This is a genomic window from Sphingobium sp. B8D3B (assembly GCF_025961875.1).
Classification (GTDB): domain Bacteria; phylum Pseudomonadota; class Alphaproteobacteria; order Sphingomonadales; family Sphingomonadaceae; genus Sphingobium.
Window position 1 is genome coordinate 622,646 of record NZ_JAOQON010000001.1, and the last position, 56,623, is coordinate 679,268.

The 56,623-nt window shown below is 63.4% G+C and carries 53 protein-coding genes and 1 tRNA gene (2 of these 54 cut by a window edge); 19 read left to right on the top strand and 35 right to left on the bottom strand.

The window, feature by feature from the left end; all coding sequences use genetic code 11:
* The 4 genes in view from M2343_RS02870 to M2343_RS02885 are tightly spaced (at most 50 nt apart) and all read right to left on the bottom strand, a layout consistent with a single transcriptional unit that may run on beyond the window.
* Positions 1–685: the 5' portion of a hypothetical protein gene (locus M2343_RS02870; RefSeq protein ID WP_264575525.1), read on the bottom strand. It extends 680 nt beyond the left edge of the window; the window shows 685 of its 1,365 coding nt (coding positions 1–685); its start codon is at positions 683–685; its stop codon lies off the left edge, out of view.
* Positions 686–689: 4 nt separating this feature from the next.
* Positions 690–1,640: an amidohydrolase family protein gene (locus M2343_RS02875; protein ID WP_264575526.1), complete on the bottom strand. Its 951-nt coding sequence runs from the start codon at positions 1,638–1,640 to the stop codon at positions 690–692.
* Positions 1,637–3,034 carry a spinster family MFS transporter gene (locus tag M2343_RS02880; RefSeq protein ID WP_264575527.1) on the bottom strand — a complete coding sequence of 466 codons (1,398 nt, stop codon included), beginning with the start codon at positions 3,032–3,034 and terminating at the stop codon, positions 1,637–1,639. Before M2343_RS02880 ends, M2343_RS02875 begins: the two co-directional genes overlap by 4 nt.
* Before the next feature lie 50 nt (positions 3,035–3,084).
* Complete coding sequence (locus M2343_RS02885; RefSeq protein ID WP_264575528.1) at positions 3,085–4,215, bottom strand: iron-containing alcohol dehydrogenase; 1,131 nt, start codon at positions 4,213–4,215, stop codon at positions 3,085–3,087.
* Between the two features lie 263 nt (positions 4,216–4,478).
* Between M2343_RS02885 and M2343_RS02890 the strand changes: the two genes are divergently transcribed.
* The 3 genes from M2343_RS02890 (at position 4,479) to M2343_RS02900 (ending at position 6,664) form a co-directional block, all read left to right on the top strand.
* Positions 4,479–4,778: an antibiotic biosynthesis monooxygenase family protein gene (locus M2343_RS02890; RefSeq protein ID WP_181560674.1), complete on the top strand. Its 300-nt coding sequence runs from the start codon at positions 4,479–4,481 to the stop codon at positions 4,776–4,778.
* A gap of 141 nt (positions 4,779–4,919) precedes the next feature.
* Positions 4,920–5,948 (top strand): 6-bladed beta-propeller, encoded by a 1,029-nt coding sequence (locus M2343_RS02895; protein WP_264575529.1) that lies wholly within the window; start codon positions 4,920–4,922, stop codon positions 5,946–5,948.
* Positions 5,948–6,664, top strand: a complete 717-nt coding sequence (locus M2343_RS02900; protein WP_264575530.1) for a ThuA domain-containing protein — start codon at positions 5,948–5,950, stop codon at positions 6,662–6,664. The genes M2343_RS02895 and M2343_RS02900 overlap by 1 nt, the downstream gene beginning before the upstream one ends.
* Here M2343_RS02900 and M2343_RS02905 read toward each other — a convergent pair.
* Entirely contained in the window at positions 6,661–7,725 is a 1,065-nt protein-coding gene (locus M2343_RS02905; protein WP_264575531.1) for a mandelate racemase/muconate lactonizing enzyme family protein, read from the bottom strand. The genes M2343_RS02900 and M2343_RS02905 overlap by 4 nt on opposite strands.
* A gap of 197 nt (positions 7,726–7,922) precedes the next feature.
* Between M2343_RS02905 and M2343_RS02910 the strand changes: the two genes are divergently transcribed.
* Genes M2343_RS02910 through M2343_RS02920 form a run of 3 tightly spaced genes read left to right on the top strand, consistent with a single transcriptional unit; the run spans position 7,923 to position 12,530 of the window.
* Entirely contained in the window at positions 7,923–10,484 is a 2,562-nt protein-coding gene (locus M2343_RS02910) for a TonB-dependent receptor (protein ID WP_264575532.1), read from the top strand.
* A 59-nt stretch (positions 10,485–10,543) separates the two neighbouring features.
* The gene (locus tag M2343_RS02915; protein ID WP_264575533.1) at positions 10,544–11,749 is read left to right on the top strand and encodes a cobalamin-independent methionine synthase II family protein; all 1,206 of its coding nucleotides are present in this window, start codon (positions 10,544–10,546) and stop codon (positions 11,747–11,749) included.
* 34 nt (positions 11,750–11,783) lie between these two features.
* Positions 11,784–12,530: an SDR family oxidoreductase gene (locus M2343_RS02920; protein ID WP_264575534.1), complete on the top strand. Its 747-nt coding sequence runs from the start codon at positions 11,784–11,786 to the stop codon at positions 12,528–12,530.
* 69 nt (positions 12,531–12,599) lie between these two features.
* Here M2343_RS02920 and M2343_RS02925 read toward each other — a convergent pair whose 3' ends face one another.
* Positions 12,600–13,616, bottom strand: coding sequence for a helix-turn-helix domain-containing protein (locus M2343_RS02925; protein ID WP_264575535.1), 1,017 nt, complete (start codon positions 13,614–13,616; stop codon positions 12,600–12,602).
* Positions 13,617–13,646: 30 nt separating this feature from the next.
* Positions 13,647–14,309 (bottom strand): GntR family transcriptional regulator, encoded by a 663-nt coding sequence (locus tag M2343_RS02930; RefSeq protein WP_264575536.1) that lies wholly within the window; start codon positions 14,307–14,309, stop codon positions 13,647–13,649.
* Positions 14,310–14,618: 309 nt separating this feature from the next.
* Here M2343_RS02930 and M2343_RS02935 point away from each other — a divergent pair, with 309 nt between their 5' ends.
* Positions 14,619–15,806 (top strand): hypothetical protein, encoded by a 1,188-nt coding sequence (locus M2343_RS02935; RefSeq protein ID WP_264575537.1) that lies wholly within the window; start codon positions 14,619–14,621, stop codon positions 15,804–15,806.
* A 217-nt stretch (positions 15,807–16,023) separates the two neighbouring features.
* On the opposite strand, the gene M2343_RS02940 is transcribed toward M2343_RS02935, so the two are convergent.
* The 8 genes from M2343_RS02940 to folK all read right to left on the bottom strand — a co-directional run bounded on the left by M2343_RS02940 (position 16,024) and on the right by folK (position 23,264).
* Complete coding sequence (locus M2343_RS02940) at positions 16,024–16,656, bottom strand: tyrosine-type recombinase/integrase (protein ID WP_264575538.1); 633 nt, start codon at positions 16,654–16,656, stop codon at positions 16,024–16,026.
* Between the two features lie 94 nt (positions 16,657–16,750).
* Positions 16,751–18,559, bottom strand: a complete 1,809-nt coding sequence (locus tag M2343_RS02945) for a hypothetical protein (RefSeq protein WP_264575539.1) — start codon at positions 18,557–18,559, stop codon at positions 16,751–16,753.
* Positions 18,559–19,098, bottom strand: a complete 540-nt coding sequence (locus M2343_RS02950) for a hypothetical protein (RefSeq protein WP_264575540.1) — start codon at positions 19,096–19,098, stop codon at positions 18,559–18,561. The genes M2343_RS02945 and M2343_RS02950 overlap by 1 nt, the downstream gene beginning before the upstream one ends.
* Before the next feature lie 12 nt (positions 19,099–19,110).
* Positions 19,111–19,731 (bottom strand): L,D-transpeptidase, encoded by a 621-nt coding sequence (locus M2343_RS02955; RefSeq protein WP_264575541.1) that lies wholly within the window; start codon positions 19,729–19,731, stop codon positions 19,111–19,113.
* 320 nt (positions 19,732–20,051) lie between these two features.
* The gene (locus M2343_RS02960) at positions 20,052–21,326 is read right to left on the bottom strand and encodes a hypothetical protein (RefSeq protein WP_264575542.1); all 1,275 of its coding nucleotides are present in this window, start codon (positions 21,324–21,326) and stop codon (positions 20,052–20,054) included.
* Positions 21,327–21,328: 2 nt separating this feature from the next.
* Positions 21,329–22,012 (bottom strand): serine protease, encoded by a 684-nt coding sequence (locus M2343_RS02965; RefSeq protein ID WP_264577478.1) that lies wholly within the window; start codon positions 22,010–22,012, stop codon positions 21,329–21,331.
* 562 nt (positions 22,013–22,574) lie between these two features.
* A tRNA-Lys gene (locus tag M2343_RS02970) sits at positions 22,575–22,650 on the bottom strand.
* Between the two features lie 74 nt (positions 22,651–22,724).
* Positions 22,725–23,264, bottom strand: a complete 540-nt coding sequence (gene folK / locus M2343_RS02975; RefSeq protein ID WP_264575543.1) for a 2-amino-4-hydroxy-6-hydroxymethyldihydropteridine diphosphokinase — start codon at positions 23,262–23,264, stop codon at positions 22,725–22,727.
* 23 nt (positions 23,265–23,287) lie between these two features.
* Here folK and M2343_RS02980 point away from each other — a divergent pair, with 23 nt between their 5' ends.
* On the top strand, positions 23,288–23,959 hold the full coding sequence (locus M2343_RS02980) for a uracil-DNA glycosylase (protein ID WP_264575544.1): 672 nt from the start codon (positions 23,288–23,290) through the stop codon (positions 23,957–23,959).
* Between the two features lie 239 nt (positions 23,960–24,198).
* Here the strand turns inward: M2343_RS02980 and M2343_RS02985 are convergent, their stop codons facing one another.
* From M2343_RS02985 to M2343_RS02995, 3 genes are read right to left on the bottom strand one after another with little or no spacing between them, the layout of a single operon-like run.
* Complete coding sequence (locus tag M2343_RS02985) at positions 24,199–24,489, bottom strand: putative quinol monooxygenase (protein ID WP_264575545.1); 291 nt, start codon at positions 24,487–24,489, stop codon at positions 24,199–24,201.
* A gap of 24 nt (positions 24,490–24,513) precedes the next feature.
* On the bottom strand, positions 24,514–25,380 hold the full coding sequence (aguB, locus tag M2343_RS02990) for an N-carbamoylputrescine amidase (RefSeq protein ID WP_264575546.1): 867 nt from the start codon (positions 25,378–25,380) through the stop codon (positions 24,514–24,516).
* A 23-nt stretch (positions 25,381–25,403) separates the two neighbouring features.
* Positions 25,404–26,387 carry an agmatine deiminase family protein gene (locus M2343_RS02995; protein WP_264575547.1) on the bottom strand — a complete coding sequence of 328 codons (984 nt, stop codon included), beginning with the start codon at positions 26,385–26,387 and terminating at the stop codon, positions 25,404–25,406.
* Positions 26,388–26,774: 387 nt separating this feature from the next.
* Between M2343_RS02995 and M2343_RS03000 the strand changes: the two genes are divergently transcribed.
* Complete coding sequence (locus M2343_RS03000) at positions 26,775–28,085, top strand: glycosyltransferase family 4 protein (RefSeq protein ID WP_264603858.1); 1,311 nt, start codon at positions 26,775–26,777, stop codon at positions 28,083–28,085.
* On the opposite strand, the gene M2343_RS03005 is transcribed toward M2343_RS03000, so the two are convergent.
* The 6 genes from M2343_RS03005 to M2343_RS03030 form a co-directional block, all read right to left on the bottom strand.
* The gene (locus tag M2343_RS03005; RefSeq protein ID WP_264575549.1) at positions 28,076–29,326 is read right to left on the bottom strand and encodes a capsule biosynthesis protein; all 1,251 of its coding nucleotides are present in this window, start codon (positions 29,324–29,326) and stop codon (positions 28,076–28,078) included. The two genes, M2343_RS03000 and M2343_RS03005, sit on opposite strands and share 10 nt — an antisense overlap.
* Positions 29,323–30,846, bottom strand: a complete 1,524-nt coding sequence (locus tag M2343_RS03010) for a hypothetical protein (protein ID WP_264575550.1) — start codon at positions 30,844–30,846, stop codon at positions 29,323–29,325. Before M2343_RS03010 ends, M2343_RS03005 begins: the two co-directional genes overlap by 4 nt.
* Positions 30,843–31,733 (bottom strand): alpha/beta hydrolase, encoded by an 891-nt coding sequence (locus M2343_RS03015; protein WP_264575551.1) that lies wholly within the window; start codon positions 31,731–31,733, stop codon positions 30,843–30,845. The genes M2343_RS03010 and M2343_RS03015 overlap by 4 nt, the downstream gene beginning before the upstream one ends.
* 9 nt (positions 31,734–31,742) lie before the next feature.
* Entirely contained in the window at positions 31,743–32,567 is an 825-nt protein-coding gene (locus M2343_RS03020) for a 3-deoxy-manno-octulosonate cytidylyltransferase (RefSeq protein WP_264575552.1), read from the bottom strand.
* 103 nt (positions 32,568–32,670) lie between these two features.
* Positions 32,671–33,555, bottom strand: a complete 885-nt coding sequence (locus M2343_RS03025; protein ID WP_319799386.1) for a KpsF/GutQ family sugar-phosphate isomerase — start codon at positions 33,553–33,555, stop codon at positions 32,671–32,673.
* A 270-nt stretch (positions 33,556–33,825) separates the two neighbouring features.
* The gene (locus M2343_RS03030; protein ID WP_413716000.1) at positions 33,826–35,550 is read right to left on the bottom strand and encodes a M28 family metallopeptidase; all 1,725 of its coding nucleotides are present in this window, start codon (positions 35,548–35,550) and stop codon (positions 33,826–33,828) included.
* Between the two features lie 138 nt (positions 35,551–35,688).
* Between M2343_RS03030 and M2343_RS03035 the strand changes: the two genes are divergently transcribed.
* Positions 35,689–37,716, top strand: coding sequence for an alpha/beta hydrolase family protein (locus M2343_RS03035; protein WP_264575555.1), 2,028 nt, complete (start codon positions 35,689–35,691; stop codon positions 37,714–37,716).
* A 116-nt stretch (positions 37,717–37,832) separates the two neighbouring features.
* Here M2343_RS03035 and rpsD read toward each other — a convergent pair whose 3' ends face one another.
* The 7 genes from rpsD to rpiB form a co-directional block, all read right to left on the bottom strand.
* On the bottom strand, positions 37,833–38,447 hold the full coding sequence (gene rpsD, locus M2343_RS03040; protein WP_181560017.1) for a 30S ribosomal protein S4: 615 nt from the start codon (positions 38,445–38,447) through the stop codon (positions 37,833–37,835).
* A 164-nt stretch (positions 38,448–38,611) separates the two neighbouring features.
* Positions 38,612–39,790 (bottom strand): acyltransferase family protein, encoded by a 1,179-nt coding sequence (locus M2343_RS03045; RefSeq protein WP_264575556.1) that lies wholly within the window; start codon positions 39,788–39,790, stop codon positions 38,612–38,614.
* 152 nt (positions 39,791–39,942) lie between these two features.
* Positions 39,943–41,094, bottom strand: coding sequence for a TrmJ/YjtD family RNA methyltransferase (locus M2343_RS03050; protein WP_264575557.1), 1,152 nt, complete (start codon positions 41,092–41,094; stop codon positions 39,943–39,945).
* A 76-nt stretch (positions 41,095–41,170) separates the two neighbouring features.
* On the bottom strand, positions 41,171–41,632 hold the full coding sequence (gene nrdR, locus M2343_RS03055; RefSeq protein ID WP_181560014.1) for a transcriptional regulator NrdR: 462 nt from the start codon (positions 41,630–41,632) through the stop codon (positions 41,171–41,173).
* Positions 41,633–41,839, bottom strand: coding sequence for a hypothetical protein (locus M2343_RS03060; RefSeq protein ID WP_264570690.1), 207 nt, complete (start codon positions 41,837–41,839; stop codon positions 41,633–41,635).
* 16 nt (positions 41,840–41,855) lie between these two features.
* Entirely contained in the window at positions 41,856–43,175 is a 1,320-nt protein-coding gene (gene glyA, locus M2343_RS03065; protein WP_264575558.1) for a serine hydroxymethyltransferase, read from the bottom strand.
* A 53-nt stretch (positions 43,176–43,228) separates the two neighbouring features.
* Positions 43,229–43,681 carry a ribose 5-phosphate isomerase B gene (gene rpiB / locus M2343_RS03070; protein ID WP_264575559.1) on the bottom strand — a complete coding sequence of 151 codons (453 nt, stop codon included), beginning with the start codon at positions 43,679–43,681 and terminating at the stop codon, positions 43,229–43,231.
* A gap of 124 nt (positions 43,682–43,805) precedes the next feature.
* Between rpiB and M2343_RS03075 the strand changes: the two genes are divergently transcribed.
* Positions 43,806–44,009, top strand: coding sequence for a hypothetical protein (locus tag M2343_RS03075; protein WP_181560011.1), 204 nt, complete (start codon positions 43,806–43,808; stop codon positions 44,007–44,009).
* Between the two features lie 9 nt (positions 44,010–44,018).
* On the opposite strand, the gene M2343_RS03080 is transcribed toward M2343_RS03075, so the two are convergent.
* The 3 genes from M2343_RS03080 to M2343_RS03090 are packed head-to-tail and all read right to left on the bottom strand — an operon-like array spanning position 44,019 to position 45,339.
* Positions 44,019–44,489 (bottom strand): PIN domain-containing protein, encoded by a 471-nt coding sequence (locus M2343_RS03080; protein WP_264575560.1) that lies wholly within the window; start codon positions 44,487–44,489, stop codon positions 44,019–44,021.
* Positions 44,486–44,716, bottom strand: a complete 231-nt coding sequence (locus M2343_RS03085) for a type II toxin-antitoxin system Phd/YefM family antitoxin (protein WP_264575561.1) — start codon at positions 44,714–44,716, stop codon at positions 44,486–44,488. Before M2343_RS03085 ends, M2343_RS03080 begins: the two co-directional genes overlap by 4 nt.
* 59 nt (positions 44,717–44,775) lie before the next feature.
* A complete protein-coding gene (locus M2343_RS03090; protein WP_181560009.1) occupies positions 44,776–45,339 on the bottom strand; it encodes a helix-turn-helix domain-containing protein in 564 nt (187 codons plus the stop codon).
* A gap of 97 nt (positions 45,340–45,436) precedes the next feature.
* On the opposite strand from M2343_RS03090, the gene M2343_RS03095 reads away from it, so the two are divergent.
* From M2343_RS03095 to purQ, 4 genes are all read left to right on the top strand, one after another.
* Positions 45,437–45,907 (top strand): DUF6456 domain-containing protein, encoded by a 471-nt coding sequence (locus tag M2343_RS03095; RefSeq protein WP_181560008.1) that lies wholly within the window; start codon positions 45,437–45,439, stop codon positions 45,905–45,907.
* Positions 45,908–46,191: 284 nt separating this feature from the next.
* Positions 46,192–46,965 (top strand): nucleotidyltransferase domain-containing protein, encoded by a 774-nt coding sequence (locus tag M2343_RS03100; RefSeq protein WP_264575562.1) that lies wholly within the window; start codon positions 46,192–46,194, stop codon positions 46,963–46,965.
* A gap of 51 nt (positions 46,966–47,016) precedes the next feature.
* Positions 47,017–47,250, top strand: a complete 234-nt coding sequence (purS, locus tag M2343_RS03105; protein ID WP_264570683.1) for a phosphoribosylformylglycinamidine synthase subunit PurS — start codon at positions 47,017–47,019, stop codon at positions 47,248–47,250.
* 25 nt (positions 47,251–47,275) lie between these two features.
* On the top strand, positions 47,276–47,950 hold the full coding sequence (purQ, locus tag M2343_RS03110) for a phosphoribosylformylglycinamidine synthase subunit PurQ (protein WP_181560005.1): 675 nt from the start codon (positions 47,276–47,278) through the stop codon (positions 47,948–47,950).
* A 190-nt stretch (positions 47,951–48,140) separates the two neighbouring features.
* Here the strand turns inward: purQ and M2343_RS03115 are convergent, their stop codons facing one another.
* A complete protein-coding gene (locus tag M2343_RS03115) occupies positions 48,141–50,948 on the bottom strand; it encodes a DUF3857 domain-containing protein (RefSeq protein ID WP_264575563.1) in 2,808 nt (935 codons plus the stop codon).
* 425 nt (positions 50,949–51,373) lie between these two features.
* Between M2343_RS03115 and M2343_RS03120 the strand changes: the two genes are divergently transcribed.
* The 4 genes from M2343_RS03120 to M2343_RS03135 form a co-directional block, all read left to right on the top strand.
* Positions 51,374–52,324, top strand: a complete 951-nt coding sequence (locus M2343_RS03120; protein WP_181560003.1) for a mechanosensitive ion channel family protein — start codon at positions 51,374–51,376, stop codon at positions 52,322–52,324.
* Between the two features lie 34 nt (positions 52,325–52,358).
* Positions 52,359–52,658, top strand: coding sequence for a hypothetical protein (locus tag M2343_RS03125; RefSeq protein ID WP_181560002.1), 300 nt, complete (start codon positions 52,359–52,361; stop codon positions 52,656–52,658).
* A gap of 371 nt (positions 52,659–53,029) precedes the next feature.
* Positions 53,030–55,444: a TonB-dependent receptor gene (locus M2343_RS03130; RefSeq protein ID WP_264575564.1), complete on the top strand. Its 2,415-nt coding sequence runs from the start codon at positions 53,030–53,032 to the stop codon at positions 55,442–55,444.
* A gap of 273 nt (positions 55,445–55,717) precedes the next feature.
* A protein-coding gene (locus M2343_RS03135) for an acyltransferase family protein (RefSeq protein ID WP_264575565.1) crosses the window boundary here: on the top strand, positions 55,718–56,623 show its 5' portion. Its footprint extends 297 nt past the window's final position; the window shows 906 of its 1,203 coding nt (coding positions 1–906); it begins with the start codon at positions 55,718–55,720; the stop codon falls past the right edge of the window.

Here is a 56,623-nt window from a genome sequence, read left to right on the forward strand (position 1 = left end):
CGGCGATCGCCTCCTCGAAATCGCCGGCGGTGGTCCCATCGAGCGGCACTTCTTCCCAGACCATCCGGCTGGCGTCCACAGGATTGCGCGGGTTGAGCCAAGGGGCCTCGGTATAGGGCAGGTTGGTGACGACCAGCACCGTCGCCGGATGCTCCTGAAACCTGTCGGGCATTTTCTCCAGCATCAGTCGCACGTTTTCGAGGCTGATTTCCTTCGCGACGATGTAGAAAGGTAGCCAAGCGTAACGGCGGTGCGCGCCGCGCAGAAGCCGGGTAAGTGCGGTTCCATCGCCGGCGCCCCCATCAAACAAGCGGATCGCGGGCGGACGGGGCTGGGCGAGGGCCAATTGCTGCAACGCGCGGTCGGCGATCACCTGCTTTTCCGATGAGGTGTTCACGAACATCAGATATTTCTGGCGGTTGTCGTAGAAGCGGAAGCTGTGCTCGACGCTCATCTCGGCGCGACCGATAATGGCCGATCGCAACGTCGCTGCCGATGGCCCGCCCTGCTCGGCGATGAAGCGGTGGACCCGTTCTACCGTCTGGAGCGTCACGCGGCCGCCCTGCTGCAGGCGGCTGACGAACTTGCCGTCGTTGACAGCCTGCCGCCCGAATGTCGTCTGGGCGATCTTCAGCCGCTTGCAGGCTTCTTCGACCTGAGCCAGCAGGGTCTCGGCATCCGTCATGCCGCTACCATCGCATCTCGGGCACTGGCCAGTCCGTGCCGATGGGCGGCAGGCGCAGCAGGCGGGTCGCAGTGCCGCCGAAAATCAGGCGCTTGTCCGCAAGGCTCAGCCGGTCGCTCCGCAGCAGAAAGTTGAGGCTTTCGGCATAGGTCAGTCCGCGGCGCCGTGGGCGGGCACCGCGGGGAAGATCGGCCGTGCGCAAGCGCGTATAATCGCTGGCCCACATGATCCGCTCCGCGCCGAACGCGGCAATCAACTGGTCGAGCCGCGGCCACAGATCCTCGAACGGGTAAGACTTTTCCGACAGGAGCGGGGCGCCGCAGAGCTTCACGGCAATGTTGGGGTAGCGGGCAAGGTCGAGCAGGTCGGGGAAGGTCGCCCAGGACATCGTCTCGGGCGGCGACACGGGGTGCTGCGCGACGCCGATATGGTCGATGATCAGCGTCAAGGTGGGATGCCGTTCGGCAATCTCCGCCATGCGCGCGCATCCGCCGTGGGTGGAGTTGAAGATGGGCAGGCCGACCTCTTCTGCCGCCGCATAAAGAGTATCGAACTTTCCGGTATCGAACTCTGGGCGCATTTCCGCTGTCGCGAAGTTTCCGACCAATGCGCGCCCTGCCACCATGGCGGGATTGGCTGCGACCTTGCGGACAGCAGGGCCGAAGTCGTCGACGATCGGGAAGAAGGTATGGACCCCCGGGAAGCGCCCAGGGAAGAGGGTGCTGGCGAGTTCGATGAACGCGTCGTCGGTGACGGCGAGCGCCCGGTCGACGCCGATCGCGTCCATCGCTTCGCGCGCGAGTTCGATCTGCATCCTTGTCAACAGGTGCATGTCTGCCCCGTTCAGCCGAACTGCAGGGAAAGGCTCATGGATTTGCGCGTCGATGATTTCGAGCGTGTCGATCGGGGCCATGGCGTCGCGGTCTCCCTCACCGGTCTGATCCTGGGCGCTCATTGCCCGGCCTCCAGGGCCATGCGGTCGACGCTGCGGGCAAATGGCTTGAGGCCCTGCCAGGTGATCAAAAGGGTCAATGGGCCAAGCAGGGCAGTGCTTAGCGAGATGGAGTAGTTGAGCAGTTGCGGATCGCGGAAGAGATAGTCCGTCAGGATCGCGACGAGGAGCGGGCCCACCGCAAAGGCCAGAACATTGGTGCAGAACTGGCTCACCGAACTGACCTGCGCGCGCATGCTGTTGGGCGTGACAAGCTGGAAGGCGGCGATGGCAGGGCCGGCGCCCATAGCGGAAACGAACACGGCGACCGATTGAAGCGTCAGCACTATCCAGGGATTGGGCAGCAACGGCGCGACGATGTAGCAGGGCACGGATACGCACAGGCCGTAGAAGACGATGCGCAGATTAGCGTCGGAGCGCCCCTGCTTCATCCAGCGTTCCGAGACGCGCGCGCCGAGCAGCAGGGCGATGGGCGAGAGGACCATGGCGATCCCGCCCGTGATCATGCCCACATCGGACAGCTCCCAGCCGAATTCGCGGTGGTAGAGCGTTGGCATCCATTGCGAGATCCCCATAACCATCAGCAGCTTCATGGCGAGGCCGCCGATCGCAGCGAGATAGACGCGCCAGTCATCGCGCATGAAGCGGGCGACATCCTTCACCGGGACGCTTTTCAGCTTACGGCCTTTTAGTCCACGCCGCGCCGGCTCCTTGGTGGTCAGCACGACGAGCGCCCAGATGAGGCCCGGCGCGCCGACGATGATGAAGGCCCACTGCCAGGGGCGGATCGTGCCGCCGAAGGGCAGGCTAACCGTCGGGAAGTGTTCGACCATCGCGAGCACCGCGCCGCCCATGAAGAGCGCAAGCCCCGTGCCCACCGTCGCGCCGATGGACAGCACACCGGTTCCAAAGGCCACCTTTTCCCGTGGGTAGGAGTCCGTCACGATCGACCAGGTCGCCGGGCCGTAGCCCGACTCGCCGGCGCCGATGCCCATGCGAGCGAGGAAGAGATGCGTGTAGTTTTGAGCCAGACCGCACAGCATCGTGGCACCGCTCCAGAAAGCGATGCAGGCGGCGACGATGTTGCGGCGATTGCGGGTGTCCGCGATGCGGGCGATGGGCAGGCCGGCGATGGCGTATGTCAGAGAAAAGGCCGCGCCCAGCAACAGAGCCGCCTGCGTATCGGAAATACCGAAATCGCGCTGCACGGGCAGGATCAGCAATGCGAGAACCTGACGGTCCACGACCGTGAACAGGACGACGACCGTCAGCACGAAGAGCGAATAATGCGCTTGCCCGCGGGTCGGCATGTCCGTGTCATCTGCGCGTGCGCCAAGCGTGGGACCAGCCGTTGCTTGGGAGACGCCAGGATCATGCGCATCGTGATGGACAGTCAAAAATCGTCTCCCAAAACCCGTTGTTTTTTATCTTCTATCCGCATGTCGATTCAGAATGCAGCGCCGTAGATTTGGCGCGCGTCACGCCATTCGACAGGGCGCACATTGCGGTCCAGCAAGCGGGTGACGGTCATTGCGCCATCCGTCATACGGTCCAGCGCATCGACCGGCACGCCATGGTCGGAGAGGCGCATGGGCACGCCGCAATCGCGGCACAATCCTTCGATCAAACGCAGCCCTGCGCGCGCGATCTCGGCCGTCGTTCCGTTGCCATCCGCGCCAGCCGCCATCGCGATGTCGGCATAGCGTGCCTCCGCTGCGGGCAGGTTGAAGGCGAGGACGTGCGGCAGAAGGATGGCGTTCGACACGCCGTGGGCGACATGGAACTCACCGCCGAGCGGATAAGCCAGCGCATGAACGGCGGCCGTGTTCACCGGGCCAAGGCATAGGCCCCCATAGAAGCTGGCCCGCGCCATGTCCGTCCGCGCTTGCACATCGCTGCCATTGCGCACGGCGTTCAGCAAACTGCGGAAGACCAGCCGCACGCCTTCCAAAGCAAAGGTATCGATCACCGGATGGGCAAAGCGGTTGGCATAGGCTTCAATGCAATGAGTCAGCGCGTCCAGCCCGGTTGCGGCGGTGACGGCGGGCGGCATCGACTTCGTGAGCATCGGGTCGATATAGGCGGCATCCGGCACCAGATGCTCGCTCACCACGCCCTTCTTGAGCAGGTCATTCTCATCCAGCAGGATGGCAATGGGCGAAACCTCGCTGCCGGTGCCGGCGGTGGTCGGGATGCACGCGAGCCAGCATCTGCGCGGGCCAGACAGGCCGTCGCGCTGAACATCCGCGATCGTCTGGCGGCCATCCAGCAGGGCGGCGGCGAGTTTCGCAAGATCCATCGAGCTGCCGCCGCCGATGCCGATGACGGCATCTGCGGCCCGACTTTGGGCTATCGCCAGCAAGGCCTCGAAGTCGCTTACGGATGGCTCGCTGCCGCTGTCGCACCAGATTTCGGTGCGCAAGCCTTGCGCCCGCAAGGGGCCGGCGACCCGCTCCGCGGCGTCGCGTACCGGTGGCGTCGTCACGATAAGGGCAGACTTCGAACCGATCTTGAGAAGATCATCGACCAACCGCGCCGACACATCCGGCCCGAAATGGAGGAGCGCCACCTGTTTCATGCTGATCTGCTGGGGAATCATGGTCGGCGCGTTCCTGACGGTGATTTTGCAGGATCGGGATGACACGGCCCGCCGGGCGGCACTTACCCTGGCCGGAAGTTGCAGATGCCCGTCGCGGTATGTCTAGCGCCCCCGCCTGTGGGGCCTCCTGCAAACCAGGCGTCGGGCGTAGAAAAGGCACAGCGAACTTCCGCGACGGATAAGCGCGCTCCGGTAGCAATGGGCATTCATGGCTGCTGGCAGCAACGTCGACAGAGAAGATCATGATCACCGAAATCGCACATCTCACCATCGATCCGGCGAAGGCGGAGGCTTTCGAGCTGGCCGTGGCACAGGCGGCGGCTATTTTGCGGGCCGCCAAGGGCTCACACAGTATGACACTTGAGCGGGTGATCGAAGACCCGGCCCGTTATCGCCTGCGCGTGGAATGGGACAGCGTCGAAGACCATATGGTCGGCTTCCGGGAGTCCGACGGCTTCCTCCAGTGGCGGGCGCTCGCCGGCCCTTATTTCGTCGAGCCGCCCTTTGTGGAGCATAGCCAGACGGTCGGCCGCTTTTTCTGATCTCGCCGCCGCATACCGCGAGGGGCAGCATCATTTTCCGGCCCGGGCAAGTGGCTCCGGGGAGTGCTTCCTAGGTTGCGGTCTGTCCTCCCCCTTTCAGGCCGCCTTGTTCCGTGCGGACGGCCCACACAGGAAGAAACCATGTCCACTGGCTCAATCACATTCGAAGTCGTGCCCAATTGGGAAAAATGTCCTGCCGGTGATGAATTCAGCCATGAGGACGTAGCCGGCGTCGCTTGCGATTCCCGGGACAGGGTCTTCCTCCACACCCGCAAGGGAGAGCGGGTGATGGTGTATGATTCAGACGGCAACTTCCTCTACAAATGGGGCGATGGCGTATTCAATCGCGCCCATGGCATCACCATCCATGACGACCTGGTCTACTGCACCGACGATCAGGACAGCGTGGTGCGGGTGTTCGACCTAGAGGGGAATTTCCAGTGGATGCTGGGCGAACCGCGCAAGGTCAGCGATACCGGCTATGGATCGATCAAAGGCCGGAAGCCGCAGATCCATCACAATGAGTATGTGGAACGCTCTGCGGATGGCTTCAACTGCTGCTGCAATGTATGCATCGCGCAGAACAAGGACATGTTCGTCGCGGACGGATATGGCAATGCGCGCATCCATCACTTCTCACCCAAAGGCGAACTGCTCAACAGTTGGGGCGAGGTGGGGACCGGCCCGGGCGAATTTCATCTCCCCCACGGCATCGCGCTCGATCGTCAGGAAAATGTGATCGTCTGCGACCGCGAGAACGACCGCCTGCAGTTCTTCGACCGCTCCGGCAAGTTCATCGCCATCTGGGATGACGTGCTGCGCCCGACGGACGTCGTGGTGGACGACGAGGGGCTGATTTACGTCTCCGAACTCTGGCGGCCGATGGAAGCCGGCCAAGGGTCTTTTACGCATGGCTTTGCGGACAGGGATCTGCCCGGCCGCGTGACGGTGTTTGCGCCGCAGGGCAATATCGTCGCGCGGTGGGGAGCCGATTCCAGCGCCCGCTCGGCGCCCGGAAACTTCATCGCGCCGCACGCCCTGGCGCTCGATTCGCAAGGCAGCCTCTATGTGGCCGAGGTTTCGGTCTCCTTTGGCTCTGGGTTCAACCGGATCGCGCGCGAGGCGTGCATCGATCACCAGATCCAGAAGTTCCGCAGGGTCGATCGCTGATGGCGCTGCCGCTGGTCGCAAACCTGGTTTGCGGAAGCCCCCATCGCAATCACGACTTTGATTACGCCCGGATCAACCTGGCGCAGGCGCTGTATGATGCCGGCGGCATTCGCACAGATTGCTTCATCGATTATGAGAATGTGGATGCGTGGGCGCACTGCGACCTGGTTGTCAGCTACACCTCGCAAGTGCCGGTCTCGGAAGCGGCGTCGAGCGCCATGCAGGCTTTTCTGAAGCGCGGCGGGCGCTGGTTCGCGCTCCATGCCAGCAACTCGGTGGGGGACAATCAGATTGTGCCGCAGATCATGGGCACGCGGTTCATCACGCACCCGCTCTATCAGCGTTTTCGCGTGGACATCGCCCATCCGGATGACCCGCTGTTGGAGGGAATTGCGCCGTTCCAGATCGACGACGAGCTCTACTGCGTCGAGACGGTGCGCGATGATATCGAGGTTTTGCTGCAATGCCACTGGGGCGGCGAAGCCTTTGGCGGGCGCATGATGGAAACCAAGAATTGGCCGTTGATGTATCGGCGCCATGTCGGCGAGGGTGGCCTGCTGTATCTGGCTCTGGGGCACGCCAATCGCCCCTATGACAAACCCTTTGCGGATCGGCCCGACCAGCCCGATCATCGCGGCCCTTGGCAGAACCCCGTGTTCAAGACGTTGATCCAGCGCGGCGTGGAGTGGGCCGCGGGGCGACGTCCGTTCGCTTAGAACATTCGGGCGCCGAGCCCGTTCCGCTCCAGCACGTCCTCATCCAAGCTTAGCCCGAGGCCGGGCCGATCGGACAGGATCAGATCACCGTCCTCGATCTGCAGCTTCTCCTGGAAGAGCGGTTGCGCCCAGGGGACGAGGCCCACGATCAATCCATTGGGTACGGCGGCAATCGCGTGGCTCAGTGTTTCAGGCGCGAGATGGTTCACCACGGGCAGTCCGTAGGCCTGCGCTATATGGGCGACCTTAAGGAAGCCCGTGAGCCCGAGGTCCTGGTCGATCATCACATAATCGCTGCCGCGCTTCTCCATCAGGGCGCGAAATTCGTGGGGGTGCTGGAACACTTCGCCGGCGCAGATCGCCTGCCTCGCATTGGCCCGCACGAAGGCCATATCGTCATAATCATGATAGGCGACGGGGTCTTCGATCCAATAGAGATCGTCCGCCTCCGTCTCGCGCGCGAAGTGCAGGGCCTGCTTGGCCGTCCACTGAAAATTGCCATCGACGATGATGCGCACGTCCGGCCCGGCGCATGACCGCACGAAGTGGACATGCTCGATCGCGCTCGCCAGCGGGGCGAAGCCGACCGGACATTTGATCGCCCGAAACCCCCGGCCAAGGAGGTCGGCGATGTGGGCGGCGAGCGCGTCCTTGGGCGGCCCGGGCATCAGTCCCCAATTGGCGGACACGGGCAACCGGTTGCGAAACCCGCCCATCAGTTTCCAGACCGGCTGACCGACCGCCTTTCCCTTGATGTCCCAAAGGGCGACATCGATTGCGCTGCCGGCGCGCAACTCCAGCCCGCTGACCGGCGCGCCGAGGAGGGGGCGTGTGAGCCGGTCGTGAATGGGTTCGACCTCCGCCTCATGCCCTATGAGGCTCTCGACCATCGCTTCGATCAGCAGAATGAGGGGCTTGAGCGTGCGCGGGTTCACCCGGCTGACAGAGCCGATGCCCTCGATGCCTTGGTCGGTCATCAGGCGCACCACGATGTGCGTTCCCGCCATCACGCCTTCGAAATTGACCGTCGCACCCATCACCTTGCCGCCGGTGATCTTCATGCCGCTCTCCCGTTCGACCCCGGCACCGTGCCCAGAGTTCGGGCGCCTGTCTGCATCGCCGATGGGGCGCGGGCAATAAAGAGCCGACTGTCCCGGCCAATCCGCAAGGCAAACTTCCGAAACGGATAAGTGCGCGCAGGCCCACCTCATATGGTTTAGGTCCCGAGGCAAAGAAAAGCGGGGTTCAGGAGGGTGAAATGCGGAAGGCTATTAGCAAGAAGGCGGGGATGATGTTGACCGGCATGTTGCTTGCGACGGTGAGCGCCGGCGCAGCGGCGCAGGCGCAGCAGACGCAAGGCACAACCGATCGGGCCAGCACGGCGGGGAATGGCCTTTCCGATATCGTCGTGACCGCCACCCGGCAGCAGACCAATGTGCAGGATACTCCGATTGCGATCACCGCCGTCACGGGCGACACGCTCGCCACACGCGGTATCCAGTCGGCAGCGGAGATTTCGCAGGTCGTGCCCAACGCCACCTTCTCACGGGCGCAGGGTGCCTTCGGCCCGGGGGTAACGACCTATATTCGCGGCATCGGTTCGCGCGATACGAGCCTAGCCGGTGAGGCCGCCGTCGCTTTCTATATCGACGACATCTACTATCCGCTTCTGCTCGGCGCCAATTTCGACTTGCTCGATCTGGAGCATGTCGAGGTGTTGCGCGGCCCGCAGGGCACGCTGTTCGGGCGCAACGCGCTCGCCGGTGGCGTCGTTCTCGTCAGCAAGCAGCCCAGCCTTACCGAGGCCTCCGGCTTCGTGGACGTCACGGTCGGCGCTTACAAGCGCCGCGATTTCCGCGCCGGAATCAACCTGCCGATCGTGGCGGACAAGCTCGGCATGTCGCTCTCCGTTCTCTCCAAGAGGCGCGACGGATTTGTGAAGCGGCTCGATTTCCGGTGTCAGATGGAGGCCAATGGCACGCCGCAGCTGGCGGGGCGCATCCCCTATGTCGACCAGACGCTGGCCTCTTCTCCCAACAACCGGCCCGATGATTGTCAGGTCGGGACGCTGGGTGGCGAAGACGTGCGCGCGGTGCGAGGCGCGTTGAAATTCCAGCCGAGCGACGGCATCCGCTTCACTCTGTCCGCCGATTATATCCAGGATCAGTCGGAGAATGTCGCCGATACTCTGATCGCGACTAATGCCTCTCGCGCCGCGACGCGCGCGTCCTGGGTCGGGCAGGCCAACCTGCTGGGCGTGGCCTATGATAACAGGTTTCTGACCGGCAACCGCTTCTCCACTTATGCGACCTATTGCGATCCGGTTGGCGCCGGTACGGTGGTTGCCGGCAGCACCTTCTACAACGGCAATCCCAATCATGGCGGGGTCTGCTACAGCCCGCGCGTGGATGTCGTGAACTGGGGCGTTTCCGGCAAGCTGTCCATCGACCTGACGAGCGATATCGAATTCACCGGCATCCTTGGCTATCGCAATTTCAGCGACACGCATGCGTTCGATACCGATGGCTCGCCGTTGGTGCAGGAACACACGCTGGCGACGATCACCTCCCGATATATCAGTGCGGAAGCCCGGCTTTCCGGGCGCCACCAGTGGCTGGATTGGGTTGCCGGTGTCTTCCTGTTCGATGCCGATGGCCGCAATCGGGCCGTCACCTACTCACCGTGGAACGGTTTCCTCAAATATCAGAACACGACCTACGAGCCCACCAGCAAGGCGGTGTTCGCAAATGTCACTGTGCGTCCGTTCGAGCGCCTGTCCGTCGTGTTGGGCGGCCGCTACTCGAAGGATGCGAAGGACGTGCATTATTCCAATCTGGACGATCGCGATCCGGGCAATCCGAACTTCTCCCAGAACCTGACGTTCAATGTCAAACCCGAGGAGAGCCGCTTCGACTGGAAGGCCGGGCTGACCTATGAACTCAATGCCCAGACCATCGCGTATGTGTCGGCGGCCACCGGCTCGCAAGCCCCTGGCTTCAATGGGCGGCCGCTGCAGCCTTCGCAGAATCAGCAATATCCCGGCGATCGCACGCAGGCCTATGAACTCGGCATCAAGACCGAGTTTCTCGACCGACGGGTGCGCCTGAACGCGGTGGCCTTCTACACCGATTACAAGACGCGCATCTTCGGCCTCAGCGGGCAGGAAGCGCAGATCGGCACCAACGGTGGCCCATTGCCGGGCACACAGATCGTCATTCCCGATGTTGCTAATGGCAATGGCATTACCACCTGTCGCGCCCGCACCCCTGCGGAGGCTGCAGCCGGTCAGGGTGTGCAGTGCATTGGCCGGACGTTCTTCGTGAACCTGCCGGGCAAGGCCAAAGGCTTCGAGCTGGAGCTCGAGGCGAGGCCTGTCGAGGGGCTGCTGATCAATGGGTCGCTGGGCTATTCGCAATTCACCTCGCCCGACCTCAACGCGCCGGGGCGGATAACCAACCGGCTGACCGCCGTTGGCATCGGCATTCCAGAATGGACGGCCAATGCAGGGATCGAATATCGCGTCCCGGTTCCGTCGCTGGCAGGCTCGGTCACGCCGCGGCTGGACTGGTTCTACACAGGCAGCATTCCGTTTGATGCGGTCGATCCCGCCTATTTCCAGAAGGCCTATTCGACCTTCAACGGACGCCTGACGTACCAGAATGACGATCTTGGCCTGTCCGTCTCGCTGGGTGCGACGAACCTCACCAACAAGGCCTATTATCGCAACTACTTCATCTACAGCAGCATCGGTTTCGCCAGCAGCCAAGGCCAGCCTGCCGCGCCGCGGGAGTGGTACCTCAAGGTCAGCAAGACTTTCTAATTCAACGCGCAGTCCTCGCCGGCAGCGCTGGCGAGGACCGCCATGGAGATTGATTTGATATGAGACGTTCTACCGACCACATTCTGAGCAGCCACGGCGGCAACTTGCCCCGGCCCGTCAAGCTGGACGTGCTGCTGGCGAAGGCCGACGATCATCGCGCCGAGATCGACGAGCAACTGCCGCTGGCGGTGCAGTGGGTGGTGGACAAGCAGATCGCCTGCGGTGTCGATATCGTTAACGATGGCGAATATGTCAAAGCCGCCAATATGGGCCATTATGTAGGCTATATTCAGGCCCGCATCACCGGCTTCGGGCAACGCGAACGGCCCGAAGGCCTCGCACCCAAACGCGCATTTGTGGCCGAGCGGGATCGCCGCGATTTCCCCGGCTTCTATGAGTCCGGCCTGTGGTTCGCCGGCTCGGGCGGCCCGGTGCGTCCCGGCTTTTCCAAGCCCGGCGTCGTGCCCCAGCCCTCGAAGACGGAAGCGATCTGCGATGGGCCGGTCACCTATATCGGTCAGGAAGCAATCCAGAAGGATATTGCGGCGCTCAAAAAGGCGCTGGTCGGCAAGGATGGCGCGGACGGCTTCATCGCGGCGCTCGGCCCGCTCAGCCTCGGCGCCGGCACCCGCAACCTGCATTATCGGGACGAGCGCGACTATATGATGGCGGTCGCGGCGACCATGCGCGAGGAATATAAGGCGATCACCGATGCGGGCCTGATCGTTCAGATCGACGAGCCCGAGTTCGCGACGGCGTGGATGTTCTACCCCGACTGGAGCGTCGAGGAATATCGCGATTATCTGCGCTTCTGCGTCGAGGTCATCAATCACGCGCTGGAAGGATTGCCCGAGGAGCAGGTCCGTTTCCACATGTGCTGGGGCAGTGGCCACCGTCCGCATGTGAACGATATCGGCTTTGAGCACATCGCCGACCTGATGCTGATGATCAACGCGCAGACCTACACGTTCGAGGCGAGCAATCCGCGCCATGCTCACGAGTATCGCGTGTTCGAGACGCTCAAGCTGCCCGATGGCAAGATTCTCGCGCCGGGAGTGGTGGGGCATTACACCGATCTGGTCGAGCATCCGGAACTGGTCGCGGAGCGGCTGGTCAACTTCGCCAAGTTGGTCGGCATGGAGAATCTCCACGCCGGTACCGATTGTGGCATCGGGTCGCGCGTGGGGCATGAGGAGATCGTCTGGGCTAAGCTGTCGGCCATGGCGGAAGGCTGCCGCATCGCCAGCAAACGCCTGAAATCCTGATTTGCGTATGGATGCCGAGTCAAGAGGATCAAACATGGTGGATCAAGGCGATCGCAGCGTATTTCTGGTGACCGGCGGAAGCCGGGGCATTGGAGCTGCCATCGCACGAGACGCCGCCAAGGCGGGCTACCATGTGTTGCTCACCTATGCCGGCCGAGCGGACATGGCAGCGGCCGTGGTGGATGCCATTCGGGCGGAAGGCGGAAGGGCGCAGGCGGTCCAGGCGGATACTGGTGTTGCCGGTGATATCACCACGCTCTTTGCGGCCGTCGATCAGGTCGGCCCGCTGGCGGCGCTGGTCTATAATGGCGGCATTGTCGGCGAATCCTCAACACTTGTGGACGCGAGCGACGACCTCCTGGCCAAGGTGGTGGATGTCAATCTCACCGGCGCCTTGCTGTGCGCGCGCGAGGCCGTGCGTCGCATGTCCACCGCGAACGGCGGGGGAGGAGGCTCGATCGTGCTGATCTCGTCGCGCGCCGCGCTCTATGGCGCGCCCGGCGAGCATGTCTGGTACGCGGCCACCAAGGGTGGGGTGGACAGCCTCGTACTGGGCCTCGCGCGCGAAGTCGCGCCGCAGGGCATTCGTGTCAACGCGGTGTCGCCCGGCCCGATCGACACCGAAATTCATGTCCCCGGGAAACTGGACCGGATCGCCTCGGCCTTGCCGATGCGCCGGGCCGGTCAGCCCGAGGAAGTCTCCGCCGCCGTCATGTTCCTGGTTTCCGACGCGGCCTCTTATGTGGCCGGGGCCAATATCGCCGTGGCCGGCGCGCGATAACGAGCGCGTAAATCCGTCATTCCGGAGTGGGGCTTATGCGCTCTCCTCCGGATGCCGCTGTTCCAAGATTTACTGCAACAGGGCCGGTTCTGCGCGCTCCGTCGCGTGTTTTAGGCGATACTGGCTGGGCGCCATGCCAAAATGCTGGCGAAACGTGCGCGTGAAATGCGGGGCGCTGTTGAATCCCCAGCTGAACGCAATCTCCGTAATGGATCGGCCCCGCCAGCGCTCGTCGCTGAACTGCCGCGCGCATTCCTCCAACCGCCGCCGCAGGATATAGGCCGATGGGGACTCGTCGCTTACCGCGAAGATCATGCGGAGGTAGCGGTCGGACAGCTTAAGCCGTTCCGCCACGAGCGAGGGAGAGAGCGACGGGTCGCGCAGATTTTCCTCGATGAAAAGGCGGACTTTCCAGAAGCGCCGTTCCATCAGCGACGTCGCGGATGATGGTTCGTCCATGACTTCCGCGTAGGCGGTGGCCAGAACATCCAGCAAATGCGTGGCCACACGCTCGTTGAAGTGGAGACCGGGCCTTGTTTCGAGCTTGGCGGAGAGATCCTTCGCCATTGCCAGCGCGGTGGATGTCAGCCCCACATCGCCAGGAATGCGCTGGCCATAGAAGCTGTCGGGCACCGGAAAAATCTGCCGGATAGCGGTTGAGTTCACCCGGATCATGATCACTTGGGTCGGCTGCCCGAAGTGCAGGGTGTATTCGGCGCTGTGGTCGTACATGGTGATGTCACCGGGATATAGTTCGATCTGCCGGCCATAATGGCGCAGGCTGGCCCCGCCGGACAGGACGAGGATGAAGGTCGATTGACGATCGGCGGGGGTCAATGCGCCTTCCGGCCGGGAAATCGTCACGGAGCCGCACCGCATCTGGATCAGCAACAGCGGCCCGAGTTGTTCGGCCAAAAGCATGGAGTTTGGGATGCGGCTGTGCACCGTCACCTGCGCCCGCCCGCCTTTCCAGACCACGGGAGGTGCCTGACTGGGCTCAATGGCTCTCGCTCGACGCATAAAAGACGGTCCTCTCCACCGTTTTTCGTATTTCCTATACGATATCCTAGTTGCGCTGGCAGTCAATGGACCTGCGCAAGACGGTTCGCCACAAGCCTAGCTTTGCTGCGGCTCTCCGATCAGCCGTTCATAGGAGTTGCCGATGTGTAGCCGCATGGCGGCTTCGGCCCCGTCCGCGTCCCGACGGCTCAGCGCTTGCGCGATGAGCCCATGCTCGCGGCTGGCTTCGATCGCGACCTCGGTATTCGATTTCAGGCGAAAAATGTGGAGGTGCGCGTGCAGCCGTCCCAGCGTCTCTTGAATGATCGTATTGCCGCTGCCGCGCGCGATCATCTCGTGCAATTCCGCATCGCGATCGGCGTAGTCATCATAGCCGAAAACATGGGTCTGCGGGTCCATCAGCGCGACATGGCGTGTCAACGCGCGCATATCCGCGTCGGTCATGTTTCGCGCGGCATGTCGGGCGGCGTGCGGCTCCAGCAGCAATCGGACGGCGAAGAGATCGTCGATCTGCGTCCTAGAAAGCTGCGGCGCGCACCAATATCCGGCATAGAGGCGCCGCACGACCAGGCCGATCGCTTCCAGCATGCTCAAGGCCTCGCGGATCGGCGTTTGCGAAATGCCGAGTTCGCGGGCCAGCTTGTCGATCGAGATCCGCGAGTCTGGCGGAATGCGCAGAGCCATGATGTCTGCGCGAATGATCTGGAACACGTCTTCGACCAGGCCGTGCCTGCGCTGGAGTTTGCGCCGGGCACGCACGGACGAGCGGGACGGTCGGGTGTCGGCGGCGCCTTCATCGGCAGGGAAGTCAGGGGGCGGGGTCATCGTCGGGCGTTTATAGCGTGCCGGGCCGGCGCTGTCCGGCAGAACGGCACGCCGCAGATACTATCGCGCGTCCATGCCGGATTGGCGAAGTGGAAGTTCCGCCTGAGGCAGGTTGGGAAGGCCCGGAAACCGTGCTTCTCGGACGAGTGGGATGCAATGTGGTTTACCCGGCCATCCGTGGATGGACAACTCGCTACGCCTGCGAAGGGCAGGCAAAGTTCGCGAGGCGATAGGGGAGCGGATATGCAGCTGACGAATAGAAACCGGCCCCACCGCGTGCCGGAGGATGAAGCGCCCCAACCCTCCGGGCCGAAGCCGCGCTTCTACGACAGTCGCCAGAATTACCTGATGTTCGTGCACAGTTGTACCGAGAAGCTGGTGATCGCCGACCGCGTGGCGCAGGAGCTTGAGCATCTCGATCCGCAGCAGCCCGCACTGAGGTTCTTCGATGCCGGCGTTGGCGACGGCACGGTGATGTCGCGCCTACTGCGTGCCATGCACCGGCGCTTCCCGCGCTTGCCCTTCTATGTAGTCGGCAAGGAAATCAGCCTCGAGGATTTGCGCCTCGCGCTCGACAAGCTGCCGGATCGCTTCGTCGAGCATCCCGAAACGGTCGTGGCACTCACCAACATTTCCTATGCGGAGGCTCCCTGGCTGCGCCGGTCCCGTCCGCAGGCGCAGAAGGCGCTGGTCTGGAAGGACGTCGCATTGCACGGCGAGACCTCCGCCGACATGGAGCAGCAAATCCAGTCTCTCATGCCGTTTCTCGCGGACCATTGGCGGATGAAGGTCAACCCCGCGACGGGCGCATTGTCGCCAGAAACGCCGACTGTGCTCCTGCTCTATCGTGAAGCCTATCGGTTCATCCTCGACCGGGTCATTCCTCGCCCGGCCGCGACACCGGCCGATTTCGATTTGGTCCTGGCGAGCCAGCCCTTTCGCCTCAAGGCCGACGTGCAGTTCAAGGCTGAGCGCGTGCTGGCGCCGCTGGCGCGGGCTTTGCGTCCGGGCGGTCGGCTGGTCGTGGTGCAATCCGCCGGGGATGATCCAGCCATGGAGATCATTCACAAGGTCTGGCCGGGCGAGCAGCCTTTCCCGAACAGCCGGCAAGACCTGATCCGGGCCACGCAAGCGGCCTTGTCAGGCGGCACCGCGCACTATGTCTTTGACACTCTCTCCGACGAGACCGCATCCATTCGGTTCGAGATGCACGTGCTGGGCAGCGAAGGAGACCGGGCCGCCACGCTGATCGGCACGTCGGTACTTTATTCTGCCTGGATCGCCGCGACATATGTGGCTCAAATCGAGAACGAGCGCGTCGCAGAGCAGATGACGAGGCCTGGCTATTTGGCTGCGACACGCGAAACTCTCGCGAAGTATGGCCGCCTCTGGTTCCGGGACGAATGTCTGGTCATTGAACGGGTGGCATAACGGGTGATGGCGACATTGGTTACGATTTGCCGGTATTGGCGTGCCCTTCTTGATCATCCAGTTCTGGAGACCGCCGGTCCGCTCTTGTTGATGGCTTACTCGGCTCCACAGATGTCGGGGTTCGGCGCAGCCGGACCTTCACACAAGCAACGGTGACCGGCCGCTTTGTCCCAAGCGCCCGTGTCCGGCTCTCCACCGGAAACGAGCGCCATCGGGTTTAAATCTCCGTATTCTCGGCGAGGGCAAGAGCATCCTCCACGTCGATTCCAAGATAGCGGACCGTATTCTCGATCTTGCTATGGCCGAGCAGGATCTGAACGGCGCGAAGGTTGCCAGTAGCCCTGTAGATTATCGACGCCTTCGTTCGGCGAAGCGAGTGCGTGCCATACTCGCTTCGCATGAGACCGACACCTGTTACCCATTCGTCGACAAGCCGCGCGTACTGGCGGGTGCTGAGATGCCCATTATGATCAACCCTGCTGGGAAAGACATAATCGTCCACCGTGCCGCCGCGCCGATCCAGCCAAGCCAGCAGGCTCGCCCGAGCATCCGGCAGCAGTTCGAACTGAACGGGCCGTCCCGTCTTCTGCTGCATCACGATCGCCCGCGTTCGGATCTGTCCGCCGCTGACAATGTCGCCGATCTTCATCTGCACCAGATCACAGCCCCGAAGCTTGCTATCGATCGCTAGATCAAAAAGCGCCCGATCTCGCAGGCGGCGGCGCTGATTGAGATAAAAACGGATTTCCCAGATCTGCTTTGGTTTCAGAGCCCGCTTTGCACCCACGGTCCTTCCGGCATTCCAGACCGGGCGCTTTACGGCGGTGAGTTCGGTTTCAGGCATCTCCATGGTCGTTCTCCTGTAGCCACATTGGCCATAAGCAGAACGCTTGCCGGTGAGAACGCGGGCGAATTGCTTTGGGGTCTGTGTCGACCAACTTCGGTCACCCGCGATCAAGGTCCGAACGTCTGCTTATGCTGAAACCGCCGTCGGCGTGTAGGGGGTATCGCCGCACAATCGGTTGAGTGCCAAAGGCCAGTTGTCGATGCACATAGCCGCTCGGGTAGGACAATGCCGTTGCGCCGTTATCGGGATCAGCGATGACGAGGTCTAGCCAGCCATCCCCGTCGGTGTCGCCGACCAGCGGAACAAGGCGCGATGAGCGCGCGAGCGCTGACGAGGCCATCGTCTCATCGGGTGGACTAACCACGCCCAGCCGGATCTCGTCGCCCTTCGTCAGCTTTTGGCCGTGGATCATCACAATCCGCGACAAAGCTTCCAGCCGGACCCCCTGCCTGGCCTTGCGTAGCACGAACCGAACAAACACGGCTGCGTAGTCGCCGGTCGAAGCTATCCGGAAGATCGGTACGCGCGACACGTAGCGGCCCTCGAGCCTTAGCAGTTGCCCACTCTTAGTTCCGGCAGTCAAAAGGCTGAGCTCGGTGAGCGTCTGCTTGGCTGCGCACCGCTCCGGCGCCTTAAAGCGGAGGCCGATCTCGAGCCAGTCGAACCAGCCGGGCTCGCCTGGATGCTGGCAGCGGATCGCCAGCAACAGGGGTGGCTTCAAGCCTTGGGGAAGCGGCGCGAACGGCTCTTGTTCCTCGGTCAGGGCGTAGGTCGAGGTCGTCGGCTCGGCGGGGCGGCCGTGGAGTAACGCCTCCTTGGTTGGGCAGTCGTCGGTGTTCGTCTGGGACTGTGCTGTTGGCGAAGGCGTCTTTGCTGCTGTCCCCCGACGGGGGGCTGCGTCGGGTACGCGCCAGGTCTGCGCACCGATGCTCTTACGGAATCCGCCGGCTTCGCCTTCTCGGCGAAAGATGGTGACGGAGACGCCGTCCTTGTCGCGGAGGATAAGTGGGGGGATTGCGAGCGCTGATAGCAGGGGGCCGCCCCCAAGATCGTCGATTGAGCGTGGGTCACTGAAATCCGTCTTTCCCGGCTGAATGGACTGCGCACTCCGTACTCGAAGCTGGCGGAGGACCAGCCGGCGCGGATTCTCCCGCGGGCAACGATCGTAGTAGAACGCCGCCAACCGCTCGTCTCCGCCGAGTCCTGTCACGAAATAAGGGTTCGGTGCGTTGGGCTCCCACTCCGGTGCCAAGTTGAAGCGCCAGGCCAAACGCTCCTTCCTGTCCTGTGGCGCCACCTGCCATAAGCGGCCGACGTTGCCTCCGGTTGTGCTCTGGTTCGTGAACCGCCGTCTCCACCATAGTAGACCCACACCGCGGCCGCTCGGCTTGGCAACCCAGGGCGCGCTCGGGATCCCTTCCCAGCCGGTGGAGATCGGCATCACGCGCTTGCCACCACCACACTGCGCCGCGTCGCAGGTCACCTGGACCTGCCCGGGTACACGCGCGGCCCAGTAAAATTCACGGACCTCCGCCCCGCCGGCACGCTGCATATAGAAAAACAGGGAGGTCTTGCCCGAGCCGTTGTCAGCGAGGCGGGGAACGCTCAGCCGCGCGGTGCCGAGGGGATAGGGGTCGTACTCGCCCGCCACGGAAGCCATGTCGAGCCAGGCCTCCATCACCTGGTCGAGCGCGCGTTGGTCCAGCTCGTCGTACTTGCCCGCCAGTGCTTTCGTGAGGTCGCAGCCGCCGGGGACGTGCATCGCGAGCCGCTCGCCCCATAATTTGAAGGCGGCGTTGACCTTCACCCCGAGGTAGCAATGCGCCTTCTGCCAATCGGAGGCGTAAATCCCTGACAGCAGCGCGTCGGGCCTTGCCGGACGGAACGAGCCGGCGCCCCCGGCCATCAGGCCCGCGTAGACGCGGCGCGCGCGCCTAACGCATTCCGCTCGTCCGGTGTCGTGGAGGAGCGCCGGCAAATTCGTAACGTCGCGCGCGCTAGCGTGGCGTCACAGTCTGACTGCGTGTAGCCATAGGTGGCCGCGCCGTGGCGGTAGCAGTAATCGTGAGCGACGCAGGCCTGGCGATAGGCGAGGCTGACCTGCGTCCCAGGGAAAGCATTCTGTTCGATGATCGGCGGGATCGAGCAATCGAGGCCCTCCCCGCGGCCTGACAGCGCCGCGTATTCCATGGCTGAGGCAGTAGGAGTGTAAGGTGTGATGGCTACCTCGGCGTCGTCCGGAGTGACCATGCCGCCTGCCATGAGGTCGGCCGCGGCGCCCGTCCAGGTCGGCATGCAAATGAAGAGATACGCGACACCGAGGACCAGAGGCACGGCTACCCCCAGTAGGCAGGCACACCCCAGCTTCCACCAAGGCGTGCCACGGGCCGCTTGCCCGCAGATCTCGGGATCGTTAGCGGCGTCGCTCTGGGGTACAGCCGGCATGCGCCGCCCCTTCTAGAGGTCGAAGCCCATGTGGAGCGCGGTCTCCGGCCCAACCTTGCCATCGACCTTGAGCCCGTGTTGGCCCTGGTAGGAAGAGACTGCCGCCGCCAAGGCGTCGTCGTAGCCGGTGCCCGACCCTGCGGCGATCCCCGTGGAGGCGAGCGCCTGCCGGATGTTAACGATGGCGCGTGCGGTCATGTTCGTTGCGCCGACCGCGTAGAGGAGGGCGCGAGTTCCCGGATTGGGATGGGGGCCCGCGATTGTCACCGCGACTGGGGATGTGCCCGCCCAGTCGAACAGCCAAGCCGCTTCGGCGCCGTTGAGGTGGATACAGCCATGCGACTGGGCGGCGGTGTTGCCCTCGTGGAACGCGACGGCAAGATGTTCTTCTAGGAAGAGCGCGAAGTTCATCGGCGCGCCGCCGTTCGGCTCCGGGTACGTCGCACTCTTGTAGTCTCGCTTCCGCTTCCAGCTCGAAAGCATGCCCCGATGCATAACCGGGGTCAGGTTATTCTCGCCTTCGTGGCGGCCGAAACTGCAGTCGTGAATATTGCGCACGACGACGTCGTCCTCCCGGACTTCAACTGAGAACTCGCTCAGCGAGACGCGTATCGACTTGTTTGGTTCGGCCATTTCCCCCTCCCGTGACTGCCACCCGCTAGCGAAACCCTGAACCGATAGTGTGTGCAAAGTCAGCGGCTGGCAAGCGGTGAGGTGGTGCCAGAATTCGGACAGGGTGTTACGATGTTGCAGTGGCCACGACCAACTTAGGGGACATTCCCACCATCCGGTGGCACGGCGTCACAAGACGGGTTTTGGCGCATTCTGGGGGATGACATCGCCAATCTCTATGACATCGGAAAAAAAAGCGAAGGCGCCTGCTGAACCTCCACCGTCTGACGGGGGTCAAGCGTCGCGACATGCATTTAAACGTGCACTTTTGCCGCGCTTGGTTATCCCGTAATCACGGCGCTAAGCGCGGTCTGACACGGCCCGGCATCGGTGCCGTCGGTGGTGATCGCGTCGACCAGCCCTGCACTGACCGTCGATTGGCGCTCAGCCTTGCGCGCTGCCTGGATGTAGCTTCTGAGCGAGACTCGTGCGGCAGTGCGCTTGGCCGGATCGTCGGGAGCCGCGGTGCAGGCCTTGAGGTCCGCGATCGCTTTGCCTTGGGCCGTGTCGGCATCGTTCGCCGCCTTTTCCTTCGCTGCCAGCTCTGTTTCCTCCGCTGCGTCGCCGACGGACGAGATCAGCCCCTGCTGCAGGCGTTCGGTGAGCGTGCCTTTGGTGGCCCCGAAGACGTCGCTCACAAAGGACAAGAATTGCGAGGCGCTGCGAGTTTCCGACACAAGGGCTTGAACCGCCATTGGCTTGCTCTTGTCGCCGAGGGACACGCTGAACCAATCACTTTCGAAGGGACTGCGCACCAGCGTGTCGAACGTCCCTTCCGCCGGGCACGCAGTCACCGGGGCAAGTTTCCCGTCCTTTCCGGCGGCGTAGCAATTGACGTCCGCGAACCGCAGGAGCTTGCCAGGCTGCATCTTGCCGAGAACGATTGTGGTGCCGCCGCCTTTCTGAAGGTCAAGTGACTTTCCCGCTTCCGCGAAGGCGAACGATACGAGCACGCTGCGGGTGCCCGAGGGACGCAGCGGGGTCGAGCTGATCGGCCGATCGAGAGAGGCCATCACCGGCAGTACGGTGTAGGCCGCGCCGTCGGTAGACGTCACGATCCGTCCCTGGAAGTAGAAGTCCGGCGTTCCGGCCATGTGCAGCCCGCGCCGCCAGAAGGGCGTGACCTCGGGCTGGCTGTTCGTGGGCCATTGGGATCTGGTGTTCACGTAAAACGGCGATGGCGTAGGATCATAGGCTGGCGGTTCGCGATACAACCAGCCGCGCACGATTGTGATGCAGGGTCCCAACCCCTTCCCCCTGCGTAGTTCCACATTGCGCCGCGCGGTGACGACTTTGGTCTCGGTGTCTGCCGCAGCCTTGATGGCATCGCCGATCCGGTTGACACCTTGCGCAATCACGGCGGAAGCAAGGGCGGCGAGCAAGGGCACAGCTTCGGCATCTGTCGCACAGGGACCGACGACCGTTTGCGTGTCGTAGTAGACCTTGTCTTGCGGCAGGATGGTGGGCGGACGCTCGGTTCCCGCGATGTGGGGAGCGCAGCCTGCAAGAAGGGTGGCAAGGCCGACAATGGGAAGGACACAGGTCTTCATCGTCATTGTCATTCCCCCGGACCTTCTAGTGGAGCCGCCAGAGCAGCATTCAGTCGAACGGCGCTATTGAGATACGCTTGGGTTTGCGACTGCGGTGGCGATAGATAGATGCGGGAACCGCTGAACAGCCCAACATGGATCGCGCGAACGGCATTGCCGATGAACAGCGGACAGCCGCTATGTTCTTGGTCGGTGTCACAATTGTGGGCCAGGAAGGGGCCGACGTCGGCGGCGTTGCCGACATGCTGCACGAGAACACCATCGGCAAACCCAACGGCAGCGGCCAGTCCTGCGCTAGCCAATTGCGAGAACCCGTCCGTAGCGATGCCATGGCCTCCCGGCGGGACTAGGAGCGCGAGATCCTGCGGCGAGCATTTTCGCTGCGTGCCGTTGGGGGCGAAGTATCCGTCGGCGATTTTTCCGAGGGCAGCATCAATCCAGTTCGCTTGGCCTGCGAAACGGACCCTGACCGATGTCGCGCCGGCGACCACATGCGCGGCCGTCAAAATCTGGCCTTGGGCATACAGCCATCCCGTGCCTCCCAAGGCTTGGGTGCCGTTCGATGCCACGACCTGGCAGATTCGGTTGTAAGGAGGCGAATTCAATTTCGCCACAGGAACGGCCTGCCATCGTGGGCTTGCGCCCGGAAAACCTTCAATCTGCAGGGCCTGCGGCTGCGCGTCCTGATCCACCAAGTGCCGTCTCCCCCGAGTACGAGACTACTGCAGATTATAGCGGATTACACGACTAGTCGCCAGCGTGTTCGCATCCGCAGTAGTGAGGACGCTCTCCCAAAGTAGCAAGTCTGCTACCATCGCGAATTCGGTCAGAATGCCGGCTGGGTTTGACAAACACTCGTTGTCGACTTTTGTCGAAACCCGCCATTCGGCACGGCAGCGTCGGACGGCAGTAATGTCCCAATTCTCGCCATCTGAACTTGGAGCGATCGTTGTCTTGAACAAGAGGATTGCTGACGACGAATGAAATCGGCCAGCCATTCGCTTGCTTCCCTTTTAACGACCGCTGACCTCTAATCGGGCAATCCGCTCAGCTCTGATCTGACATTTAGGGCAGGGATGAAACTTGGTATCTGGCGACAGGATTCGAACCCATCTTTCCACGCGTCTCTTTTTCGTGTGATGCATGTCCCATTTTGCAGAAACCGCCTGCGCTAAACCGCAGAATTCCGTCGATGTCGCGCTAAGGGTGGAAAAATGTCACTGTAAGAGTGGGATAGTGAATACCGGTGGAAAATGGTGAGCCCTGCTGGGTTCGAACCAGCGACCTACTGATTAAAAGTCAGTTGCTCTACCGACTGAGCTAAGGGCCCCCAAGCGGGTGTCGCGATCCCCTAAAGGTGCGGGCTCTGGCGGTCAACCGGCTTGGCGGCTTTTACAGCCGCGATCATCTGGCTGGCTTGGGCTTGCGCAGGCGGGAGGCCAGATGGTGGATGGTGCGGCCGGACACAGGATCTTGTGCATTCGGAGCGATCGCGCGCAGCGGTTCCAGGACGAAGGCACGGTCTGCGATGGCCGGATGCGGCACCGTCAGACGTTTGCTGCGCACGGCGCCGCCAGACCAGAGCAGCAGGTCGAGGTCCAGCGTGCGCGCGCCCCAGCGGCGGTAGCGGCGGCGATGGAAGGTGCGCTCGATGGCCTGAAGCTGGTCGAGCATCGCCAGCGGTAGCAGCCTCGTGCTCACAATGGCTGCCGCATTGGCATAAGTGCGCGCGGACGGGCCCAGGGGGCGCGAGTCGGTGATGGGGGAGGCTCGAACAAGGCTGAGGGGCGCGAAGTCGAGGGCATCGAAGGCGGCGCGCACGATGTCGCGCGGGCGCATCCCCGCCATCGGGCGATTGGCGCCGATACCAATAGCGTAGATCTGCTCGCCGGTTCCCGGCGACCGATGGTCGTGCGCCAGAGGGTGGATGCTTGCCTTGTTCATCCGCCAGGGCCTATCCGCAGGGCATGTCCATGACCAGACCTGTTATAAGCCCCGTGCCCGGCGCCGAACCGGCGCGCGAGTGTGCCTTGTGTCCGCGTCTGGTCGCCTTTCGGCAAGCCTGTCGCATCGAGCATCCGGACTGGTGGAACAGTCCAATCCCCGCCTTTGGCGATCCGGATGCGCGCATTGTTCTGGTGGGTCTGGCGCCCGGCAAACATGGCTCCAACCGCACGGGGAGGCCGTTCACCGGCGATTATGCGGGCGACCTCCTGTTCGCCACGCTGGACAAATTCGGCCTTTCGCGTGGCACATATGAGGCGCGCGTGGATGATGGCCTTGAGTTGGTGGATTGCGCGATCCTCGCGAGCGTGAAATGCCTGCCGCCACAGAACAAGCCGACCCCCGAGGAAATCCGCACGTGCCGTCCGTTTCTGGATGCGGAGGTCACGTTGCTGCCCAAGGCGCGCATCTTCATCGCGCTCGGGCAGATCGCGCATCAATCCGCGGTGAAAGTGCTGGGTGGACGGCTGCCCAAGGCCCGCTTCGCGCATCTCGCCGAGCACCGGATGCCCGATGGGCGCATGCTGATCGATAGCTACCACTGCTCGCGCTACAATACGAACACCGGGCGGCTGACGGCGGAGATGTTCGAGGCGGTTTTCGATCGGGCGCTGGCTTTGCGGGATAGCCTTTAAGCGACGCGGTGATAGGCAGGTTTTATCCGTCGGGCATTGCGCCCGTTGGATGAAGTTCGGGCGGCAACCTTGCGCGCGGCTGTTCCTTCACGACGAAGCAATGGTCGTGAGAGAACGCGCATGCCAAACAGGTTCCAGGGTGCAGACATTGCTGACCGGCCTTATCTCGCCAAGCTAAAGGCCCGGCTCAAGAGGCTGGTGAACGCGGGGACTGAAAGCTACCGCCGCGCTCGCCGGGCTTATCGCAGCAGATAATCGTAATAAGCGCCATCCGGCGGACCACCGGCGGCAGCCTGCACGCCATCCAGGGCGCCTTCCGGTAGCGAGGCGAGCGACTTGGCATGATGCTCTTCGCTGGCCCATTTCTCGATGAAGATGAAGCGGTGCTCGTTGCCCAGATCCCGCATCAGTTCGACGCCTTCACAGCCATCGGCAGCCTTCACCGTGCCTGACAGCGCCATGAGGGCCGCTTCCATCTCGGCGCTTTTGCCGTCTGCGGCGGGAATGATGTAGAGGCGAGCCACGGTCATACACATCTCCTTATGCAGCGATGGTTACACATCCTGCGCCAGCCGTCCATAAAGCTCGGGCCTGCGATCGCGGAAAAAGCCCATGCCGGCGCGGTGCTTGCGGGCACGGTCGAGGTCGAGCGTGGCGATGAGCGCGCCGGTCTGCCAGTCCTCCGCCTCCGCCACCAGATCGCCCCATTCGTCTGTGATGAAGCTGTGGCCGTAGAAGTTTTGCTCGCCTGCGGCGCCAGCCATCTGCTCGCTGCCGATGCGATTGGCGGCAATAACCGGCATACAGTTGGAAACGGCATGGCCCTGCATCGCCCGCCGCCACATGCGGCTGGTTTCCAGATCGCCATCATAAGGCTCAGAGCCGATCGCGGTCGGGTAAAAAAGCAGTTCCGCACCCATCAGCGCCATGGCGCGGGCCGTTTCCGGATACCATTGGTCCCAGCAGATGCCGACGCCGATCGTGCCATATTTCGTTTCCCACACCTTGAAGCCGGTGTTGCCGGGGCGAAAATAATATTTCTCCTCATAGCCCGGCCCGTCCGGGATATGGCTCTTGCGGTAGACGCCCATGATCTCGCCCTGATCGTCGATCATCGCGAGGCTGTTATAATGGTGCTGGCCATCCCGCTCGAAGAAGCTGGTGGGGATGTAGACGCCCTGCGCCTTGGCCACCTTCTGCATCGCCAGCACGGCAGGATGCTCGGTGAGCGGGCGAGCGCGGGCAAACAGAGCCTCGTCCTCGACCGTGCAGAAATACAGGCCCTCGAATAGTTCGGGCGGCAGGATGATCTTGGCGCCGCGCGCTGCGGCCTTGGCGACATGCTCCTCCACCAGCGCGATATTGGCGGCCTCATCGTCCGAAAAGGCGAGCTGAAGCGCGGCGACGGTGAGATGAGACATGATAGATCCTGCGGCGAAGGGGGTCAGACGGCGGCGGGCAGATGCATGCTCATGCAATGGAAACTGCCGCCGCCGCGCAATATGGCATCGGACGCCAGGCCGACAATAGCCCGGCCGGGAAAGAAGGGCGCGAGCGCATCCAGCGCGGCCTGATCATTGGGTGCATCATATTGGGGTACGATGACGGCGCCGTTGGTGATGCAGAAGTTCATGTAGCTCGCCGGGACGATGTGCCCGTCAATCTCATATCGGCCGACCGACGGCATTGCGGCGACCTCCAGCCCATAGGCGCGGGCGCGCGCTGTGGCATCGGCATAGATGGCGGTGTTGGGGTCATCCTCGGTGCTGGCCTGCGGCACGGCAAGAATGCCGGGCGCGACGAAGCGGGCGAGATTGTCGACATGCCCATCGGTGTGATCGTTCAGCAAGCCATCACCCAGCCAGAGCATTGACGACAGTCCAAGCGTGCCGGCCAGGATCGTCTCGATCTGCTTGCGATCCAGCGTGGGGTTGCGATTGGGGTTGAGCAGACATTGCTCGGTCGTCACGAAGAGCCCCGTCCCGTCCGTATCGAGCGCGCCGCCTTCCAGGATGATGGGAACGTGGCGGCAGGGCAGGCCGGTTGTGGCGGCAAGCCGCGCGCCGATGTCCTCATCGCCCGGCATCTGGAACTTGCCGCCCCAGCCGTTGAAATCGAAATCGACGAGGGCGCGTGAGCCATTCGGGCCGAGGAGGCCGATTGGACCGGTGTCGCGTAGCCAGATGTCGCCGAAGGGTTCGTGGCGGACCTCTACGGCGGGGGAGACAAGGGTGCGGGCGTGGAGGGCATCTGGCTCGTTGCGCGCGAGAAGTATGACGCGCTGGCCCTGGCTGGAGACCGCATTTGCAAATGCCGCTGCCTGGAACTGGGCATCCGAACGCGCTGAGGGCCATTCCGACGGGTCGCCGGGACAGCCAATCCAAAGCAGTTCCTGAGGGGCCCACTCTGCCGGTAGGATGTAAGACATTCGGCGTTCTCTCTCGTTTCGCGAGCGTCTTGGCCGACATAGCTTGCAATGACAAGGTGCGCTTTCGTCGCGGTCGGTGCTTGTTTTTTTCGGAGGGGGCTGCGCCTATGATGTGTCGAGTCTGTGCTTTTTCGCCGGGCTGACGTGGTGCAAACTGATGGGTCTGGCGGAAGGCAATCCAGCAATAACCGAATAGCAATGCTTTCGACGGTCATTCTCGCTAGGAACATCGGAGGTGTCAGCCCGTCGCGCGGCGCTGCCAAACTCTGCTGCACCAGCACACGAAGAGGGTGTCCCGCATGGTTTCCCGTCAAAGTGAAACTCAGTTTCTGTTCAAATTGGTTGCGCTCGACAATGGCATCAGAAGCGATAATGGACTAACGGCGATTGGGTCGCCCCCAACCTTCTTTATTTGAAAGATGCAGGGAAAATAAAATAGACGATGATCCTAATATATTATCCTTAAATATAGTGGCATTGAATATTTATATTAATTCTATGAAGTTAAAATCTATGCTTATAGATGTATCTCGTTTGATTTGGCGCATGAAAAGAGGGTTGTTGCCGACAGGTATTGATCGAACATGTCTTGCGTATATTTCTCATTATCGCGGTCGCGCCCATGCAGTCATTCAGTTCGGGAAGGTGACAGCGGTTTATCCCCTTGAATGTTCCCGAGAATTGTTCGAGGTCTTACTTTCATCCCATAGAGGTGGTGGTGGCCACCGATTGCCCTCCCTCGTTTGGCGGGGCGTGCGGGAGCTTTTGAGAGGTCGGGTGGGGCGGCGTGACCTCTCGGGAGCCATTTATCTGAATGTCGGTCACACGGGCCTCGATAAGGTGAGCCATGAGGCTTGGGTTCAGAAATCGGGCGTGAGACCAATCTATTTTGTGCATGATCTCATTCCGATAACTCACCCCGAATATTGTCGTCCGAGAGAATTAGAGAAGCATCGTCACCGCATCACTGCGTTATTGCGCAATGGAACTGGCATCATCGGAAACAGCCGCGATACGCTTGATGAGTTGAAAATTTTTGCCAGTTACCAAGGATCGTTGGAAATGCCGCCGACGCTTCTGGCACCTTTAGGAGCGGATTTCTCTGATAGACAGCAAGCCCCGAGACCCGATACGACTTTGCCGGTGCGGCCCTATTTTGTCATGCTCGGCACGATTGAAGGACGGAAGAATCACCTCTTTATTCTTACGATATGGGCAGAGATGGCTCGGCGTTTGGGGGCAGCGTGCCCGCAACTCGTTATCATTGGCCAGCGCGGCTGGGAAAGTGAGCAGGCGGTCGATATGTTGGAGCGCAGCGCGGCGCTGCGTGGGCATGTTATCGAGCTGTCACGCTGTGACGATGCGGAGCTCCAAGCCTATATGTGCGGGGCGCGAGCGCTGCTCTTTCCATCTTTCGTCGAAGGATATGGTCTTCCGCTCGTGGAAGCGTTGGCCAGCGGGACGCCGGTCATAGCCAGCAATCTTGGGGTCTTTCGTGAGCTTGCGGGCGAAATTCCAGAGTATCTCAGTCCGATTGATGGTCTGGGCTGGTCTCAGTTGATTGAGGATTTTGCGCAGCCCGACAGCATTCGGCGTGCAGATCAGCTAAAGCGTCTTGCTAGCTGGCAGCCGCCAACTTGGGCGGATCATTTCGCCAAGCTCGATCCCTGGTTGGAGGAGTTAGCTGCTCAGCCGTAAGTGGCAACGCTCGCAAGCTGCCACTGGCCGGTTCGACTGCTAACCAGCCGCTCCACGGACGACTCCACCAATATACTCGTCGCCGTCTCGCTCGCCAGCCCGCCATAGACAAGGCAGCGATCGTGCAGCACGCGGCGGAAGGACTCGTAGACGTTCGGATCGGGCGCTTGCGGGCGCATCCAGAAGTCGTCGAGCCGACCTTGGTGGGTGATTTGCGGTATGTTGTAGATCGCCTTGCCCAGCGCCATGGTGGGGACGCCAGCGGCGAGGGCCAGCGTGGCTGAGGTGCTGTTGATCGTCACCATGCCGAGGGCGTCCGCCGTCAGCTCTTCAAGCGCGCCGCCTGCGATGTGGAGGATGCGATCTTCGATGCCGGCCTTGCGCGCCTGGCTCATGATATGATTGCGCCAACTCATGAAGCTGCAATCGAGCGGATGTTCCTTGATGAGCAAGCGGACATGCTTGGGGGCGCGGCGAGCGAAGCTGTAAAGCACGTAATCCAGCGCTTCCTTCATGTCCGCGAACGGCGAATGCTCGCGAATCTGGAAGTCAGTCGAGAGTTGCAGCGGGAAAAGGAAGTAGGGGGCCTCAGGCAGCCGCGCGAGGGTCTCCTCGGCGCGGCGAGCATCTGCCTTTTCCCGCCCGAATTTATAGAGCCAGCCAAAGCCCTCCATCATCAGGGACCCGGTCCGGTGCGACTGGTAGAAAGGATAGAGCGGCCGCCCGAACCAAGTGCGTGAGTAATAGCGCCAGGCATCGCGCGCGCGGCGATTGAAGCTGGCGGTGATGACCGGGCGCTGCGGCAATGGGGGCAGGTTGCGCGCCGCTTGCAGATACCATTCCGGGTCTCGCGGCAGCGAGCTGTTGCCGTTCACTCCGCTCGGCTCCAGGGTCAGCCAGTCCGGACGAATGTAACCTTCTTCAAAGACATGCACGTCGATCTTGCGAAGCTGTGCCATGCGATGGGCCGCCATGTGCAGAGGGCGGCAATCGCCGAACAGAATGATGTCGGTGATGGCATTGTCGCTCAGGAAGCGATCAATGAACAGGGTCCACCGCTTCCGGCTTCCGCGATAATTGGTGGCCTCGCCGGGCCAATCGGCGAGATCGCCGCCATTCAGATTGATGCGAAAAATACCGCATTCGAGAGTGCGAAGTCGTTCGGCCAATTGCCAGAAGAAGGGCCCCGGCGGCCCCTGCAGGAACAGGAAGTTCCGATGCGCTATGGGCTGGAATTTCATCTGTTTCCCAACATGTGCGCGATGGCCCGTCTAGCCAAACCAACCAACTTTCTGAGCGGGACTAGCGCAACATTTTGACGCTGAACACCAGAAATGAGACGCATGACAAGTATTTCTGCCGTGCATGGCAAATTGGTTACGGGGTCCAGATAGCGCGGATATTGAATAAGCACATGGGCTGTTAACGCATCTAGCGTTAAGGCCCTGTTTCGACGCGGCAGGGATGGGCCGAGATCATTGGTGAGCCCCCAGCCCGCAAAGAAGGGCATGCCGTGCGTCGTCACCGATGTCCCGTGCAACAGCGCTTCGAACCCGGCGAGGGAGGTGATGACGTGCACCTCGTCCGCCATGGCGATCAACGCGCTGATCGGGCTGCCGGGGTCGATCTCGTTCGCCAGTTCCAGCGCGATATTCGTCGGGATGGCGCCGCGCCGATGGCCCGCTTCAACATCGGGATGCGGTCGATAGACGATCCACGCATCCGGTGCGCCTGCGCGAACCCGGCGGAGCAGTTCAAGGTTGGACTGGACCGCCCCGCCACCGAACTGGACGGACCGGTCGTCCTCGACCTGGCCGACCGCGAGAAGATGGCGCTTCTGGCCGCCCCGGCGCGGCAAAGTGGCCGCCCGGCCGATGCCATATTTGCTGACGGCCTCGCGCACCAGCCATTCGCGCAGACGGCGCGCGCGGGCCAGCATGTCGGGGGAGGGGGTGCCTTGCGCCAGCATCTCCTCCAGCCGGTTGGGGCGGGTGGGGTCGTAATGGACGCCCAGATCATCGACGATGATGGAAAGCGGCGGTACGCAGTCGGCACCGAGCCCGGCTGAGCGGATGAAGCCATCCTCCACTTCCATCACCGGCCAGGGACCCGCCTCGATCTCCGCCAGCAGGGCAGGGGGAACGCGCGCCTTCCACACAGCAATGGCATCGCTGGACTTGAGATCGCGCAGGGCCGCGGGATTGGCGGGACGGAACGGGACGGCGCTGCCGGCCCAGAGCAAGGGGTCCACCGTATCGCGCTTCCAGTGCGCGAAACCGAATGCCGCGGCGATCGGGCGGTTGGCGTCGATCAAGCGCCGCCAGCTCGCCAGCGTTTCGATCAAATCGAGTGCGCTGGTTGGCTGGCCGGTGAACGGGTCTGCGTAGGCGACGTTCTGCACTAGATGCCGCTCAACCAAAGCGGCGATGATGGCCTCAGTCTCGGGGGCGCCGGGCGCGCGGTCGGCAAGCGCAGCGAATGTGCCTTCACCGTTAAGACGAACGCGCTTGCCTGCGATGGCGCTGAGCAGCATCAGCGGATCGTCGGCGGACCCTGTCACGCTTTCTTGTGCGATTGTCCAAGGATCGTCCGGCGCCCAGAACGGACCACCGACGCGATGTTGTCGCAGGGCCGCGAGGATTTGCTCCGCGGTTGCCGAGCGGACATGGCTCTCGTCCTCCGCGGCGCTGAGGACGACCGGATAGGGTTTGCCGCCGGGAAAAGGAGGAACGGCGAGGATCGTCTGTGCGGCGAGCGTCATGGGCGATGCACTTTCTCCAGCCAGCCCGTCGGCGGCTTGGGCACGGCGGCGTGGGGATCGGCACGCATCGCTTCGATCACGCGGTTCAGCCAGGGCGACAGGAGGGCCATGTCGGGATTATGACGGGAGGTCACCCCTGTGACCAGACTGGAGGGGCCGGAATAAGCCGCAAACAGCGTATCGGCGCTGGTCTTCGGAACGAGGCGGTCGAAATCGCCCTGCACAAACAACACCGGGACCTTGATCGCCTTCAACGCCTCCCGATTGTCCCATCGATCCGGGATGAAGGCGCGGCTGATCTTTGGCGCGGCGGCAGCAATGCGAACGAAAACGCTCATCGCGATCACGCCAGCGATATCCGGTTCTCTTGCTGCGGCATGAAGCGCCACGGAAGAGCCCAGCGAATGGCCGATCAACCAGACGCGCGCGCCGGGCCCGGCCAGATCCCTCGCCTTTGCGATGAACGCGCTCGCATCGGTCATCAGGCCGTCTTCGCTCGGTCGGCCCGGATTGGCGCCGAAGCCGCGGTAAGACGCAGCCAGAACCGCATTGCCTGTCCCGGCCAGATGCTGGGCAGCATTCGCATTCATTTCGGCATTCCAGTTGCGGCCGTGGAACATGACGAAGATGTCGGGGTCGCCCGGCGCGCCCGGCCAGTAATAGCCGGTGAGTGCGAGATGATCCTTCGTGGTGACGCTGATGGTCTGGGGTGGCGCGCCGTCCCATTGGGTCACGCCGGCTTTGTTATGGGGAGAATAGAGGACGTCGCGAGACAAAGACGCACAGCCCGGCGTCATCCCCAGCAACGCCAACAGCACCATGGTCTGCCGCGCACGCCCCCGCCTGGTATGGCACGGCTTGCCCGGACGATCCTGTGTCTCGCGCACGATCCTCACCTAGGGCAAGGCGCGCGCGCTGAGAATCCCTTCGACCAGCGGAACGTCGCTGGGGTTGTTCACCTCTACGATGGGATAGCCTTGTTCCTCAAGCGTGACGACCGAGACCGGTATGCCCGCGACGAGGAAGCGCAACTGTTCGAGGCCCTCGACTGCCTCCAGCATCGTCGGCCCCAGCGCGACATAGCGCTCCAGCGCGGCGCGGCGATAGGCATAGAGGCCAAGATGGAGCAGGACAGGCATGTCCTCGTTCGGCATGCGGCCTTCTGGGAGATAGGGGAGGATGCGCTTGGAGAAATACAGCGCTTCTGAACGACCGTTGACCACGACGGTGGTGCCACCCACGCGGCCCTGCGCGGCATCCTCCGCGAGGTGTCGATAGGTTTCGTCTGAACACCGCACCGCCACGGTCGCGACCTGCACCTCCGGATTGGCGTGCATATGGTCGATCAGGGCAGCGACGAAAGCCGGCGGGGTGAGCAGCGCATCGCCCTGGAAGTTGACGAGCAGCTGCGCGTTGGGCAGCGCGTCGAGGCAGGCCGCCACCCGCTCGGTGCCATTGCCGCAGCTTTCCGGCGTCATCAGCGACTGGCCGCCAAAGTCATCGACTTCGTCGGTGATCCGCTTGTCGTCCGTCGCGACGACGACGGCCGCGTCTTCGCAGACGGCGAGTGCGCCATCATGGCTCCACCCGATGAGCGTCTTCGTGATGCCATCAGGGCCCATGATGGGCGCCAGCGGTTTGCCGGGATAACGGCTCGATCCATAGCGTGTCGGGATAATGATGACGGTCCCAGCGTCAGCCAGGGCAAGGCGCTCACTCATGCGGCTTCCCGTCGTCCAATGTTGGGCGGAATGCAAGCCGGGGTTCCGTCGGCCTCGCGGTCAATCTGGGCGTGACGTTGACCGGCGATCATGGCGCACCCGCTCAGGGCGCGAGATCGTGAATATGCGCGATGCCCACGGGCTTTGCGCGGTCATCCTGCGCCGTGACGAACAGCACCGTGATCTTGGCATCGTTCATGAGGGTGAGAACTTCTTCCACCAGCGTGCCCACGGGCACAGTGATGGGGGCGCTGGTCATGATATCGGCCGCACGGGCGGTAAGCACATGGTCGAAGGCGCGGCGCAAATCGCCATCGGTGATGATGCCGACCAGGGAGCCATCATCGGACACGACGCCCGCCACGCCCTTGCCGCCGCTTGTCATCTCGAAAACCACGTCGCGCATCGGCGCGTCCCAGCGGACCAGGGGAAGCGGGTCGTTGACGTTGATCACTTCTTCGATCGGCGCGAGGCGCGAGCCGATGTCTCCGCCGGGATGCCATTGGGCAATATCGGTGCGCGTGAGGCCGCGACGTTCCATGGCAGCCATGGCCAGCGCGTCGCCAAGCGCCAACATCATCGTGGTGGAGGTCGTCGGCGCAATCCGCACGGGACAGGCCTCTGGTGCGTCGGGCAGTTGCAGGACGATATCGGCTGCGACGCCCAGCGGCGAATGACGCCGCGAGACGATGCCGATCACCTGTACGCCCCGCCGCCCGGCATAAGTGAGCAGCGGGCGCAATTCCGGCGAAAAGCCGCTGTTGGAGAGAATGATCAGCACATCGCCCTGACTCAGCATCCCCAGGTCGCCATGGGCTGCTTCCCCGGCGTGAAGAAAGAAGGAGGACGTGCCGGTCGCAGCAAAGGTTGCAGCGATCTTGCGGGCAATATGGCCGGACTTTCCGACGCCGGCGACGACGACACGGCCGGGCGTGTTCAAGATGACGTTGACGGCATCCGAAAAGGACTGATCGAGCGACGCAGCCAAGGCTGCGAGACCAGCGGCCTCTTGCGTGATAACGGACAGGCCCGCCTCGAGCGTTCTTTCATGGTCTACCCGGGAAGGGTGAAAGGAACGCGGGTGAACAGTAGCCATGTCGACGGAATTTCCCTGATTTGCGCCTTGGGCTAGCTTTGGCTGCGCTTTCGCGCAACTCATTTTTGCACCGCAACAACTCATCGCTTGCTCAGAACAACTGGCCTTAACAAATCGATGATTTAAGGTTTTAACGCCAAGGCTCTTAATAACCTGTTCCGTCTACTTTGGCGCATTCGCTCCACTCCGGCTCTCGTCGCGAATCGTCCGGAATTCTGCGGTTGGGAACCAGTTGGGCCACACGTCGCTCTGCGCCAGTTCGCGGCCGATGCGATAGTGAAGCTGGAGATCGCTTGCCGCGCCGGCCCAGTTCCAGCGGGGATCATATTCGTCCTGCGGCTTGTGATAGCGGTGGACCGTGTAATCTTCGGCCGCGGCCTGGCCGGCCGTCACGCCGCCATCCACCAGGTCCTCGCCGCTCTCGGCATACAGCATGGACACGCCCTGCTTCGCGAAGCTGAAATGGTCGGAGCGGTAGAAGCTGCCTTTTTCCGGCGCCGGCTCGGGCTTGATGACGCGGCCGGCATCCTTGACGGCGCGTTCGAGGAACAGCTCCAGCTCGGATTTGCCGCCGCCGATCACCACCACATCGCGGGTCGGCCCCGCCATATTCAGCGCATCCATGTTGATGCCACCCACCGTCCGCGCGAGCGGGAAGACGGGGTTTTCGGCATAATAAGCCGAGCCGAGCAGGCCGGCTTCCTCCGCCGTCACGGCGAGAAAGACCAGCGTGCGCGCAGTTGGTCCGGCGTCACGGTGAGCTTTGGCCAGCGCGATCAGCGCGGCCGTGCCCGTCGCGTTATCGACCGCGCCATTGCAGATGTCGTCGCCATCGATCGGTTCGCATCGGCCCAGATGATCCCAGTGCGCGGTGTAGAGCACATAATCATCGGGCCGGCTGGTGCCGGGGAGGATGCCGATCACGTTGCGCGAGCGTTGGCGGCGGATCGTATTGTTGATGGTGATGCTGGCCTTGAGGTCGCCTAGGGGGACGGCCCGGAAGCCCGAGCGCTTGGCCGCGGCGCTGAGTGCCGCGAAATCCTTGCCGGCCGCAGCGAAGACGCGCTTGGCAGCATCGAGCGTCACCCAGCCAGCCGCGGCGGACTGATCCATATGATCGCCCGGCACATCGATGTTGAGCTGCGGCCCGGTCCAGGAGGAGACGACCACGTCCCATGGATAAGCGGCCGGGAATGTCTCGTGAACGATCAGCGCGGCAGCGGCGCCTTGTCGCGCGGCTTCCTCATATTTGTAGGTCCAGCGGCCATAATAGGTCATGGCGCGACCCTCGAAGGGACCGTCGAGACCTTCCATCTCGTAATCGGGATCGTTGACGAGGATGACCACCGTCTTGCCGCGCACATCCACGCCGGCATAATCGTTCCAGCCCCGCTCGGGCGCGTTGATGCCGTAGCCGACGAACACCATGTCGCTGGCCGCCACCGTGCTCGTCGGCACCACCCGATAGGTGCCCGCGACCATATCCGTCTTGTAGGCGAGGTTGATGGCGGTTTGTGCCCCGGCGATCCGCAAGGTCATGTCCGGCGAGGGCGTCAGTTCGACCAGCGGCACGTCCTGCGTCCAGCTTCCCTTGTTGCCGGGTTTCAGTCCAACCTTGCGCATCTGGGCGATGAGATAGGAGACGGTCTTTTCCTCGCCGACAGTGCCGGGCGCGCGCCCTTCGAACGCGTCCGAGGACAGGGTGCGCGTGACGCTTTTGAGCAGATTGATGTCGATGGGTTTTGCCATCACGGCGGCAGGCAAAACAAATGCCGGGTCCGCTGACACGGGCGCGGCATCGGCCGTGCTTTTCAGTGGCGTGGCTGTGGGTTGGCACGCAGCGAGAAGCGCGAGAGGGAGAGCGATCGCGAGACGAGGGAGGCGCATGGGTACTTCTTCCAGCAACAGGCAAGGTGATAGTCGCTCATGTCAGGGTCTGCTTGCGTGTTCAACATGAAGCCGCTTAATCAGAGGCATGGCTGTGCCGTCATGCTTTGGTGGGGCCATTTACGAGGGGGGATTTCTATGATTTCGACCGGCGTCGTCGCGCGGGTTATGGGCGCGAGCTTGTTTAGTATCGCGGTCGGCGCGGGGGCGGCCGGCGCGGCGGCGGGTGCCCCGTCGAGCGTCGAGCAGGCGGCCGCGACCTTTGGAGCGCGCCCGAGCGTGCAGCACGCCAGTCTCTCCCCCGACGGCGCTTTGCTTGCAACCATTGAGCCCATTGGTGCACGCGGCACGCAGGTCCGCATTCTCGATCTCACTCGGGACGACTCCCATCCTGTCGGCATCCTGCAGGCATCGGGATCACCCGAACGGCTGAGCTGGTGCCGTTGGAGCGGAACCCGCCGTCTCCTTTGCAGTATTTATGGGGTGTTCCCACTCAACGATGGCCAGCTCAGCTACGCCAGCCGGCTGATTGCAATCGATGCAGATGGCAAGCGGATGCAGTCACTTCGATTGCCGGGTACCAAGGGGAATGCGCTGGGCTACCGGCTGTTCGGCGGTTCTGTGCTGGATTGGAACCCCGGGCAGGACGGCCATGTGCTTCTGCTCCGCGAGTTTGTGCCGGAATCCACAACCGGCACGCGGCTAGCGCAGGTTGCCGATGGCCTTGGCGTGGATCAGGTCGACACGATTTCCATGCGGACGGTGTCTGCGATCGAGCGGCCACGCCCAGCCAATACCGAGTTCATCAGCGACGGCCAAGGCCACATTCGCATTCGTGGCATAGATCCCAACAGAACCTCGGAGGGCTATGCGTCCGGCATCACACGCTACCAGTACAGCGGTGCAGACGGTAGCAACTGGCGGTTCCTGGGTGATTTCGATTCAAGGACGGGCGAGGGGTTCAATCCCTATTATGTCGATCCTGCCCTGAACCTTGCTTACGGCTTGCGAAAGCTGGACGGGCGCTATGCCGCCTATTCGGTGTCGCTTGACGGCCAAGCGTCCGAGAAGCTGCTGCTGGCCCGCCCGGATGTCGACGTCGAGGGGTTCGTGACGATCGGACGCAATTCACGCGTCATCGGCATTTCCTACACCACCGATAAGACGGAGGTTGAATATATCGACCCCGAGCTCAAGCGGTTGAGCAAGGCGCTCTCGCGCGGCTTGCCAAACTTGCCTCTCATCCATTTTCAGGATTCCAGTCAGGATGAGTGCAAGCTGCTGCTTTGGGCTGGGAGCGATGTCGACCCCGGCCGCTATTATCTTTTGGACCGTGAGACGCGCGGCCTGACGGAGTTGGCCTTTAGCCGCGCGGGAATGCAGAACCTGTCGCTCGCGACCGTCCGGCACATCACGTTCGATGCCGCGGATGGCACCAAGATTCCCGCCTATCTGACCCTGCCGCCGGGGAGCGACGGAAAAGGGCTTCCCGCCATCGTGATGCCGCATGGCGGCCCGAGCGCACGGGATAGCTGGGGGTTTGACTGGATGGTGCAGTTCTGGGCCAATCAGGGCTACGCTGTGCTGCAGCCGAACTTCCGGGGCTCGTCCGGCTATGGCGATACGTGGTTCCAGACCAATGGGTTCAAGAGCTGGAACGTGGCCATCGGCGACGTTGTCGATGCCGGGCGTTGGCTGATCCGCGAAGGGATTGCCGACCCGCGCAAGCTCGTCGTCTCTGGCTGGTCTTACGGCGGCTATGCCGCGCTTCAGTCGGCTGCTGTGGAACCGGATTTGTTCCGCGCCGTGATTGCCATCGCCCCTGTGACCGATCTCGAAAGGCTGAAGGGCGAGTGGTCCGGCTGGAGCAACTATTATCTGCAGAAGGACTTCATCGGCTCCGGCCCTTATATCGAGCAGGGTTCGCCTGCCCGGCAGGCGGGGCGCATCAAGGCACCGGTCCTCATGTTCCACGGCACGTTCGATCGCAACGTGAACGTCGGCCAGTCACGGTTGATGGCTGATCGGCTGCGGCAGGCGGGGAAGGACGGGACGCTGGTCGTCTACGAGCAGCTGGACCATTATCTGGATGACAGCGAAGCGCGGAAAGACATGTTGGTCCAGTCCGCCAACTTCCTGCAGAAAGCGCTGAACGCCGCGCCTTGAGCGCGGCGTTTGGCCTAGGACCAGAGCCTGCGTCGCAGAGCAGGCGCGCGATCATGAAAAAAAGGCGGCCCGTTGTCGGGCCGCCCTTTCTGAAATCTGCCTGAGAGGCCGATCGATCAGCGCGAGTAGAACTCGACGACCAGGTTCGGCTCCATCTTCACCGGATAGGGCACCTCGTCCAGCGTGGGGACGCGGGTGTAGGTGATCTTGGTGGCGCCATCGGGGGCGAGATAGTCGGGGATGTCGCGCTCGGGCAGGCTCTGAGCTTCGAGAACGAGCGCCATTTCCTGCGCCTTCTTGCCAAGCGTGATCTCGTCGCCCGGCTTCACCAGACGCGAGGCGATGTTGCACTTCACGCCGTTCACATAAATGTGGCCGTGCGAGACGATCTGGCGGGCCGAGAAGATCGTCGGCGCGAACTTGGCGCGGTAGACAACCGCGTCCAGACGACGCTCGAGCAGACCGATGAGGTTCTGGCTGGTGTCGCCCTTCATGCGGCTGGCTTCGATGTAGCTCTTCTTGAACTGCTTCTCGGTCACGTCGCCATAATAGCCCTTGAGCTTCTGCTTGGCGCGCAGCTGGATGCCGTAGTCGGACATCTTGCCCTTGCGGCGCTGGCCGTGCTGACCGGGGCCATATTCACGCTTGTTGACCGGGCTCTTGGGGCGACCCCAGATGTTCTCGCCCATGCGACGGTCGAGCTTGTACTTGGCGCTTGTGCGCTTCGTCATGATGACTTTCCTTCAATTGCGAACAACGTCTGCCGCGCCCTGAAAGGGTTTGGCGTCGATCCCGGTCTTTCGCCTGACACTCATTTTCAGAGGCAGGGCCGCCGCTGCACCGGGGTGCGGGGCCGATTGCGAAGGCGCGCCTATGGCGGGCGAGGGGCGGAAAGTCAAGGTGCCGTCGCGGTGGCGGTCTTTCGCGCGGGGGGTGTGGTCAGGCGCGGAAGCTCCGGCCCCACGCCGTCATACAGCAGGCGCAGGGTAGGGGAGGCCTGGACGATGCGCCAGCAGCCCCAACTGAGCGCCATTGTGAGCGCGGTGATCACGCCCGCCTTTACCACCACCGGCATGGGGATGTGCTGGCCGACGACCACGAGACCGGCCGTAATCGGCAGATGGACAAGATAAATCACGAAGGCCCCGCTCACCAGCGCCTGCACTGCCGGGCTTGGCCTGTCGGCCAGCCGCTTCATGGCGGCAATGAGGGCCTGGGTCATGGTGATCGCCGCAATGGTGCCGATGAACCGCTCGGTCATCGGATGCACGTCTCGTCCGATCTGGAGGTAGAGCAGGGTGGCGGCGAGGGCGATCAGCGCAAGCAACGCGGAAGGCTTGTGCAGTGCTGCGCGGAACTGCGGGGCGCGGCAGACCAGCCAGCCAAGCGCGAACCACGGCGCGAACTGGATCAACTGGTCGATCCGCAGGATTTGCTGGGGCAGGTTGGTGGCAAAACCCCAGGCATAGAAGAGCTCGATCGCCCCGGCCTGCCAAGCGCCGATCACGACGCCGAGGCCGATCACGGCCGCTGCCATATGCCGGCCAAGCCAGTCATCGATACGGGCGGGAAGCATAGCCTGCGCCGCGCGCGGCGCGAGATGGCAGAGCAGAGCGGCCGCGCCGCACAGATAAAGCAGCACGATGATGAACCACAAATGCCGCACCCAATATCCGCCGGATTGCAGGCTGTTCTTCTCCAGCGAGCCCAAGGCGCCCCAGAGGCTGAAATTGGAGAGTTCGCAGAACAGGTTAAGCAGCGGATTGAGGGTGAGTAGCGCCGCGATGAAGGGCAGGCCGAGGCGGATCAGGCGATTCTTCATCCACGCACCGGGCGCGCGGCGCATCAGCAGAAGTGCAGCGAAATAGCCAGCAATGACAAAGAAAGCGGGCATTCTGAACAGATGGATGATGCCGGCGATCCAAGTGAAAACCAGATCGCCTTCGCCCGCATTTACGATCCACACGTCATTGGCGCGGTAGGCCATGGCGACATGATAGGGAATGCCGAGCAGCATGAGCAGGGCGCGCATGGCGTCCCAATGATGTTCACGACCCGAAACGTCTGTTCTCATTCTTCTTCCTGACGCGCACCAGCCTTGAACAAGAAAGCGCTCGGGCACCAGAGCGGTGGCACGGCTGGCCGCGATGGCAGGGAGGTTCGTCGGTTTTGACGCGCAAGATGGGCCTCAATGGGCCTGTCGCGCGGTGTCAGCGTCGCTGATTGTCAGCGCGGGCGCGGATTGGCGAGCGCGGAAAGAACGCCGCGCAGCGTCCGCACCTCCAGGCTGTTCCAGCCGGGCTTGGTGAGCACGCCGCGCAGGGTGCGCCGTGTCGCCGGGGCGCGATCTGGCGGGTAGAAATAGCCGGCTTGCTCCAGCATGCCATCGAGCTGGGCGATCATGCCCTCCAGCTCTTCCTGCGGGGCGGGGGGCAGCAGGTCGGTGTGGGTGGGCTGGCTGAGCGCCGCCTGCTTGGACCACTCATAAGCGCACAGGATGACGGCCTGCGCGAGGTTGAGCGAGCCGAACTCCGGGTTGATCGGCACCGTGAGGATAGCCCGGGCAAGCGCCACATCGTCGGTTTCCAGCCCGGAACGCTCCGGGCCGAAGACGATGGCACTGCGCCCCTGCGCAAGGTGGATATCCCGCGCGGCTTCTTCCGGCGTCACGACAGGCTTGGTCACGCCGCGCTTGCGCACGGTGGTGGCATAGACATGCGGACAGTCCGCCACGGCATCGGCCAGCGTCTCGAAAACCCGCGCGTTGGCCAGAACCTCGTCCGCGCCCGCCGCTGCGGGGCCTGCCGCCGGATTGGGCCAGCCATCGCGCGGGGTAACCAGCCGCATCTCCGTCAGCCCGAAATTGAGCATCGCCCGCGCCGCCTTGCCGATGTTCTCACCGAGTTGAGGGCGGACGAGGACGATGACGGGGCGTGGGGTGTCATGCCCTTGTACTTGCTCACTTTCCTCCGTTCGCCCTGGGCGAAGTCGAAGGGCCGAGCTGAGCGCAGGCGAGGCAGGAGCGCTGACGGAAGGAAATGCGGCTGTTTCTTCCCCGTTCGTCCTGAGTTGCTGCTGAGCCTGTCGAAGCGGCGTATCGAAGGACTTGCGCGCCGCTTCCTTGAGGGCCGCAAAATCTCCCGCGATCAGCGCTTCCTTCTTCTTGCGCGACCAGCCCTTGATTTGAAGCTCCGCACGCAATGCTTCCTCGCGAGTTCCGAACGATTCCGACCACGAAAGAGCGACCGGCAAGCGCGTTGCTGTGTAGCCGGGAATTGATCCAGACTCATGCTGGGCAATGCGCAGGTCCAGATTGTCCGTATGGCCGGCGTAATAGCTGCCATCGGCGCACTTCAGCAGATAGGTGTAGAAGCTCATGGCAAGGCCCTTCGATACGCCACTTCGACGGGCTCGTGACTACTCAGGGCGAACGTGAGTGGGGCAGGTCTCAGCCTCACTCCCGGCCAACCTCACGGATCGACCCCGCAAAGGACTCAAAATCCTTCGCCTCGGTAAAATCACGATAGACGCTGGCGAAGCGGATATAGGCGACGCTGTCCAGGCCCTTGAGGCCTTCCATCGCAAGTTCGCCGATGCGGGCGGCGGGCACTTCCGTCTCGCCGCTGGTTTCCAGCTGGCGCTGGATGCCGGAGACCAGCCGCTCGATGCGCACCGTGTCGATCGCCCGCTTGCGGCAGGCGATTTCGATGGAGCGCGCGAGCTTGTCCCGGTCGAAGGGTTCGCTGGTGCCGTTCGATTTCGCGACGGCGATGTCGCGCAGTTGGATGCGCTCGAACGTGGTGAAGCGCGCGCCGCAGCCTTCGCACTGGCGGCGGCGGCGGATGGCGGCGCCGTCCTCGGTGGGGCGGCTGTCCTTCACCTGGCTGTCTTCATGGGCGCAATAAGGGCAGCGCATCTAGCGGCGAATCCTCTGCCAGAAAGCGATACCGGCGCCGGCCACAAGGCCCAGCGGCAGCGAGACCACCGGAAGGACCAGCCCGGCCACGGCGCCAATGGCCGCACCGGTCAGCACTGGCTTGGTGGAGGGATGGGCAAGCCCCTGCTTGGCCATGCCGGTGGCTTCCGCCTTGGCGCGCTGGGCGAGATCGTCGGGCTTGCTCATCGGTCGCGGTCCTTGCTCAGTAGATCGGGAAGGCGACGGTGAGGGCCTTCACCTTCTCACGCACATGCGCCTCGATCTGGCCATCGCCTTCATCGCCATTGCGACGCAGCCCCTCGACCACTTCGGCGATCCAGCCGCCGATCTGGCGGAACTCGGCCTCGCGGAACCCGCGCGTCGTGCCCGCCGGGGTGCCGAGGCGCAGGCCGGAGGTGACGAACGGGCTCGCCGTGTCGAACGGCACGCTGTTCTTGTTGCAGGTGATGTAGGCGCGATCCAGCGCCTTCTCGGCCGCCTTGCCGGTCGTGTTGCGCGAGCGCAGGTCGATCAGCATCAGGTGATTATCTGTGCCGCCCGATACCACCGCCACGCCAGCGTCGGCGAGACTGGCCGCCAGCGCCTTGGCGTTGGCGACGATCTGGTGGGCATAAGCCTTGAACTCGGGCTGCAGCGCCTCGGCGAAGGCGACGGCCTTGGCGGCGATTACATGCACCAGCGGGCCACCCTGCAGACCGGGGAAGACGGCCGAGTTGAACTTCTTGGCCAGCGCCTCGTCATTGGTGAGAATGATGCCCGAGCGGGGGCCACGCAGCGACTTGTGCGTGGTCGTCGTCACGACATGGGCGTGCGGGAAGGGCGAGGGATGCGCGCCGCCTGCGACGAGGCCGGAGAAGTGCGACATGTCGACCAACAGATAGGCGCCCACTTCATCGGCAATCGCGCGGAAAGCCGCGAAGTCCCACACGCGCGGATAGGCGGTCGCGCCCGCGATGATGAGCTTGGGCTTGTGCTCGCGCGCCTTGGCGATCACCTCGTCCATGTCGAGCAGCTGGTCTTCCTTGCGCACGCCGTAGGACACGCAGTTGAACCACTTGCCGGACATATTGACCGGCGACCCGTGGGTGAGGTGGCCACCCGCCGAGAGATCGAGGCCCATGAAGGTGTCGCCCGGCTGCAGCAGCGCGAGGAACACTGCCTGGTTCATCTGGCTGCCGCTATTGGGCTGCACGTTGGCGAAGTCGCAACCGAAGAGCTTCTTGGCGCGCTCGATGGCGAGGTTCTCCACCACGTCGGCCCACTCGCAGCCGCCATAATAACGCTTGCCGGGATAGCCCTCGGCATATTTGTTGGTGAACACGCTGCCGGTCGCTTCCAGCACCGCCTTGCTGACGATGTTCTCGGAGGCGATCAGCTCGATCTTGTCCTGCTGGCGCTTGAGCTCGCCCTGAATGGCGGCGAAAACCTCCGGATCGGCGTCCGCAAGGCCGGTCGAGAAAAAGCCCTGAGCGCGGACGGCGGGCTGGTTGTCGAGATCGGCAGCGGCTGGCGAGGCAGTCATGAGCGGATGTTCCTTGTTATCAGACGTCTGTGTTCAACGGATCGGGCGCGGCATCACGCCGTCGTTGCGAGCGCTGGCGGATTGCCGAGCTTACCGACGCGACGGGCGTGGCGATCGCCGCCGAAATCGGTGGTGAGGAAAGCGGTGAGGCAGGCCTTGGCCATTTCCGGGCCGATCAGGCGGGCGCCCATCGCGATCACATTCGCATCATTATGCTCGCGCGAAAGCTGGGCGGAGAGCGGCTCGCTCACCAGCGCGCAGCGGCAGGCCGGATCGCGATTGACGGCAATGGAAATGCCGATGCCCGAGCCGCACAGCGCCACGCCGCGCTCGGCGCGACCGGCCGCGATCTCTGCGGCCAGCTTGTAGCCATAATCGGGATAGTCGACGCTCTCGCCCGCGGCCGGGCCAAGGTCGTTCACATCATGACCCTGCTCGCGCAACCACTCGGCCAGCGCGGCCTTGAGGTCGGTTGCGGCATGGTCGGAAGCGATGGCGATACGCATGGCAGAAGGTCCCCGGCCCAACTCTGAATCTGAACGAGTCGGCTTCGCGCCGCTATCTAGTATCCGCGGGCCCAGAATGCCACCGTGGATTGCGTGGCCGCGCGGCTGGCGCTATCGGGCGGCCATGAGCGGGACCATTCTCTCCATCCTCATGCTCGCCGGCATCGCGCTGGGCGTGGGCGGCATCTACATGATCGGCTGGCGGCACGATGCCAAGCGCGGCTGGCTGATGATCGTCGCGGCGATGGTAATGTTCATGAATGTGACGATCTGGACCATCCCGGTGGCGGAGCCGGGCGCGGCGGGCGTGGCGAACGCCGCGGAGTAAGCCGCAGCCTTAACCGGTCGCGGTTTTCAGCAGGGCCTTGAGCTTCGGGTGCCATGTGGGTGCCAGCGGGTTGATGACAGTCAGGCCGCGCGTGACGAAGCCATGTTGCATATCCTCGGACAGGAGCAGGCTGCAGCCCGCTTCCGCCGCTGCCGTGACAATCAGGGCATCCCAGAACTGCAGTTTGTGATCGACCACGAGATCGGCCGCCGCCAGAGCAGTGCGCGCCTCGGAAGCCGAGCTGCCGAATGCGCTCGCGAATTCAAGTAGGATGGCCCGGGCCTCGTCGGCACTGGCGCCGGCGCGGCGCAGGACGACGAACAGTTCGCCGAGGGTCTGTGCCGGTGCGATGAGGCTTGCCACCTCGGCAAGCTGCGCCACCAATGCGCGGATCTTTGCGATCTTGGGGTCATCCTCCGGGGCGCGGCTCACCCCTGCGAGATAGGCGAGGATGTTACTGTCGAGCGCAATGCGGCTCATTCGTAGAGATCGTCACGCGACCATGCCCCGGCGTGGCGGACCGGTAGATCGGCCACAAATGCGAGCAAATTGCGGACCGACTGTGCTTCCTGATGCCGATCGATGGGGAGGACACGGGCAACGGGTCGTCCGCGCGACATCACAGTAAAGCTCTCGCCCTCCGAAACTTCGCGAAGAAGTTCCGAGAAATGCTGGTTAGCCTCGCTGGCGCTGATCGCTTTGTCCATCCGACAAAATTAGTGGATAACACTAATTTTGGCAAGGCGCTTAGCGGGAACGAAACACCTCACAAATCCCTGATCAGCCGCACCGGCAAGCCGATCCAGGCGGGGTCGTTCACCACTTGCTGGCGCATGCCGATGCCGAGCGGGAGGAGGTGGAGCATGGCGCCGTCGCGGCCGATGAGGCGGCCAAAGAGGAAGCGGCCGGCGGGGCGGGGCACCAGCACGTCGCGGTTGAGCGCGTCGGCGAACCGCTCCGGCGGCAGGGGTTCGCACCACAATTCGTCTCCGGCGCGGTAATCGCCAAGCGCGGCGGTCATGCGGATGCCAAGCGCGCCTTTGGGCACGGCGGGCGGCACCAGCGTGAGCGGGCGGCTGGGCGCGCCGGCGCCGTCTGGGCCGACCAGCGCGGCGACGGGAACTTTCTCGCTGGCGGGCAGATCGACCAGATCGCTGGCCTGCACATCCAGCGCGGCGGCGATACGGTTGAGCCATTTCACCGATACGGTTCGCGTGCCTGTTTCGAGGCGACCGATGGTCTGGGCCGTGGTTGGGGGTTCGCAGCGGGCCGCCACTCCCTCCAGCGTGAGGCCCCGCGCCTTGCGGACTTCCCTGATCCTCGTAATCATCGGCTCACCTGATTTGTTAACCTCATCGGTTCGCTATGTCCTACATTTGTCGCCACATGGCAATGGTCTTTGCGACTCGAAACGGGAGACGCAGGGCATGGCTGAACGGCGCGGTAAGACAGTGGAACGAGTGATCGAAGGACCCGATGGGCGGCGCGAGCGCGTGATGGTCAACATGGCAGAATCGCCGACGAGCTGGCTCCATGCCCGTGGGATGCTGAGCCAGCGGCAGTTCGATGCCGCCGAGGCGCTGCGCCGCGATTGGGAACAGGCCGGCATGGGTGCGCGCGTGACGATGAACTGGGATCTGGCGGCTGTACCCGTTCGCGCCGGGCGGGGCGGGGCGCCCGGCCAAGCGCCGACGCTCGCCGGAATGAGCGCGCGCGATCGGCTGAATGGCGCGCTGGCGGCGGCTGGCCCCGGTCTGGTGGATATCCTGTGGCGGGTCGTCTGCGCGTGCGAAAGCCTCGTCGCCGCCGAACGCGCGCTCGGCTGGCCGGCGCGGGCGGGCAAGCTGGTGCTGGGCTTCGCGCTGGATCGGGTGGGGGATTTTTATCGGATTCGGTAGTCCAGCCGCCGCTTCACGATTTTGGTATAGCGGCCTCATCCTCGTCATTCCCGCGAACGCGGGAATCCAGCTTCGACGTCGCCTTAACGCGCCGGCACGGACCTGGATTCCCGCATTCGCGGGAATGACGGAGGAAGGAGAAGGGCGCGTTCCTTCGGTGGGGGCCTAAGTTGTCCGCGCCCGAGCGCTTCCGATCCGCCCCAGCCCGCCACCACCTCAAACCCGATCCGCTCTGGCTCAGGCGCATTTTCTTCCGCGCGCGGGGCTGATAAGGCGCCGCCATCATGATGACCGATCCCGCGCGCGCGCTGGCCATTGCCAAGTCCATTTTCCTCGAACGCTTTCCCGGAGCCGATTACGCCTTTGTGGCCGGTTCCATCATGCGCGGTGAAGGGCGCGCCTGGTCGGATATCGATCTGGTGGTGGTCTATCGCGCGCTGCCGCTGGCGCATCGGGAATCGGAGACGGTCGACGGCGTGCCGGTCGAAATGTTCGTGCACGATCCCTCCACGCTCGCCTGGTTCATGGAGCAGGATATTGCCAAGGGGCGCCCCTCCTTGCTCTCTATGGTGGCCGAGGGCGAAGTGATCGGGCGGCGGATCGCGCTAGGCAAGGTGCTGCAGGCAAAGGTCGCGGCGCGGCTCGCGGCGGGGCCGAGGCCGCTGAGTGCCGAGGCGCTCGAAGACCTCCGTTACCAGATCACGGACGCCCTGGACGATCTGCGCGGCGAGCGCAGCCGCTCCGAGAAGCTGGCCATCGGCGCGCGACTCCACCCGCTGCTAGCGGAACTGAGCCTGCGCACCCGCGACTGCTGGAATGGCGCCGGCAAATGGCTGCCCCGCCAGCTGGAGGCTGCGCAACCCGGCCTCTCGAGCCGCTACGAGACCGCCTTTGCTGATCTGTTCGGCGCCGGGCGAGCTGACGCTGTGCTGCAGCTGGGCGAGGCGGAGCTGGCCCGCGTCGGCGGGCGCTGCTTCGACCGTTTTCGGCGCGATGCCCTGGCTGCGCAACGCATCGACGCGCGCTCACCCCTTGCGGCGACGAAAGACCGGGTCTAGGGCCGGCGCATCCGATCACCATCACCGATCAACATGACAAGGACAGTCCCGATGAAAGCCCGCGTGTTCGTCACCTTGAAATCCGGCGTGCTCGATCCGCAGGGCAAGGCGATCCAGCACGCGCTGGAAGGGCTGGGCTTTGGCGGCGTCAATGATGTCCGCGCCGGCAAGCTCATCGAGCTCGATCTGGCCGACGGCACCAGCGAGGACGAGATCGACGCCATGTGCCGCAAGCTGCTCGCCAATACGGTGATCGAGAATTACCGCATCGAGGCGATCGGCTGAGCCGGCGACAGGAAGGACGTTTCCGATGAAAAGCGCTGTCATCGTCTTCCCGGGCTCCAATTGCGACCGCGATCTTGCCGTGGCCTTCGAGGCCGTGAGCGGCGCCAAGCCCGAGATGGTCTGGCATCGCGAGACGGAACTGCCGGAGGGTCTGGACCTTATCGGCGTGCCCGGCGGCTTTTCCTACGGAGACTATCTGCGCTCCGGCGCCATGGCGGCGCGCTCGCCGATCATGCAGGCCGTCGCTCAGGCGGCATCGCGTGGCACCTATGTGCTCGGCATCTGCAACGGTTTTCAGGTGCTGACCGAAGCGGGGCTGCTGCCGGGCGCGCTGATGCGCAATGCCGGTATTCACTTCGTTTGTCGCAGCGTGGCGCTGACCGTGGAGAACAGCCAGAGCGCATTCACCAGCGGCTATGAGGCCGGCCAGACGATCAACATCCCCGTCGCGCATCATGACGGCAATTATTTTGCCGATGCGCAGACGCTGGATCGGCTGGAAGGAGAGGGCCGCGTTGCGTTCCGCTATGCTGAGGCCGTCAATGGATCGGCGCGGAACATCGCGGGGATTCTCAATGAGGGCGGCAACGTGCTGGGCATGATGCCGCACCCCGAACGCGCGATCGAGAAGACCCATGGCAGCACCGATGGGCGCCGGATGTTCGAGGGACTGACCGAAGGCCTGCTCGCGCGCGCTTGAGAGTTTGCGGGCGCCGGTTGGGACATCCGTCGGTCGCGACCTCCTCCCTCGTCACCCCGGACCTGATCCGGGGTCCCGCTGCTTCAATGCAGCCGAAGGTTCAAGCATCCCACCAAGAAAGCTGGACCCCGGATCAAGTCCGGGGTGACAAAGGTGGGATAGGCTGGTGCTCGATGCTCGCTTCCTTGCCTTACGGGGCAATGCCGAAGCGCGCATAGTCCGCGTCGATGCGGGGCTTGATGCGGCGGGCGATGGCGAGATCGGCCTGGCCCTCCGCGCCGCGGTCCATGCGGGCGAGGACGACGCCGCGCATGAAGCGGCTTTCCGCGAGATTGGGGACGGCATTCAGCACGGCATTGAGATCGCGGAGCGCATCCTCATAGCGGCCGAGGCGATAGGAGACGACCGCACGGCTATCCAAAATGCCATAGGGACTGTTGCTCAACTCCAGTGCCGATGTGCAATCCTTCGCGGCTGTTTCGATCTCGACCTGCCGCGTCCCCTTGATCCAGCAGCGCATGTTGAGCAGTGACGGCGTGCCCGGCCGGTCTTCCAGCAGCGTGTCGACAAGCGCAAGCGCCGTGGCCGGGTCGCCATAAGTGCCGATGATGTCGGCCTTGCCCTCCTGGAACGTTCGGCGGGATTCGCCGCCCAGCGCAATGCGTTGATCCAGCAGTGCGACGGCCCCATCCAGATCGCCGCTTTCGGCGCGCAGGTTGGCGACCCTGAACACCGCACCCACGGATGCGGGGTCGAGTGCGCGGCCCGCTTCGGCATCCGCCAGCGCTGCCTTGAGGTCGCCCATTTCCTTGTGGATCTGGCTGCGCATCAGATAGAGGTCGATGTCTGGCTCGATCGTGATGGCCTTGCCGAGATCGGCAAGGGCGCCCTTGCGATCGTTGATCGCGCGGAGGAATGTCGCCCGATCGCGATAGGGCGCGGCCTTGTCGGCATTGGCGGCAATGGCCTTGGCGTAGACGGCTTGCGCGGCGGCGATCTGGGTCGCGCCGGTAGGGTCCTTGCCGGTGATGTCCCACGAGCGCAGGGCATTGGCCGGCGCGATCAGGCGCGGCGCCTGCGATTGCGCGGTGGCGAGACGGTCCTTCTCGGCACCGATCTCGCTGGCTGGGATCTCGATGCCGGTGGAATCGACATTTTCATCGATGGTGAGCACGCCTTTCTCAAGGCTGAGCGCGCGCTTGAAATCATAGCCGGCAATGCGGGCGGCCAGCGCAGGCTCGCCCTCAACGCGGAAGCCCGCGCCCTGCTGGGGCAGGCGGATGGTCGTGCGAACATGGCGGCCCTCGGGCGCCGGCGTCGCGACCGGGATGGCGGACCAGGCCGCACGTGCGCGATCCGGCGCGAAGCTGATCGACGAGATGCTTTTGTCGACCGCGCGGCGCATGGTCTTGTCCGTCCACGCCCACTCAGAATCGGTGACGCCCCGCGCCTTGATCGTCACGATCCCGGCCTGATCGTCTCCGGTGAGGCTGATGTCCGCAAACTGGGAGTCGCCGACCACGCTGGAGAGGAACTCGCCAAGCACCTCCTGCTGCTTCTCGCTGTCCAGCTGGGTGCGCACGACGTTGAGCTGCATGGCGGCGAGGCCGCGCAACACCAGCGAGAGATCGAACACGCTCGGCAGATCGATGCTGGCGGTCTCATCCATGGTCATCGTCAGGTCGAAGGCGGGGCGGCCGGCCTTGCGCGGCTCGATCAGCAGGAGATCGGCGCCTTCCGGGCGTAGCGGCAGCACATAGCGGAAGGGCGGCGTATCGTGGATATCCTCGATCCGCGAGCCGATGCCGGTGCCGTCCAGCCACAGGGATTCGCCATCGATCTGCGCGCGCACGAGAATGTGGTTGAAGGCAGCCGGGCTGGCGAGGCGCTTCACGACGGCGTCGCCGAGCTGGGCATGGGCGAGCACGGGCTCTGCCGTGATACCCATTTCGCGCAGCATGGCGAGCAGCATCAGTGTCTTGGCCTTGCAGTCGCCATAGCGTAGCGCCCAGCTCTGTTCCGGCGTTTGCGGGACATAATTGCCGCCATCCATGGAGACCGCCAGATAGCGGATCTGGTCCTGAACGAGCCGCAGGGCGCGCTGGGCGCGGCCGAGCGGCGTACGCTCGGCAGCCATGATCGCCTGAACCTCCTGCAGCAGGGCGCTGCCGGGCTTGAGCAGGCCCTGCGTCGCGAACAGCGGGGACATTGTCCTGGAGACGTCGGCCCAGTCCTTGAATGTGGAGACCTCCAGCAGTGGCAGCGGCTGAAAACGGATGGGCGCATCGGAGGGAATCTCCGTCTGGCGCGGGCCGGGCAGAGCAAAGCTCAGCTCGGTGAAGCGCGCCCCGCGCACCGGCTTGGCCTCGATGCCGGTGATGCCGACCTTCCATTTGACCGGGCTGTCATTGTCCCACAGGGTCCGGAGGCGACCCTGACCGAGCGTGACCGGCGCGGTGATCAACGGCGTCAGCGCCTGGACATGGCCGGCAAGCGCGGCGTCCTTGCCGGTGGTGGAGGCGCGCAGGCGCAGGATGTCGCCCACGCGCAGGCCTTCGACGGCCATGGTCGCGGTCAGCAGCCCGGTGAGTTCGCGCCGCTCCAGCGCCTGCTCGCGCCGGATGACCGTGAACGTGCGCCCGCCGGCCAGCAGATCGATGCTTTGACCATCGCGCACGATTGCCAGCTCGTGGATGATGAGATCGCCCTTGTCCGGCAGCCAGGGCAGGGTGAGGTTGGCGAGCTGGTTGAGCTGTTCGGCCGAGGTGATGCGCTGCGCGGTGTCCGAGTAGGTCCACAGGCTGCCGTCTGCGATGCGCTGCTGGCGGTCGAAGATGAGGATGGCGGGGCCGCTCGCGGCAAGCGCGGACGGCGCGGGAAGCTGTGCGGCGATGACCCAGTCCGGTGAGGGCTGATATAACGGCGTCTCTCCCGCGCGCGCCACCGCAGAGAGGGCGAGGCCACAGAGCAGGGCTGAAGCAAAAATACGCCGTTTCAATCGTCTCTCCTCATCGCGCAGGCCATGAGGCGTTAGCTGATCGCGACGAATGGCTCAATCGACCCTATCGATGCTGCGCATTATTCTTCGGGCTGGCTCGGCGATCCTTCCCGCTGGAGGCGGCGGGCAGTGCGCTCATGCAATATAGCGGCCTCGCGCAGGCGGCGGGCGACGTCTGCATCGCCACAGTTGTCGGCCTTCAAGCGCGCCACCCGGGCGAGTTGCTGATAGTAAATGGCATCACGCCGGGTTTCCATGTCCTGCGGAATAGCACGACATGGCTCCGCGCGAAGCCGTTTTGCGACAGCTTGTCTTGCAACGGGACAAGTGAGGCACTTGCTGAGGGCCGGAACTTTTCGACTAAGCCACCGATTTGACATCCCGATAGCCGGCCCTCACGGTGCGGTCACTCCACAGGAGGCCATGTGGCTTTAAACGGCGCCGATGCACTGCTGACCCAACCCATCGCCTATATCGGGGCGTCCGGGCTCACCATCGGCGCGATCATCTCGGCCATCGTCGTCTTCTCGACGGCGCTGCTGGCGGTGTGGCTGCTCAAGAAGTTCGTGCGCCGCGCGCAGCAGACCATGGGGGAGGAGCGCTCCCACGCCATTCATATCGGCGGGCAGATTGCGCGCTATGTCATCGTCGCGTTCGGGCTTGCAGCGGCGGTGTCGGCGCTGGGAGTGGATCTGTCCGCGCTCTCCCTGTTCGCCGGTGCGCTGGGTGTCGGCATCGGCTTGGGGCTACGCGATATCGTGCGCAACTTCGTGGGCGGGCTGGTGCTACTGTTCGACCGGAGCATCGAAGTGGGCGATTTCGTCGAACTGGAAGACGGCACCATGGGCGAGGTACGCTCCATTGGCCCGCGCGCCACGGCGGTGCTGACCAATGACGATGTCGACATGCTCGTGCCCAATGCCAATCTCATCGACGGCAAGGTGACCAACTGGACGCGCAACCGCATGACCCGCCGCGTCCATATCCCGTTTCGCACGGCCCTTAACGCGGACAAGGAGAAGGTGCGCGACGCCGTGATCGAGGCGGCCAAGGCCGTGCCGCTGACTTTGCCCGATGCCGGGCGCAAGCGCACGCAGGTCTGGCTCGTCGGCTATGGCGAGAACGCGCTCAAGTTCGAGCTGGTCGTCTGGCCCACCCTGTCCGCCGTCAAACGACCGGGGCGCACGCTGGCGACCTATTGCTGGGCGATCGACGATGCCCTGCGCCAGAATGCCATCGAAATCCCGCTGCCGCAGCAGGAAATCCGGGTGCGCGGCCTGTTCGGCCAGGAGGGCGAGGCTGGACTGGACGCCTTGCGGCCGGGGCAGGGCGCGGCAACCGATGGGGCAGGGGCGCGTTCTTCCTCCGAAGGCTGAGGGGTTGGTCCCCAGCATTATAGGAGGCCTATCCATGACGCAGAGTCAGAAAACCCCGCCGTTGGACTTCAACGATCCCGACAAGGACAATGCCGAGCAGGATGAGAGCGGCACGCAGGCGCAGGATGTCGCCGCCGATGCGCAGGCCAATCCCTATCGCGGCGAGCCCGAAACCGAGCATGGCGGCAAGCCGAATCCCGCTCAGGTGATGCCCATCGATGCGCCGGACCTGGTGGACACGATGAACCAGATGGATCGCAGCGGCCTCATCGACATGGGCGCCTATGAAGGCGAGGAGAATATGGACGACGAGGACGGCTCCATCCCGGAATAGCGCCGACACCGTTTCCCTCTCTTGAGGATCGTCGCGGACGATTCGCCCGATCATCAAGCGCCCGAGCCGGCCACCGCCGGCTCGGGCGCTTCCCGTTTCCGTAGCGTCCGGACTGCGCATGGCTGCTCTTCATGCCAGCATGGCGCCCCTCCTTCGCGAGCACAGATGCGCATTTGCAACGCGTGTCGACAAGGCGCGGGGCGGTTTGACGTGGGTCAAAGCGAGCCGTGGCGCAAAGGTTACACCTGTGTCTCGAATGAATGATATGGCTGCCCTTTGGGGCAGTCGGGTCTTGCATTCAGTGAGTGCGGGCGCATTGAACATGCATGCCCATCCCGCAGGGCCAGCATAACAGAAACGGAAGAGAGAGAATGAAACGGATTTCCCTGTCCATCCAAGCGTCCATCCCCGCGCTGCTCCTGGCCTCGACGAGCGCCCTCGCCCAAACCCCGCAGGCCGCCCAGACAGCGACCGCCGCCGATGACGGCATGGAGATCATCGTCACCGCCCAGAAGCGCGAGCAATCGCTGCAAGATGTGGGCGCCGCCGTCAGTGCCTTGGGCGCCGACCGGATCGCCAGCGCTGGCGTCAACAGCATCTCTGACCTGCAGACGATCGTGCCGTCGGTGAACTTCGGCAGCGATTTCAATCAGGCGAAGATCTTCATTCGCGGTGTGGGTGCCAACACCTCGACCACGGGCAGCTCCACCGGCGTGGCCTTCCACGTCGACGGTGCTTACGTGGCCCGCGCCGAGGCCCAGCTCACCTCGCTCTTCGATCTGGAGCGTATCGAGGTGCTGCGCGGCCCGCAAGGCACGCTTTATGGCCGCAACGCGGTGGGTGGGTCGATCAACGTCATCACCGCCCGCCCGACGGACATCTTCTCGGGCTATGGCCGCATCGGCTATGGCAGCTACAATGCGTTGACGACCGAAGCCGCGATCAGCGGCCCGATCACCGAGGGCATTCGCGCCCGTCTGGCGATCAAGACCGAAAACCGCGACGGCTATGGCGTCAACCCGGTGTCCGGCAAGGATGTTGACGATCTCAACCGCCGCATGGGCCGCGCCTCGCTCGAGTTCGACCTTGGCCGTGAGGCGACGCTGCTAGTCTCTGGCGAATATTTCCGCCAGAGCGATGCTTCCGGCGCGATCCATTATCTGCGCGCATCCTTCCCCGGCGTGGCCCGTCTCGCGCCGCTCGGCGTAGGCGGCTATGCGACCAACCCGCGTGATCTCGCGACGGAATCCAGCCCGGGCACTGAGACCGAGACCTATGCCTTCACCGGCACGCTCAATGTGCCGCTCAACGATGCGCTGACGGTCACCAACATCGCCAACTACCGCTCCTTCAAGAGTTCGCTGTTCCAGGACCTCGACCTTTCGGCGGTGATCGACAGCCTGCCGACCAACGGTCAGGCGACCACGGTGCAGGAGCGCCGGATCGACAGCAAGCAGTGGAGCAACGAGTTGCGCCTCGGCCTGCAGTCCGAATGGGTGAACGGCACCATCGGCGTGTTCTTCTTCCATGAACGCCAGCGGCCGATCGACAATGTGGGCCTCGCGAACCGGACCGGCATGGCGCAGAATATCGGCGTGCTGCAGGCTGCCGGCATCGATCTGAACGAGGCCTATGGCCTGTGCGGTTACTCGCCCAACGGCGTGACCGGCGGCAGCAACATCATCGCGCCCAAGCGCGTCTGCACGCGCTCGAACCTGCTGACCGAGGCCTTCTCGATCTTCGGCCAGTATGAGATCGGGCTTGGCATGTTCAGCGAGGCGCTCTCGGGCCTCAGCGTGAAGCTCGGCGGCCGCTGGAGCAGTGAGCATGTGGAGTCGGAGAACCCCTCCATCATCATCACCCGCAACGGCGTGGGGCCGGTGCTCCGCTACACCGCCGCGGGCACGCATGTGGAGAAGACCTTCCGCGACTTCACGCCGGAAGCCGGGCTGGTCTGGAAGGCCAATCAGGACATCCTGCTCTATTACACCTATTCGGAAGGCTTCAAGGCCGGCTCGGGTGAGAATGCCGCAGGCAGCACCACCATCGTGAACCCCGAGAAGATGTTCAACCATGAGGCGGGCATCAAGGCGAGCTTCGGCCGCATGTTGACCGTGAACCTCGCTGGCTATGCTTACACGCTGAACGGCCTGCAACTGAACAAGACGATCGCCGGTGGACCGACGGGCTACACCACGATCTTCCAGAACGCGGCCAAGACACGCGCAAAGGGCATCGAGCTCGACGCAATGCTGCGCCCGATGCCCGGCCTGCGGCTGAGTGGTGCGCTATCCTACACGGATGCGCATTTCGTCGATTATCTGACGCTCGATCCGCTCAACCCGGCCAACATCGCCGGTGGCACGCCGTATAACGCCGTGACCAACCCCGATCCGACGGCCTTTGGCGCCCCGAGCGGCGGCAACATCCAGCTCGCCGGCAACGACACGCGGAACAGCCCGCGCTGGTCGTGGAACCTGCACGGCGAATATGATGTGATCGCGCCCATCGGCACCTTCACGCCGAGCGTGGACGTCTCCTATAAGAGCCGCACTTACTTCAGCGAGTATATGCGCGAGATCGAGAGCAGCGCGGCCTACACCATGGTCGATGCCTCGCTGGCCTACGAGACCAACGACGGCCGCATCCGCGCGCAGCTCTGGGCCAAGAACCTGTTCGACGTGTTCCGCCCGAGCAGCACCTTCGCTCTGGCGACAGGCCGCCTTCTCGGCGTGACCTGGCTCCCGCCGCGCACCTATGGTCTGACGGTCGGCTACAAGTTCTAAGGGGTCACGCGGCGGCTAACCCCGCCGCGTGACCGCTTGAACCGATCAACATCGCGCCCGGCAGGCTCAGGCTTGCCGGGCGCGATTGCGCTTACGGTGATATTGCTCGTTGCTGTCGTCACCGCTCGCCGCCATTTGTCACCAGCAGGCTCGAAGCCAGCAGTCATAGCTGCGTCTGCCTATAGCTAGCCGAAATAAGCATGAATGTACTGAAAGAGGAACGGGCTGAGGGGGGGCGTCGGTTGACGCGGAATTGCCCTTAAGATAGCGCGAATGACCGTGGAGAATTCAGATACATCGGCTTCGGGTCGCCATCGATATGTCGTGCTCGATAGCCTGCGCGGTATCTTTGCATGCGTGATCGTGTGCATCCACATCAAAGGCGAAAATCACATCTCGCAGCTTGAGGTCGTCAAGAACGGATATCTGTTCGTCGATTTCTTCTTCGTGCTGTCCGGATTCGTAATTGCCTCCAGCTATGGCCGGAAACTCGCGGATGGGTTTCCGGTGGGCAAGTTCATATGGCTCCGTCTCGGCCGGATCTTTCCATTGCATCTGTTCGTGCTACTGCTTTTTCTCACCTTTGAGATCGTCTTCGCCACTATCATGCCCGGTCTGGGAGGCCGGAAACCCTTTGCTTTCCCGTTTACCATCGACGATTGGTTCGCCCAGCTCGCTCTGATCGGCATATTCGTGGGGCAAGACGACCTGACATGGAACGGGCCTAGCTGGTCGATCGCGGCGGAGGTGTGGACCTATCTCATCTTCGCCCTCCTGATGCGCTATGCGTCTCGCTTTATGATCCCAATATGCATTGCGATCGCGATCTGTGCTCCGCTGGCCCTTCCATTTCTCACCGACCGTTACATGCAGGCTTTCCATGATGGTGCGCTTGTGCGCTGCCTGTACGGCTTCTCACTCGGCGTTGTGGCATGGCATCTCATAGCGCAGGTGGAAAAGCTCGATTTGAGGGGTCGTGACACGTTGATCGAGCTGCTGATTGTGGGGGCGATCATCACATTTTTGGCATTCGTCGGCGTTGGGGCGCTGACATTGATCGCACCCTATCTGTTTCTCATCGCCCTGTTGATCTTTGCGCGGGAGCGAGGCGCCATCAGCGCGCTTTTGCGCAAGGCTGCCTTTGTCAGGCTCGGTTTACTGTCTTATTCGATCTATATG

Excerpts from the sequence above, each read along its gene's own strand:
- nrdR (WP_181560014.1), bottom strand. The coding sequence starts at position 41,632 with ATGCGCTGCCCTTATTGCGCCCATGAAGACAGCCAGGTGAAGGACAGC.
- M2343_RS02980 (WP_264575544.1), top strand. The coding sequence starts at position 23,288 with ATGTCCATGACCAGACCTGTTATAAGCCCCGTGCCCGGCGCCGAACCG.
- M2343_RS02945 (WP_264575539.1), bottom strand. The coding sequence starts at position 18,559 with ATGGCCGGGGGCGCCGGCTCGTTCCGTCCGGCAAGGCCCGACGCGCTG.
- M2343_RS03100 (WP_264575562.1), top strand. The coding sequence starts at position 46,192 with ATGATGACCGATCCCGCGCGCGCGCTGGCCATTGCCAAGTCCATTTTC.
- M2343_RS03075 (WP_181560011.1), top strand. The coding sequence starts at position 43,806 with ATGAGCGGGACCATTCTCTCCATCCTCATGCTCGCCGGCATCGCGCTG.
- M2343_RS03005 (WP_264575549.1), bottom strand. The coding sequence starts at position 29,326 with ATGAAATTCCAGCCCATAGCGCATCGGAACTTCCTGTTCCTGCAGGGG.
- M2343_RS02955 (WP_264575541.1), bottom strand. The coding sequence starts at position 19,731 with ATGGCCGAACCAAACAAGTCGATACGCGTCTCGCTGAGCGAGTTCTCA.
- M2343_RS02900 (WP_264575530.1), top strand. The coding sequence starts at position 5,948 with ATGGCGCTGCCGCTGGTCGCAAACCTGGTTTGCGGAAGCCCCCATCGC.
- M2343_RS02940 (WP_264575538.1), bottom strand. The coding sequence starts at position 16,656 with ATGGAGATGCCTGAAACCGAACTCACCGCCGTAAAGCGCCCGGTCTGG.
- M2343_RS02960 (WP_264575542.1), bottom strand. The coding sequence starts at position 21,326 with ATGACGATGAAGACCTGTGTCCTTCCCATTGTCGGCCTTGCCACCCTT.
- M2343_RS02885 (WP_264575528.1), bottom strand. The coding sequence starts at position 4,215 with ATGAAACAGGTGGCGCTCCTCCATTTCGGGCCGGATGTGTCGGCGCGG.
- purS (WP_264570683.1), top strand. The coding sequence starts at position 47,017 with ATGAAAGCCCGCGTGTTCGTCACCTTGAAATCCGGCGTGCTCGATCCG.
- M2343_RS03030 (WP_413716000.1), bottom strand. The coding sequence starts at position 35,550 with ATGCGCCTCCCTCGTCTCGCGATCGCTCTCCCTCTCGCGCTTCTCGCT.
- M2343_RS02910 (WP_264575532.1), top strand. The coding sequence starts at position 7,923 with ATGCGGAAGGCTATTAGCAAGAAGGCGGGGATGATGTTGACCGGCATG.
- M2343_RS02890 (WP_181560674.1), top strand. The coding sequence starts at position 4,479 with ATGATCACCGAAATCGCACATCTCACCATCGATCCGGCGAAGGCGGAG.
- M2343_RS02875 (WP_264575526.1), bottom strand. The coding sequence starts at position 1,640 with ATGAGCGCCCAGGATCAGACCGGTGAGGGAGACCGCGACGCCATGGCC.
- M2343_RS03060 (WP_264570690.1), bottom strand. The coding sequence starts at position 41,839 with ATGAGCAAGCCCGACGATCTCGCCCAGCGCGCCAAGGCGGAAGCCACC.
- rpsD (WP_181560017.1), bottom strand. The coding sequence starts at position 38,447 with ATGACGAAGCGCACAAGCGCCAAGTACAAGCTCGACCGTCGCATGGGC.
- M2343_RS03090 (WP_181560009.1), bottom strand. The coding sequence starts at position 45,339 with ATGATTACGAGGATCAGGGAAGTCCGCAAGGCGCGGGGCCTCACGCTG.
- M2343_RS03050 (WP_264575557.1), bottom strand. The coding sequence starts at position 41,094 with ATGAGCTTCTACACCTATCTGCTGAAGTGCGCCGATGGCAGCTATTAC.
- M2343_RS02985 (WP_264575545.1), bottom strand. The coding sequence starts at position 24,489 with ATGACCGTGGCTCGCCTCTACATCATTCCCGCCGCAGACGGCAAAAGC.
- M2343_RS03130 (WP_264575564.1), top strand. The coding sequence starts at position 53,030 with ATGAAACGGATTTCCCTGTCCATCCAAGCGTCCATCCCCGCGCTGCTC.
- M2343_RS03035 (WP_264575555.1), top strand. The coding sequence starts at position 35,689 with ATGATTTCGACCGGCGTCGTCGCGCGGGTTATGGGCGCGAGCTTGTTT.
- M2343_RS03080 (WP_264575560.1), bottom strand. The coding sequence starts at position 44,489 with ATGAGCCGCATTGCGCTCGACAGTAACATCCTCGCCTATCTCGCAGGG.
- aguB (WP_264575546.1), bottom strand. The coding sequence starts at position 25,380 with ATGTCTCATCTCACCGTCGCCGCGCTTCAGCTCGCCTTTTCGGACGAT.
- M2343_RS02995 (WP_264575547.1), bottom strand. The coding sequence starts at position 26,387 with ATGTCTTACATCCTACCGGCAGAGTGGGCCCCTCAGGAACTGCTTTGG.
- M2343_RS02950 (WP_264575540.1), bottom strand. The coding sequence starts at position 19,098 with ATGCCGGCTGTACCCCAGAGCGACGCCGCTAACGATCCCGAGATCTGC.
- rpiB (WP_264575559.1), bottom strand. The coding sequence starts at position 43,681 with ATGCGTATCGCCATCGCTTCCGACCATGCCGCAACCGACCTCAAGGCC.
- M2343_RS03125 (WP_181560002.1), top strand. The coding sequence starts at position 52,359 with ATGACGCAGAGTCAGAAAACCCCGCCGTTGGACTTCAACGATCCCGAC.
- M2343_RS03095 (WP_181560008.1), top strand. The coding sequence starts at position 45,437 with ATGGCTGAACGGCGCGGTAAGACAGTGGAACGAGTGATCGAAGGACCC.
- M2343_RS02895 (WP_264575529.1), top strand. The coding sequence starts at position 4,920 with ATGTCCACTGGCTCAATCACATTCGAAGTCGTGCCCAATTGGGAAAAA.
- M2343_RS02920 (WP_264575534.1), top strand. The coding sequence starts at position 11,784 with ATGGTGGATCAAGGCGATCGCAGCGTATTTCTGGTGACCGGCGGAAGC.
- M2343_RS03010 (WP_264575550.1), bottom strand. The coding sequence starts at position 30,846 with ATGACGCTCGCCGCACAGACGATCCTCGCCGTTCCTCCTTTTCCCGGC.
- folK (WP_264575543.1), bottom strand. The coding sequence starts at position 23,264 with ATGAACAAGGCAAGCATCCACCCTCTGGCGCACGACCATCGGTCGCCG.
- M2343_RS02915 (WP_264575533.1), top strand. The coding sequence starts at position 10,544 with ATGAGACGTTCTACCGACCACATTCTGAGCAGCCACGGCGGCAACTTG.
- M2343_RS03085 (WP_264575561.1), bottom strand. The coding sequence starts at position 44,716 with ATGGACAAAGCGATCAGCGCCAGCGAGGCTAACCAGCATTTCTCGGAA.
- M2343_RS02905 (WP_264575531.1), bottom strand. The coding sequence starts at position 7,725 with ATGAAGATCACCGGCGGCAAGGTGATGGGTGCGACGGTCAATTTCGAA.
- M2343_RS02935 (WP_264575537.1), top strand. The coding sequence starts at position 14,619 with ATGCAGCTGACGAATAGAAACCGGCCCCACCGCGTGCCGGAGGATGAA.
- M2343_RS03045 (WP_264575556.1), bottom strand. The coding sequence starts at position 39,790 with ATGAGAACAGACGTTTCGGGTCGTGAACATCATTGGGACGCCATGCGC.
- M2343_RS03020 (WP_264575552.1), bottom strand. The coding sequence starts at position 32,567 with ATGAGTGAGCGCCTTGCCCTGGCTGACGCTGGGACCGTCATCATTATC.
- glyA (WP_264575558.1), bottom strand. The coding sequence starts at position 43,175 with ATGACTGCCTCGCCAGCCGCTGCCGATCTCGACAACCAGCCCGCCGTC.
- purQ (WP_181560005.1), top strand. The coding sequence starts at position 47,276 with ATGAAAAGCGCTGTCATCGTCTTCCCGGGCTCCAATTGCGACCGCGAT.